The following is a 57,671-nucleotide window of genomic DNA, read 5'->3' on the forward strand; positions in this document are numbered from 1 at the left end:
AAGTCTTAGAACTCTACCTCTTCTCTGAATATACTCCTTGGGATTTGTCGTGCTTGCCAAAATAAATGCTGTTTTAATACTTGGAATATTAACGCCTTCATCCAGACACTTAATTGCTACTATTGCCTGATATGGATCTGCTGTTGCAAACTTTCTTTTTATCATTTCTCTTTCAGCTGCGGATTCATTTGATGTAAAATGCGTTACTTTCATTCCTAATTCATTCCCTAATATCTTTGATACAGCAACTATTTGTCTTTCACCATCTTCATCTCTAATATTCTCTTCATCATCTGATTCAAAATTTCTTACTCTTGTCGCACCACAATAAACTAAAATATGTGTGTCATCCTTAAAATCTTGCATGATTGTTCTTAATTCTGTCAGCTTACTTTTTGCTCCAGCTACAATTCTCGCCCTTTGCAGTAAAAGCATTTTTCCTCTTTCAGTTATTTTCACTTTACCTTTTTTATCTGTATGACATTCTTTTGATATTTTGTACGAAATATCTTTATAATCTTCTATTTCTTCTTCATCCAGATAAACTACTATCGGATGATAATAATATGGTGTAAGTTTTCCTTCATCAATTGCTCGTTTCAAATCATACTCAATGCACTTCTTTCCAAAATACATTTTAAGGCAATCCGTGCCTTCTTCATCTCCATGCCTATCCAATGTTGCAGAAAGTGCTAATCTATATTCTATAAAAGGGTACAATTTGTTTCTCAAAGTAGTAGACCCAAAATTGTGTGCTTCATCTACTAATAATAATGTATCCTTCCCCAGATTAGTCATTTGTTTCGAAACAAATTTCGATGAATATGTAGCATTTGTTGTCACAAAGCAAAGACAATCAATCACTCCAATTGAAAAATCGAAAATGTCATCTTCTAGCCTCTTTTTCCAATTCTTTTGCTTTGAAGCAGAATAACCTATGATTGGAGTTAGATTAAATAATTCTATATCTTCTACCCACTGCTCCACTAAATGTTGGTAAGGACATACTATGATAATTGCAAGTCTTCCTTTATCCTCGTATAACCTTGTCACCGCACCAAGGCCAGTATAGGTTTTACCAGTTCCAGTCGCCATATCAAATATTCCCTGATAATCTTGCGCAGCCCATTTTTCTATTGCATCCTTTTGGTATCCTCTTAATTCAAATCCCTCCGGGATATGTGGAATTCCTTTTTTAGTTGAAGTCGTTTCAATTATTTCTTCTTCATCTATATCATAATTAACAGTTTCTTTTCTGCTAACTTTTATTCGTTCTTTTATAACATCTGGGAATTCAATTATTTCTAAATTTTCATCATCATTGTTCCAAAGCATATCAAAGTCTTGTTGCATTTCTTCAGCATATTGCTTTGATTCTTCCCATGATGTAAACACTACTATAGATTCGTAATTATTATAAAATGCATTTATGGTCTCATTAAGAGAACCCGTAAACACAATTTTATTTCCTTCGCTATCCTCTACAATTCCTACCTTCTCATGATACATGCCTGTAGACTTATTTGGAGGTGTAAATGCTACTTTTATCTCAAGATGACCTTCTTCAATTAAATGTGCCAATAAATTCAAGCGTTCTTCCTGGAAATAATTTTCAGGTTCCTTATATTCTCTTAGCATTGCATCTTCGATTATTTTTTTCTTTTCATATCCTTTATTGATTGCTTCAACATCTTCTTTGCTCAAATACGGAGACACTATAAACTGTATCTTGCCGCCATTTTTAACAATCCCCGATAAACCCTTAGACAATTCAATCAAAGCTGTTGATGAGAAGAAGCCAACTGATCTTTGATATAAAACAGCCTCTTGTAATACCGGAGTATAGAACTCTTTCACAATATTGTTTTTATATGTTTTATAATGCTTTAACAAATTCAATTCTGTGAATGACATTCTATCACCTCCCAGTCATTTTTCACTCTACAATTTGATATTCCATTCCATTTAGAAATTCTAACGCCTTATCATCATGTGTTTCAACGCACACTCCGCAGTATGCTTTATCAGTAACAGGAGTTGGAACAATTTTACATTCCAATCCTGCATCGTTTATTTTTTCTTCTGCCTCAAAGACATTACTTGTGCTATAAAATACAATATGCATAATTTCACCTACAATCGTTCAGTACATTAATTACAGCGTCTATTTCTTGTTTTGTATTCAAATAGTTTAGGCTTAACCTAACAACTCCTGTCTCTACTGTTCCGAGTGCTTCATGCGCTAATATTGCACAATGAATGCCACCACGAGAACAGATATCATTCTTATCCAATATTTCAACTATCTCACTTGACTTATATCCAAACACATTAATTCCTATCGTGCTTACTCGATTTACATCTTCATCATAAATCGTGATATTATCCAGTGATTTCAATTGTTTCATTAAATACGTCATTAACGTATTCTCTTTTTCTTTTATTCTTTCAAAATTTCTTTCGCAATATCCAATTGCCGAATTTAGTGACCATATTGCTGGCATATTAAGTGTACCTGCTTCATATCCTTCCGGAAATACATCAGGATTGACAAATGAATCACCAAGTACTCCTGTTCCACCCTGAATCAATGGTTCCCATTTTGGAACTTCCTTACAGCACAATCCTCCTACACCTGGCATTGCCATCAAATCCTTATGACCTGTAAATGCAAGATAATCAACACCATCATTATCCATTGATATTCTTACTTTACCAGCACCTTGTGAAGAATCCACGAAAGTGGTGATTCCTTCTTTATGCATATAATTCAACCAGTCAGCTGAATAGATCACTCTGCCTGTCAAATTACTCGCTAATGTTAAGCAAAAAAGTTTCGTGTTATCTTTTACATACTTACTAAACATTTCCTCTGAAGTAAGCGCCAAATCTTCTCTACCAATAATAGAATAGGTTATCTTACCGTCTTCATATAACTTGTGTATTGGTCTTAATACTGCATTATGCTCATAACAAGAAATTATTACATGGTCTCCTTGCTCCAAAAATCCGTCAAAGAATAAATTAATTGCCTCTGTTGAATTTTTGGTAAAAACAACATTGGTATTTGATAATCCAAAATAATTCGCCACTTTTTTTCTTGTTTTATAAAGCATTCTGGACGCCTCAATTCCCAATTGGTAACTTCCTCGTCCTGGACTCACGCCAACTTCTTTAACAAAATACTCAAATGCCTTGTATACTTCCTCTGGCTTATATTTTGTTGTTGCGGCATTATCAAAGTAAATCATTAACTTTCCTTCTTTCCTGCGACCTTGTCACAAATGATGCAACCATTATAAAACTTTGCAATGCACTTCTTGCAATGCTGACACTTATTTTCATCAATCTTATATTGACCATGAATGGTATCAATTGCTCCATGCGGGCAAACAGAATCACACGCTGAACACCGAATGCAAAATTGATATTTTCTCAACTGGCATTTAAGCCTGTTCACAAGATTAGTAACATCAATTCTTTCTTCTGGTAATACCTTCACAACATTTGTTCCAAATGTGATGATTAATTCAAAACACTTTCTATATTCGCCAGACTTATCATTATCGAATACTGAAATATATGTGGCATCTTTTTTTTCGACAATCTTTAAATCACCAAATGGTTTAAACAGCTCAATTACATCTTTATTGAGTTTTTTATCAATAATAATGTTTCTTGCTGTGTCAGATAAGTTGCAAGGCGTATCCATAATTGTTACATTCTTAACTTTTAAGCCACTTGCCCCTCGCCTTACTTTCCATTTACCTTCTTCATAGTATTCTTCTGGATCCGGCTTGTTAGCACGCACTGCAAAATCAATCACCATATCTTTCCAGCGTTGCATATCTTCCGGATGATAAATCTCTGTCAACATCATTGACCAATCTGAGTTATTTGGACAACACCAACATCCTACTCTTTTATATCCGTATTCATAGCATTCATTTACCAAAATATTTTTATACAATATATAAAGCCATACATCATAATCTTTCCATTCAATAATTGGCATTGCATTTATCTGGGTGGATATCTTAGAATGTTCTTGCGTTCTTTCATACCCCTTTCGAGCAGCTGATTCGCTATGTCTAATCCCTAAAAAAGAAAGACTATTCCCTGGTAAATTTTCCAACTCTTTATTAAGATTACTTGTTTTGAATATAGTGCAGCACCATCTCTCATGCTGACTTGGCGGGCCAAATACTTTACATAGTTTAAAAAAATCATTTTCCGTTTCGCTTGGAATCATTGGCACTTGAGGATTTTCTTTACGAAACTTATGTTGAACATATTCATAAGTCTCTCTAAATTCCAAAGTTGTATCACCAAAAAAATGAACAATTGAGTTATCTTGTAACGCATCTCTCACCAATCGACTAACAACTGTAGAATCTTTTCCACCAGAAAAAGAAACTGTAGGGATATACTTATTATCAGCATATTCTCCTGTCGAATACTTTTCATATATATCTGCAATATACTTTTCTGCTTCGTATATCAACCCTTTGATATACGCCTCATTCGCCCTTACCACCCCCATGTAGGGAGTGTAATCTCGTTCTATTTCAATATTATTTCTTAACTCTTCTGCATAATTAAGATGTTCTTTATTCCTGTACCACTCTATGTATGGTATTCTCCGAATCTCTCCATCATAAAGATATCTACTGGAGCCAAAATACCATACTTTTTTATCTGACAAATCTTCTCCCACAATTTTGCTCAAAAGTTTTCTCTCCTGAACAAATACAGGATTACATATAGAACCTTCAGATAACTTTTTCAATTTTCCTTTGCATGTTAATTCGTGTAACTTCTTATCAAATACCGGTTCGTTACACTTCTCGCACCAGTAGATCATCAAATATCTCCAATCTTACATAATCTCAGAAAAGATTTTTGCTAATACCTGCATCTTCTCATCGTAACTTAATGATTCACCAAAGTTGTCGATGGTAGATTTAATCTTATTAAACATAAGCTGACTAGTTCCTGACAATTCACCTTTATTAAACTGTGTAATCTTTTCTTCTTCGTTTCCTGTACTTATAGTAACTTTTATTTCGTCATCACCAACATTATCTTGCACTTGATAATTATTTAGCTGTGTTACCATCTTAGAGAAGGCCTCATAAAAATCTTCTATCTTAGAATCATTCCAATATTCAATCTCAAATCCAGTAACTACCCGTCCTAACTCTTGCACTATTTCTTCATCACTTGTTGCCAAATTCATATTTGCCAAATAATCCAACATCATACTTGTCTGATAATCAAATGACTTAAATCGTTTTTCTTTCCATTCAGCTTCATACAATCTATTCAACTCTGCCGTGATTGAAACATCAGGTTCAATATCCAGTACTGTTCGTACTGCCTTTTCAATAGTTTGTATTTGCAATTTTGTAACACTTTCAAGTTCCAAAACAATCTTTTGTATGAGCATCTGAAGTTCTGATAAATCATCGTCTAACTGCAATAATGTTTCGAAGAAAAACTTATTATAATCTTTATGCGTAATACTCATTATTTCTCTATAAAGTTTTGCCTTCTCTGATACATACTTATTCGTGGTTCTGGCAGCCTTAGATATAGCAACAAAATGCTTATTCATAGCTTCATACAATTCTTTCAATCTATTCTTTGCCTTTGTGTCTACATAACGCGCAAATATCCTTTCCAACCCTTCAATATAATCAGTTTCTGTGTCAGTCCAGTTACAAATATACAAACTATAATCTTCTGGACTCTCTAGTGCTTTCAACAACTCTTCTTCACAATAATCATGCTCTGAACCATGAAAATAAATAGAAACATTTTCATAATCTCTCAGTTCAAACGCAAGTAGCACTGAAATATACCCATCTCTCAAACCATACGGCGTTCTTTTCAATACGTCGTATAATTCCTCTATGCTGGTTTGTCCTTTCATACATTTTCTAATGTATTTGCCAATCTCATTTGAAACATACCGTCCTGCTATTTCCCCAGTTGGTAATGTATTTAAAGCTCCGATGTTATCTTCTCCATCAAATAATCCATTCTTTGATAAGACAGAACGGATAATTGAATGTTCTGGAGATAAAGGACTACAATCTTCCAACATATTTTCTTTATTATTCATAATATATGAAAGTGCTTTTGACCTTGCCAGCCTTATTGCTCCCGACACCATATTCTTATTAATCAAATCATTATTGACAATAATGGTTTTCGGAAAACTATTCATCATAATTGTTGAAGCAATTTCAGCTATATCCTTATCACTTCGTGCTACATACTTTTGTCCTTTTGATACAACTGCAATACTATCCATTTCAATATTTTTCCATCTTGCAATAATATCGCGTAAAACACTTTTTTGTTCATCAAGATATAATTCTAACTCTTTCTCTACGGTTGGATCATCTTTCTTTAACTCTTCTCTTATAGAATAATAATATTTAATAGCCACATATCGCTTAACCTCATATAGAATTTCCTCTTCTTTTTGATTAATAACCAAAATGGCTCTATTGGGCAGATTATCTTCATTCAAATACTCTGAAATTTCAAATTTCTTATCAAGTACAAAAACAATCATTCCATCATAATACTTAGGAAGAAATCTCAACAGAGTCTTCTTCGTAAGATCTGCTTTTAATGCAAATATCGGTAAAAAAATACGATTCATATGATAATGCCAATTATAATCATATGGATATATCACAAAATCTGAAAACTCTTCATTCAGAATTGAAACCGCGGTCTCATCTGTAACAAAAGATATTCTTTCATCTATCATAGAATCAAAATCATAAATACTGCTATCCAAAAAATCATAATATCCATACTGTCGCATATATTTTATAATTTTTTTCTTTTCTAATTCCGTAATTGCGTCTCTTACCAAATCTTTTTTTGCATCAATTACATTTATTAACGTCTCTATATCTGGTGCCAGTGTTCCCAAATCATTTATGATATAAATGACTGCCATTGCTTTTAATACTCGAATTTCTAAACTCTTCTCTGTATTACTACCAAGTTTATTCATAGCCACTTGGTATTTCTTATATACTTCTCTTGCCTCACCACTTCGATATGAACATATATTTTCTTCAAAGTAATCATATATTGCATCAAGTCCAATAAAATGAAACTCTTTTAAATCCAATTTTTCAAGTTGTGAGAATAATGAATGATCCTCATCACTTGCCAAATATGTGAAAAAAGTTCTTTCGTTCTGTGCCACTTTCTTAGACAGTCTATCCAGTGCATATAGAGTAATTGGATGTAATGGAAATCCTCCTTCAAATGGATTTATACCATCATTTTCTGGTGGTAATAAGAAACCTTTGAAATCATATGCCTGAGTATATAGTTCATTCAGTTGCTCCTGATACCTGCGCTTAAATCCATTCCATTCCTTTGTCTTAGGTATAATATGTGGAATTAATGATAAGCATTGATCGTACTTAACATTGATTGAAGTTGACTTAAATCTTCCCTCAATCTTCTTCCATTCATCACTAATGGATTTTTTCATCTTATCTGTATAAAGCGATAATTGTTTATGAGATACCAATATAAGATAATCATCAAAATCTGAATGATCACAAAACTCGGCTAAATCCTGCACATCTTTTACCTTGATGTTTTCTCCTGTATCCTCTATATATCTACCAAACTCATCAAATACAAATATGATTCCTCTATAATTTTCAGATATTACTGTATTTGCAAGTGTAATATTATCGATCATATTACCTGCTTCGCTTACAAACTCTGCTCCATACGTCATAGCTCTAAATACAATATTGAACTCTTTCTCAGATTTTGAATCATAATTTTCTAAACCATTTATCAAATCTGTTTCCTTGATTTTATTAGACTTAAATATCTCTTTAAGTCTTTTATTTGATTCCTGTCCCTGATTCCACTTATTGATTAGTTTTAAAGCATCATCAAAATAGCTCTTAAAACAAATATCAATATTGTTTCTTTCCAATTCCTTCTTCAGCGAATATGTTATACATTTATCAAAGTCTCCAAAATTAGCATAAATCGGTACTACAAGATATGGTTTTTCTTCTTTTACATACCTCTTTATCTCTGATGCAAGTTCTTTATCATATTTTGATATTGCCTTCAAGAATTCTACTATGCCTTTTCCATCAGTGTTTACATGGCCTAGCAAATCACTAAATACAGTTAATAAATGTGATTTTCCAGTTCCATATGAGCCATACAGTATTCTTGAATGTACATCTGCATTTCTATTGATAATTCCTAACAAATATTCTCGCAATATCTCTGTTGTAGTAATATTGGGAATAAATCCAGCTAACTTCTCATCATCTTTCATATCAAAACAAATATTAGCCGAGTACTTATATTGTTTCTTTTTAGTAACCAAACTTGTATAATTCATTATTTATCGTTCCTTATCAACATAATATTTGTCTACCAATCCAGCATAATCATAACCATTAAATTCAATAAAACGATTTCCAAAGTTATTGTTCAGATTGATATACTTCTTATTTTCTGCCTCTACGAGCAATTCAAGCAGCTTAGAATACTTCATTCCAAAATACTTTCCAATCTGCCCTTTTTCCTCCATTAATTTATCAATGTTAATCTGCCTACCATTAGTGCTATCATCAACATTGTCCATTGCAATAGCATAAATAAGAATTTCTAATGGAACTTCTTTGCCTGTAAGACTTCTTTTTTCATATGAGTTTTTTCCTGTTTCTTTCAAAATCTGTAATGGTGCTAGAAACGGATATGTATCCTCATCCATAATACTGTTTTTATCAAATTTTCCATCACCAATATAAGTATTTTTTAAACAGTTAAACTCTTTTTCAACCGCAGCCTTCTTAATTTTCATTCCATTCACAGATAAATATGAATGAAAGCCTTCCACAAACTTATCTTTTGTGAATGTATTCTGTTTCCACTCATTAAACAGCCAATACCACGCAGTAGCATTTTCTTCATTTAATGCTAAATTACGATGCATCAAAAGTAATGATCCTTGTCTCTGAAAATATAAATCATGCTGTAGTATACTATTGTAAATTGGTTCTGGAACTAAACGTATGCCTCCCTGTTCTTTCTCTTCATGAGTAAGCATCATTGCATCTGACCAATACCTAAGAGCTTTTATCATTACACGACCCAGGCCAATATTATCTATAGCTTCTTGTTCGCAACTTGGAGTAAAAATCATGTCATCATCTTCTACCGCCTGAATAATTTTTGTTCCCCATCCGCTTCTCATATAAAAACTACCATGTTTATTTACTACCATCGTTGTTCTCCTCTATCTCAAAACTTGCAATATCTCCTAAATCGCAGTTCAAATACCGACAAATACGTTCCAAGACATCCATAGACACCTTTTCGCCCTTTCCCATCTTTGCGATGGTTGTAGAGCTAATATTTAACTGCTCTGTCAGGTCCTTCCTCTGTAATTTTTTATCAATCAATATTTTCCATAGACCATTATAAGATACTGCCATAATTAACACCTTTCATTTTCATTGCAGGATATTTATACTCGGTCTACAGTATATCATAATTGCTCGAATTTTTCCAGTATAATCTTTAGAAATGTAAAGATTCATTTTATTCTTATAAACTTTTGAAACATTGTGTATTTATCGTTATTACAATAATAGGTTGGTTAATTCACCAACCTATCACACAACAGATTAATCAGACTCACACGCTTTTTCCAACGCCAAGTCTCCTTCCATACCTTTATCAACAATTCTACACACAACCCCACCATCAACTACAAATACTACCTTTCCTTTAGCCTTATCTCCAATCTTATCATACAGCCTGCCAGCACTCATAGACTCGCCTTTAACAGTATATGGACTGTTAGCCACATATCCTATCTTTCCAAGTCCCTTTACCTTTACCTGTATTGCTTCCTTGTCGTACTCATTATCCGGCTCTTTTTCAAGTTTTACTTTCATCCCTTTTTCCATAAAATCACTGCCAAAATAATGGCTGCAACCTGCTATTGTAAAATAAAGTTCTTTCATAGTGGTCTCCTTTCCGCAAAACTTCGTCAGCATTACCAATCTTCTCCGTACTCATCCATTGCATCATCTACACCATCTGCATAATCGCTGTCTCTGTCATATCTGTCATAGTCATAATCGCCATCCATATAGATATCATCATAGCCATCATCATAAGAATCATATGTACTCTTCTTTGTCGTTGTACGTTTTTTTGTGCCACTGCTATATGATGACTTATTTGTAGAATTTGATTTATTATTGTAACTGCTACTTGAACCAGAACTTGTACTACTCTTTGAAGTACTGCCAGACGATTTATTGCTATATGATGAACTGCTATGGGATGTACTGCTTCCCGTATATGGTTTATGCAAATAACAATAGCTGCTTCCACTTGCCTGCTTATTATCACATCCTGCCTTAATGCACTTAGGCTCACTTGCTTCACCTATGGAGCCTATTACAAACAGAACACCTATTATTACAAGGAATATTGCCAGTCCCTGTCCAAATGAATTCTTTCTCATACAAATCAGCCTCCTTTGCAAAAAACTCAGTCAAAATCATAATCATCTGGGTCTAACCCTGCTTCTTCCAATGCCTCTGCCCTGTCATCAGGATCCATAAGTTCTAATTCATCAAGATCAAGTCCTGCTGCCATTGCATCAATCTCAAAATCATCCTTTGCGTCATCCTCGAAGTCTCCGGCATCTCCAAATAATGCTTCATGTTCTTCCCTGCTGGTGCAAAGCATTTCTTCTGCAAACATCATTTCTGTGCCATCAATTTTGCCATCGCTATTTAAATCCATCCAATTTTTCATTGTCATACCTCCTATTCTAATGTTCCATCATTTCTGCATACTTCGTAATATTCACACATAATGCAGCATCCTCTACATTCCTTAGCATGTAATACTGTTTTTCTAATCCAATACCATAACCTTGCCACTCTACCACCTCACCTGCTCCAAAAAAAATAAGAACCAGTAAGAGTTTATCTCTTATCTGATTCTTATTATAAAAACTATAGTGTCCCATAAACACACCTTGCATATCGAATTTATGTTCTGCTCCATATTATCTTTACATCTGCCGAAATACTACAGCCAATAATCTCATTTTTAAATAGATTTTTACCCATATAGAATTCCTCTTGCGTAATAAAATTTGTAAACACAGTATGTTTATCAATATACAATCGAGAGCTAGAACCCTTTTTCCCCTGTTCTGATTTTCCTATACACACCATATATTCATCTATAGAGGTATTTATGCAATGTGGAATTGCACATGCAATTAAAAATACATTTTCATCACTTGCATTGAAATAATGTTTACTCCTATTCCTAATCTCATATTCGGCTCCCCTTCCCCAAAGCGACTTACCGCTCATTCTTTTTTTATCATCTACGGAATCGTAATAATAACTGTCAAGATTTAATATTCTAACTTTAATATTATCTTCGAATTCAGCAACTCCGTATGTACACGCATCTACAAAGTATTCTGATCTAAAGCCGCATGTCAATTCTTTATATTTAATCATTTTATTCTTCGAAATCAAAGTCATTGGTATTCTACAATCTATACTTTTATTCTCATCATACCCCACTGGCATTATAATAAAATAATCATTATTAAATTCAAGTTTTATTTCATCTAATAATTCAGGAATCCTTGTAGAACAGCCTTGCAACATTACAATATCAATATTTTTAACACATTCATGTAAGTAAACCAATTGTCCCACTATGCTTTCGCATACATCAATACAATCCAAGTTTATTGTAGCAGCTGAAACATATTCATTAACTGGAATAATCAAATCATCTTTATTTAACATAATTCCACTTCCTCCAAACAAGAAATAATTAAATGCAACTGAGTATACAAGGATTGCTATCTCAAACTAAACAATTTCTTTAGTTGTCATATTTGTATTGTTTTATCAATCTGTCAATTTCAGCATTCATCATTTCAACAACATTTTCTGGTCCAGCAAGCGTTACTCCCTCACCAAGACCTATGATCCACGCCAGAAACTGCCTGCTGACTGCAACCTCTACATTGACTGCAAAGCGTTTATCATCCAATCTGATCATTGATACATCTTTACCAAAGCGGTCTATCATTACACCAGCAAAAGAATTGTCGCACTCAATGCGTACCCACTCCTCTTTGCCTCCATACATGCCAAACATTTTTCTGGCATATGCAGCCATATCAAATGATTTAAATGCCTGCCTTCCTTCTCTTCCCTTACCGTTTGACTTGATATAAAGCATTTTATCTACACGAAAATGTTTAATTATTCCCTCATTACTGTCATACGCAATTAAGTAATAATTTTCATCATCCCAGGATAATGACCATGGACTAACCTCGTAAAGTGCTCCATCATGACGCAGTTCCATCTTCTTGTCAACATTCCACTGAAAATACTGGAATGTTATCCTCGAATTTTCTGCAATTGCCGTATGTATCCTGTCAACATTGTAATAAATGCTCTCATTCATCGTCTTTACACGACCAGCCACAAATACTTGTCTGTGTAACTGCGATGCTTCATATTTACTTGCCAATCCTTCTATCTTTTTTATAAGCTCATTTGACTTCTTGGCTGTGATAAATTTTGCAGACTGCACAGAATCAACCAATAATTTTAATTCTGCAAGTTCAAACTGTCTGTTACCTATATGATACGAATATGTCCTGTCTTCCTGCGTTCCTATAACATCCAGACCATACACTCTTAAATTTTCAATGTCATTATATAAGCTTTTGCGCTCCGCACTTATATCATACGCAGCGAGTGCATCTATAATCTCCGGCATAGTAATACTGTGCGTTTCATCAGTCCGCTCCAGAAGAATTTTCATAAGATATATCAGCTTCAATTTCTGATTTGATGATTTAGGCATATAGCACCTCCAAACTCCCCAATAAAACTAAAAACTTCTCTTATATGATACCATAAATAACCATATAAGAGAAGTCCCTTCATTCCTGCAAGTCCTAATGTCGGTACACTATTATATTTTATCTGCATTTGCTACTTTGCAGAGCAACATATCACAATTAAAACCAGTACTATAATAGCAATTATTAATAAAACAGGCTGGGTAAATAACCATAATACTGCGAATAGCAATACAAAAAATCCTACAAATTTACCGATTGCAGCTATTCCTGAATAATCCCCATCACAAGCGGCAATGATTGAAGCAACAACAAATATTAAAATAAACACCAATATATGCATAACTGCCACCTCCGTAAATGTTCTATTTAACTCATTTATCATGCATCTGTTCCTTATGCTTTATTTATAGCACTTTATACTGTCCAATAATCATCCCTTGTATATCGAATTAATGTTCTGTATTGCAATAAATCGGTATAAAAAAAGGACGCAGAATTTCTTCCACGTCCTCACTACTATCTGGCTTTATCTTCCCTTACCTTCGATACTTCCTTATGTGCCGCTTCCAGCTTCACCTCATCCGCACTTCTAGCCTCAAATGCATCTGCATTATACTGATACTCCTACGGCTCTGTCTGTTAAAGAACAGATTGGCTGAATCGACATCCATCTTCTGATAACCAAGTTCATCTATTATCAGCAGCTTGTATCTGCAGAACCACTTGATTCTTGTCTCAAGTCTGTTTTCTAAAGCTGCTTTTTCTCTTACAGCTCGGTGTGGATTCCGGCGACTGTATAGCCGGATTTTTCGGTAACTGCTTTCAGCTTCTCATCGTCAAGCGAGTTCTCTGCAAGGATTTCTTACAATCCCATAAATTCCATCTGTACACAGTTTATTAGCAACGATGTACTTATCAATTCGGAAAGCCGCCTTAAACCAAACAATAAAACCGATAACTGCAATAAAATTTCCGATGACCATGAAAGGAATTTGTAATATCGAAATTTTTCCTATCGGCAGAACTCCTGCGCAGGATAGGATGATTCCTATCACGGTTACAGCTATAATACATACACCGTAGACCGGACCGACTCCGTATAGGAGAAGATGTTCTTTTGATTTTTTCATGCTGTTACCTCCTGTCTTCTATTCAAGTAACTTTAATGAATTGTCTACGATTTTATATATCTTGAATCCCCCTGGATTCACTGTTTTACCTGGAAGTAAAGACCCATATTTTTCTGATTCACTGTAAAAACATTGGCAAAACACTTTTAACAAATAATAATTATTATAAAAATTCTGCGGTATTGAATGCAATAGATAATCTTCATACTCATATCCGGCTAAGTCATATAATTCCTTTTCTTCCCAATATGCTCTCTCATAATCCATTGGTGCATAGGTTTCCATGTCTTGTAGATTTACATTAAATTGCAGAACATAGCATTGCTTGTTTCTTTGTTGCCACTCATTCCCTAATTTTTCATCAAACAGACTACTTTTCCTATATGCAGCTAATACATTACCAATTGTAAGCAGAATCTCTGGATATTTACTAATACTAGAATAATTTTTCATATCTTTTAGCGTACCATGAATGAAAAATTCCACCGTTGCATTGTAAAAATACAACTTTGTATGAAGAAATGATATTTGCTTATTCAATTCGCACTTAGAATATCCTGTACAAGACAAATCAGATCCGATATAACAGTCTGTACAATCCTCACTACTGGACTGAATTGGATATTGTTTTTCATTTATGCTAATAATCCGGTTGTCTACATCAACAATAATTCCATGTTTTGCCAAAAAACTAGACAATGGAGTATCTTCCTGCAACATACCTCTTAAATCCAAAACCCCACGTTTTCTAAATGACTTGATGTCCTCTTCATTTGAAGTTGTCATGTGGCGGCAGGTAATTTGCACATTCTTGCTATCTGGTTTGTTAAGGTCTAACTTAAACTGCTCTATTAGGGAATACGCTGTTGCTTCATCTTTCAATAAAAATGTCGCAAGTTGCTCATAATCTATATCAAAATATTCAGCTAATGAATTTATCAATTCTCTTGAACTTCCATCAAAAAAATCAAATACAAACATATCAGGTTTCTCCTTCCAGATCATCATTCCATTGGTTCATTTTTTTCATAAATTCTTCTTTGCTTTTTTGATGCTTACGTTCTAATGCATCAGTAAATTCTGCCTCAATATCTCTTTTTCGCTTTGTAATATACTCATTTGACCAAATGTCTAAATAAATTTTCACATTATCCAATATCTCATTTAAATGCATAAAGTAAGCACCTTTATGTGGCTCTGCCTCTTTCAAATAATTATCTGTCATCATAGTTCTCCAGATTTCTACAAATGATGTTGAATCATTTATGCTTTGAGATGCCTTATCAATATCTCCGATTTGTTTAATAGCTGTCTGATATTGTCCAAGTTCTGAACACATCTTCCGATATTCCAATGGTAGCTTATAAAAAATATTGCTCTCTATTACATTAGACCAAAATTCCGTCATTTCAATTTTTATATCCTCTGGAATTTCCTCAATCAGACGCTTTACTGCCTTTTCTGACAGATATGTTGATTCACAAAAATCGATAACACTTGGATTTCCACTTTTCAATGGAGTCCTGCCGAAAAGATAATCAGCAGAACAATGAAAGTAATCACAATATGCTGTAACATACCGTCCCTGAAGTTTATCCGCAGTATCCCAATTAAGGTGATCTTGTATTCTTCTTGCCATACTGTTGATTGCAATAGAACCGTCATCAAACTCTCCAACCTCAACCGTAATATTCCCATTATCGTACAGTGCCTTTGCTAAATCTCTGGCTGTTGCTAGGTTGTTCATCTCCATCAGTCTACGCAATCTGTTTTTAAATACTTTTTCATCCAAATATGCTGACTTATTCATAATTACCTCTTTAGACGTTTTTGTCTTTTTAATCTTGTATTTTTTCAAAAATAGACAGTTTTGCAGATAGATTTATCCGCTCGTTAATAGTATGATAATTCTATCAGCATTACATGTCAACCTACAACATTCTAAGGAGGATTACTCAAATGAAAAATACACTAACCGCTACCACATCAAATAATATTATCAACACAATAATGCAGAATGCATCTGAACAAATATCAGAAGTGGCCACTTCACTAAATGAAACATCAAAAGAGAAATATAACAAGAAAATATCATTAATTGAAAATGCTTCAGATATGACGACAAAAGAGAAATTAGATGCTATGGATCATTGCTATGAATGTATAACACATGAAGCATGGCAGAACGTCTTACTCTATGTAGGTGTATCTGTTACCATCATTGGTTTTGCTATTGGAAGTCCTGTTGCCATTAAATCATTCAAAAAACTCATTGCTTGAAACGCAAAAAAACCATAGCTAGAAGTCCAGGACGCGGAAAGACAACAGCTGTCAGAAAGGGAGTGTCCCAAAGTTTGTGTAAACCTTCAAACTGATGTAAGATAACATTACTCAGTTTGGAGGTTTTTATTATGGCAAGAAGAAAAAGTGATTCACCACAAAAAGCAGCAATGCGCGAAATGATGCAGGGATATCTCAAGGAGAATGATATCAGTATCAAAAGCGGAAACGATGTTAATTCCATCATGCGGGACATGATGTCTGTTTTATTGGAAGGGGCTCTTGACGAAGAGCTTAATGAGGAACTGGGGTATTCCAAATACGATTACCGCAATAAAGAGACCGATAACAGCCGGAATGGACATTCCCAAAAAACAATGCGCACCAGTTATGGGGATATGGACATTGCAATACCCAGGGACCGCAAAGGGGAGTATGAACCGCAGCTGATACCAAAATATCAGAATACGGTCACTCAGGACATGGAAGAAAAGATCATATCTATGTATGCAAAAGGAATGACCACGGGAGACATTGAAGCACACTTAAAAGAGCTTTATGATCTGGATATTTCAGACAGCACGATCAGCCGTATTACCGATAAAATAATGCCACTTGTAAAGGAATGGCAGGAGCGTCCACTGCAGGAGATATATGCTGTTGTTTACATGGATGCGATCCACTACCACGTCCGCAGTGAAGGACGTATTGTGAAACGTGCGGTATACATTGCCCTCGGCATCGATATGGATGGGAAAAAGGATGTGATCGGCATGTATGTTGGGGAAAATGAAGGTGCGAAATTCTGGCTGTCTATTATTAACGGATTGAAAAACCGTGGTGTGCAGGACATTCTGATCGCCTGTGTGGATGGACTGAACGGATTTCCACAGGCGATCGAAGCAGTTTATCCAAAGACCGAGATCCAGCAGTGTATCATCCACCAGATCCGGAATACCACGAATTATGTATCCTACAAAGATTTGAAAAAACTTATGGCAGATTTAAAAATGGTCTATGCAGCTCCCGACGAAGCTGCAGCCCTGGAAGAATTAGAATCTTTTGGTGAAAAATGGAACAGCAAATATCCGAAGATATATAAATCCTGGAGCGAACGCTGGGCTACACTTTCCACTTATTTTAAATATCCCAATGAAGTGCGGAAGCTCATTTATACAACTAATGCGATTGAAGGATTCAACCGGCAGCTGCGTAAAGTCACTAAAAGCAGGACTGTATTTCCAAGCGATGACAGCCTCTTAAAAATGCTCTATCTGGCTACCATGGACATCACTAAAAAATGGACCGGGCGCCGCAGGGACTGGTCCCAGATACGAGCCCAGCTGGAGATCTACTTTGAAGAACGGCTGGAAAAAGCAGAATTCTAGAGATTCTATTTGACATGTGCATTTATACCTGTATAATGCAGATAAGAGCAGAGAACCAAAATCTGGTCTCTGCTCTTAATAACTATCAATAAATTCTTATGTCAGTTTTTGAGTTTACACAAAACTTGAAACGGTCTCGTCAGAAACTACATAAAAAATCTTAACAGCTCGCTGTATAAAGTTACTTATACTTCTCTTTCCACACTGACTGTAAGTGAGTTTTACAAACATCTGACTAATGAGCTTGGTCTTACGCCTGTAATAATCATTGATGAAGCTAATTATATAAACAATGCTGTATTAAATGATTTAAAAATGCTGTTTAATTTTGAAATCTCTCCCACGCCCTCACTACTATCTGGCTTTATCTTCTCTTACCTTCGGTGCTTCCTTATGTGCCGCTTCCTGCTTCACCTCATCCACACCTCTTGCCTCAAATGCATCTGCATTATACTGATACTCCTGTGGCTCAGCGACCATTGGAGAGTATACAACCTCTGCTTCTACTCGCTCAGCTTCTGCCCTCTCCGGCTCTGTCTGTTCCTTTGTTTTCGCATTCTCCATATGCTGTTCCTTGTCAAGTTGCACATCCATAGCCAGATTATCCAGCTTATCAATCGAAGCATCCAGATGAAGCTCCATTGATACCAGTATCTTTTTCACCGCTTTCATCGGAGCAAGTACTGCCTTTGTAATGGGATGTTTCTGCTCTTTCTTTGAGTAATCCACCTCCGGCTTGTCAGCAAAAGTACGGATTGCATTGGCTGCTGTCTGCCCAGCTTCTCGAAATCCTTTTGCAAGAAGTGCTGTCTTTGCCATATCCTTATCCGTGGTCTTGATTGCACCTCTTACATTTTCCCGGATATCAAGAAGTCTTTTCTTAATTCCTAAGAACTCAGATACCCTGTATAACGCAGCTCTTCCCTTTTCCTTTGCTTCTTCGACTATGCTCCTAGCTGTAGATTTGACCTGTGCTTTCACTTCCGATACCTGTGACTTTATCTGCTCACATCTGCTATTAAGTCGCTCCTGTGCTTCTGACAATGTCTTTTTAGCATTATTGAAAAGCGTATCTTCCTGCATTTCTTTGATCTGGTTCTGCATATTGGTGAGTTCTTCCGTCATGGAATCAATCTTTTTCTCCAGTCCATCCACATAGCTGCATATCTCAAATACATCGTTTGCCTGCTCTTTCATGGCATTCTTCTTTAGTAATTCGAGAAGTTCCCTTACGACCTCCTCATTGGTAAGTGTTTTTCCTATTTCCATATCCATTCTGTTTCCTCCATTCGTATACGGGGCAGCCTTGGCCGCCCCTGTACTCTGATTACTGATTATCGAAAGGGTGTTGCCTCTTTGTCCTTCTCTTTATCGGGATTGCCATGATGTTTCTCGGCACTCTCCCTCGCCTTTTCGTTGCTCTTATCCTTTGCTTTCTCATATTCCGAGATAATCTCATTATAGAGTTTTTCCCTGAAATCCTTTGTGACCGGATAGCAGACATCCTGGTAGATTGGCTTGCCCTGCTCATCCACCTGCTTTGTCTTATAAGAAGGCATTGATACAAAGATTTTCTCTTTGCCCTGCACGATATTAATGTTATTTACAATGAAACTGTTTTCAAAGTAAATACGGGCAAGTCCCTTGATATTGCTGCCTTCTCTCTCATAAGGTGTTACAGTTACAGAGAACTCCGGCATTTCCTTTGTGTGTTCCTGCTTCTGTGTCTCCTCTTTCTCCGGTTCCCTGATTCTTGCATAGGCATCAAGGATATTGGTATAGAGTTCCTCTCGAAACTCTGCTGTGATAGGATTGCACACATCCTTATAGATCACGCCATTGCTTTCATCACGCTCATTGGAGCGGTATCTAGGCATTGATACGAAAAGCTCTCCCTTGTCCTTATTCTCAAGGATTGCAATATTGGTAATCTTAAATGAATCACCAAATACTACTGTTGCAAATCCCTTGATATTGCTGCCCTCTTTTGCTCTTACTTCGTTTACCTTAATTGAATACTTCATATGCTATTCCTCGCTTTCTTTTTGTTCTTTGTTTTGCTCCGGTATGATAAGCTCACACCAAAGCTGTTCTATCTGTTCACAAGACAATCTGCCATTTAACCAGTTGCCAAGTGTAACGACCATTCCATCCTGCTCATAGTATAATGAGTCAGCAGGAAAGGATGCTTGCATACTTTCACCTGACTCATTAACGACAGAAGCATCGCTTCTGGAGTAGCCCGTTTCAATGTTCCCCTCATATACGATGGTCACATCAAAATCAGGCATAAATAATCCTTCCTCTGCATCCCATACACAGGCTATCCCCTGTCTGAGTGTCAGATTCAGGCTTTCGACATACACAGACCAGCCGCTTACGACTATCTGAAAGTCATCATCAATCTCTGCAATATCATCCTCGATGTCGATTAGCTCTTCCATTTCTGATACTGCCTCTTCTATCTCACCTAACCGGTATCTCTTATTCATCCATCACCGCCTCCTTATAAATGCACCTGACCACAAAACGCATGGTTCCTTTCTGGGAACAGGTAAAAAGAGTTAGTTCTTTTTCATCTACCTGTGTCTTGATGCTGTTATCATACGGATTTACTACCTCTGTCTCTGTTACCTCATAGATATGCTTCAGCCCATTTTTGTCGGTTATCATCACTTCATCACCTATGGATATCTGACTTAGTGGTGTAAAAAACGTGCCATATCTGCTGCCATTGTGACCGCATAACACACAGTTGCCACTCTCACCGATTCCTGCTGTTTCTTCTATATGACCAATCCCGGCATTAAGCACTTTACTTGTGGTTCCTTCCATTACCGGATACCTGATATCTAAGCCCGGTATCTCAATGATGCCGATAACACCGCCTTCTTTAAGAATGGCTTCATCCTCTTCACTAATGGAGGTTTGCTCTTCCTCCACATCTGTTTCTTCATCGTAATCATCCTCCAATGTCTGCTCAAATTCACTTATGAGCTGTTCTGTCTGTTTTTCTCCGGTTGCCCGCCAGAAAAAAGGGACTGCCATAATGGCAATCCCTGCTGTAATCAGTAGTCCTGCGACCACTTTTCTTATGCTCATATTATTCACTCTCCTATCGTGTTCTGCCCTCTCTGTCGGCTGGATAAGCACCTTTATCCTCTGCTACAATTGCTGCAGATTCCATCCTTTCATCTGCTTCTCTTTCTTCCTCCGGTCCACTCAGGTCTGCATCCACAGTCTTTGCGTTCTCAAGGTCAAGCTGGGCATTCAGTTCACACTGCCTTGCCAGTTTTTCATTAAGTTCCTCACTATATGCAAATGGCTTATCATACTCAGCCTTTGATGCTTCAAGGTCATTCTGGTACTGCTCAATCTTCTTTTCTAAGAAATCAATGTTCTCATGGAGTCCATTGAACAGGTTTTCCAGCTTCACCATACTGCCGACAGGACTTGTGGAAAGCTCTGCTTTGTACTCTGTCTTTCTACGAAGCACCATATAATTGATGCCAAGGAAGTTCTTTTCCACAAGCAGTTCAAATCCATGGAATTTACCGATTGCAGTTGTCTCTCCGGTCTTGCACTTGCTGATTGCTTCAAGCATCATCGTTCCTCCATCCACACGCTCAGTATAGGTTGCCCTGCCTATGGTAATGGCAAATTCCGGATTATCAATCAATTCCTTATCCCTTGCCTTTACATCCTCTCTTACATTTGCAAGCTTTTCTGTTGCTGTCTTAATCAGCTTCGGGTACTTAATCATAAAGTTATCCTGCAAGCCATATCTCTGATTGTCATAGGATGCCTTCAAAAGCTTTAATCTCTGGACATCATTGTCAATCTCCATCTTTTCCTTGATCAGAGGATTGCCTGTGGCAACCGCCTTAATCTCTGCATAGGAAAGTGTTGCCTCGTCGATATCCTCACAGCTTCGGCTCACAGCCTTACTTGTCATGACCTGACTGATGAATCGCTGCTTATTTTCGACGAGCGACCAGTTGTATGCATCAAAGGTTCCTTTGGTGACATATCTGTAGATTGCCACCTCTTCATTTTCGTTGCCCTGCCTGATGCCTCGTCCCTCTCGCTGTTCTATTGAGCTTGGCTTCCAAGGGCAGTCCACATGATGCATTGCAACAAGGTGTGTCTGCACATTGACACCTGTTCCACACTTGTCCGTTGAACCGATAAGAACCTTCTTTTTACCTGTCCTCATCTCCTTGAAAAGTGCGTCCCTTTGAGCATCCGTCTTGGCATCATGGATAAATGCTATCTCATCTGCCGGAATACCATACTGGATAAGTGTTTCCTTCAGATAATCATAAATGGTAAAGTCTTTATCCGGTCCCGGTGTGCCGATATCTGAAAAAATAAGCTGGCAGCCTATATGACCATCAGCATTTCCTCTCTCATATTCTTTCCATACGTTCTCTGCTACCTTATTAAGCTTGCCATCCGGATTATTCGGTGCGTCCTTATCAATCAGTCTGGCATCCGTTCCAAGAAGTCTTGCCTCATGGGTAATCTTCAGGAAGTTATCCACGCTTGGATCAACTCCACCGCCTCTGATACGCTCTGCCCTCACAACAAAGTCTTCCATGACCTGCTTTACATACCAGTCAGGCTCCGACTCCACTATGATAGGCTTACCGCCACGGAGAGCTGGCACATCAAGGTCAAGCATGTCAGCAGTCTGCACATCGGCTACCTCACGGAAGATATTCATAAGCTCCGGCAGATTCGTAAACTTATTGAATCTGCTCTTAAAACGGAACCCGCTTCCCTCTACAGTAAGCTCCAGTGCTGTTGTCACTTCACCAAAGTTTGCTGCCCATGAATCAAAGTGATAAATCCCCATCTCTTCAAGTGCCGCTTTCTGCAAGTACAGCTGCATGACATACATCTCACACATGGTATTGGATATCGGTGTACCAGTTGCAAACACAATGCCCCTGCCATCATTTATCTCAGACAAATACTGGCATTTAAGCTGCATATCCGTTGACTTTTTCGCTCCACTGCTACTGATACCTGACACATTATTCATCTTGGAAAAAATCGCAAGGTTCTTAAAATTATGCGCCTCATCCACCATAATAGAGTCAACACCAAGCTCCTCAAAGGTTATAAGGTCATCCTTCCTGCTCTCATCCGATAAAGATTTCAGCTGTTCCTCCAGCTTTTTCTTCTGGCTTTCCATCTGTTTTACAGTCCAACGCTCTCCGTTACGCTCCTTCATCTCATCGATCGCATAGCTGATTTCATCAATCTGCTCATTGAGCATTCTTTCCTTTCTCTCTGCGGAGATTGGGATTTTCTCAAACTGCGAGTGCGACATGATGATACAGTCATAGTCGCCTGTCGCAATCCTTGAGACAAACTGCTTCCTGCGGCTCTTTTCAAAATCACGCTCTGTGGCAACTAAGATATTTGCTGACGGATAAAGCCTTAAAAACTCTGATGCAGTCTGACCGATAAGCGGCTTTGGAACAACCATGATGGTTTTATTGGCAAGTCCAAGTCTCTTCTGCTCCATGCAGGCAGCCATCATCTCAAAGGACTTTCCGGCACCTACACAGTGTGCCAGCAGTGTATTTCCTCCAAGAAGGATTCTTGCCACCGCATTCTTCTGGTGTGGCTTTAGCTCAATCGCCGGATTCATTCCCGGAAACTGTAAGTGGCTTCCGTCATACTCACGCAGACGAATGTTATTAAATGTCTCGTTGTAATATTCCACATACTTCTGTCTACGCTCCGGCTCTGCAAACAGCCATTCCTTGAACTTTTCCTTGATCGTGTTCTGCTTTTCCCTTGCAAGCATTGTCTCATTCTTATTGACTTCATAATGATATTTGCCATCTCCGTCATCAATCCTGTCCCTTACTGTTACAGTTTTAAGATTCAGCGTATCCTCAAAAATAGAATAAGCATCCATGCGGCTTGTACCATAGGTCTTAGTAGCTGCCACTGAATGCTTATCCATGCTTTTATTCTCAATGAACCATTCCATGCTCATCTTATTTAAGTGTACCTGAATGCCTGTATTGTAAAACTGGCTTCTGACCGCCCTTGCCCGCCTTGGCGTATTGAGAAGTTCATAGATAAACTGCTCATAATCAGGCGGCTCAATCCATGTCGTACCAATCTTTACATCAATGTCTGATGCTTCAATCCATTCCGGCTGCACCTTTTCAAGTTCTGCAACATTGCCTGCAAATCTTTCTGCCTGTGGATTGTCTGTATCCGCTGCCATAGCTTTTGCTACACGAAGCTTGTCTCTCACATTTCCGGATAGGTACTCGTCTGCTGTCTCCCAGCCGATATCAGGATTGTTCTCGTTGTATCGGTCAGGATTTAAGAAAATCAGTCCATCCAGCTCTTTCACAAGAACTGCTCTTCTAAGCTCTGCCAAAGCATCATCACTTATCGTTATCTCATCCGCTGTCTGTCCGGTCTTTTCTGCAAGTTCTTCCATTGCCATTGTAATATCCGGCTCATAGATAGAAAGCATATAGGCAAGATTTACATATCCAAATTCATTGACGGATACATTTAATGCTTCCACAGCAGTCTCAACCCTGTCTATGACAGTCTTTGCCTTAATCGTCTGCTTATAAAACATATCCGCTTTTTTCACCTCCCCGTCTTCATTTACTTCCTCAAGACTGCAAAGAAGCGGGTAATCGCTGTCATCCCTGAAAGCTATTCTGTTTGCTTTTGAAGTAATGGCTCCATACTGCTTTACAAAAGCATCATATTTTACATTAAGAAGTCTCTGTTTATCAGAAAGCTCCTCCTCGCTGCAGCCATCCATCTGGATATCAATCAGCTCTCTTGTTATCTGTCTGATTTCATCAAGGCTTCGGATTCGCTCCTCGGCAGTCTGTGATACTTCTTTTCTCACCATCTCGGAATTTTCCCTGTAATAGAGCTTTCCTTCAAAAAATGTGTAAGTGTAGTTTCTCACATCCGGATCAGCCGGGATAACTTCCTTAGTCTGCTCCGCCTCATCTGCCACTCTCTCAAAATCTGTCATCTGTGCTTTGATATTACCGATAGCTTTGTTTAATGCTTCATACATATTGAAGTTTTCATCATCATTCACACAGACTGTATATCTTGAGTCCTGTCCGTAAATCCTTGTGTCATACTCCATAGCCCCAAGCATCATTTCCGGATGCTCTGCAAAATAAGAGTTGACTGCAATGCCATTCTCAGTCACACCAAGGTGTACCCAGTCAGGCTCAATGTCAATCTTTCTCTCCCTCTTCTGCAAAAACAGGATATCCGCTGTCACTTCGGTTCCCGCATTATCTTTAAATGCAGTACTCGGAAGTCTTACTGCTCCCACAAGCTCTGCCCTTTCAGCAAGATACTTTCGGATAGTAGGATTTGCCTTATCAAGTGTTCCCTTTGTGGTGATTACTGCAACCATGCCGCCCGGTCTTACCTGGTCAAGTGCTTTTGCAAGGAAATAATCGTGGATACGGAAGTTATACTTGTTGTACTTCGGATCAAATACCTTATAATCTCCAAATGGCACATTCCCGACAACCACATCAAAAAAGTTATCCGGATATGTGGTATTCTCAAATCCTGTAATACTGATATTGGCATTCTGATAAAGCTGCTTTGCAATTCTTCCTGAAATGCTGTCAAGCTCCACCCCATACAGCTTGCTTCTCTGCATTGGTGCCGGCATACTTCCAAAGAAGTTACCGATACCCATAGATGGCTCTAATACATTGCCGCCTCTGAAACCAAACTGGACAAGTGCCGAATTTATGCACATGGCAATCTCCGGTGAAGTATAAAAGGCGTTATTTACTGTTGCCCTTGCAGCACTGTATTCCTCATCAGATAAAAGGTCTTTCAGCTCTGCATATTCTTTGCTCCAGCCTGCGTTATTCTCATCAAATGCCTGTGACAGTCCGCCCCATCCGACAAACTTCGACAGAACTTTCTGCTCCTCCGGTGTGGCAAGCCTGTTTCCTGATTCAATCTGCTTTAGAGTGCGGATTGCATCCATATTCCACTGGTATCTGGTCTTGGCTCCACCTTTTTCCATTTCCCAGAGGTTATAGTGGAAGTTGTGCTTTTTCGATGTTGCTTCTTTCTGTTCGGATACTTCTTCCACTGATTCCTTTGATTCTGTATCAGTCTGAATATCATCCACAGTTACTGATACTGCTTCATCAGAAACCACATGTCCATTCTCATCAATCTTTGTATCCCAGCCATTCGCTATCGCTCTTTCCCTGGTTTCAAGACGATTGGCTTTTACACTATCCTCGATATCAAAGAATCTCTTATAGACCGGATTCATCTTATCCCTGTCAGCCTTCTGCTTTGTCTCCTGATAATACTTCTTCTGGTCTTCTCCGCAGTAAAATGGCTGTTTTACCATATAAGATAAGATTTCATATAACTCACGCCAGTCAAGTGCACCTTCCTTACGCACACCATTCCTGTTCTTATAGCTGATCTTCACATATCCGCTTCTGATTGAGTACTCCACAAGACCATACTTATTGTTGGAATATGCTTTTCTTTCTGCATTATCTGTCCCTAATGCAATATCCCTGATAAGGTCAAGTTTATTTGGCATAAATGCAAAATCAGACTGCACAACATCCATAAGGAATGCCCTAAACGGAGTGTAGCAGCTGCAGTCTGTCACCAGAATCTCTGCCGCATCACGCAGGTCTTCATCAAGCTCTGCAATACGCTTTGCATAATCAATCGGTGTAATATACTGAAGCTCTGATGGATCTTTTTCAGTTGTTTCAGCTTCTATCTCGGCACCATATTCTGCCTGTGTTACCATCCGATCTTCATCGGCGGCTTCCTGTGGTGTCATGCCTTTTGCACTTACATAATCTCTGTTAGAAGCATAGCTCTCCGGCTCATCCGGTATTGCATAATCATCAATCTCTGATTCTGTCTCTTCCGGTTCCACTTCCCGGTATTCGGCATCAATGACCTCATCATCCTCACGGAGTCCGTCCATCGCAAGCTCATCAATACGAGGTGTCTCAGGCTGGTATTCCCCTGTAAGAATAAGGACACCAAGCTCTTTTTCGATATCTTTCCACGAAACATATCCTTCAACCTCTCCATCCTCATCTCGCCACTGAAAACGCAGTCCGTTCCCATGAAATGTGTCATATCCGTGCAGTCCCAGTCCGTCAACCGGCCAGCCTGCACCTCCCTGACCATACTCTGCTTTGATACGCTTTGCCCTGGTTCCTGCATCAATCTCTGTTTCAAAAATCTTACATACCCTGCCCTTGCCACCGATAAAGCCTGTACCTCTCATAAGCACCTGTCTGATATACTCACCTGGTACTGTTGCAGACTTTTTGGGATTCAGGTAATTGTATTTACCTGCTAATGCAGCTTTTCTGTCCTGCTCGAACTGACGCATAAACTGATTATTGTTTTCGTCCTCAGTATGAATGGTGCCAATGCTTGCCTGCCCGTCCTGGTCGAAAAAAAAGGAAGCCTGTGTATATTCGGCTTCCTTACTAACACCCAATGAATTGATTTCATCAAGTTCCCTATTCAGTTCTGTATCATCTGATTCTAGTGGAATCGCATCACTACCTGATTCAGTACCACTTCCTCTGCCTGCATCTTCGCCTGCTCTCTTATCTTCCACATCTCCATTATCGATGACGGATTCTGTGGCTTGTGCTTCGCCAGATACTGCATCTCCAGCTGGTCGTACAGCTGATTCGCTTCCTCTTCTACCGCTGACATCTTCTCGTACATCTTCCCGAATCTCATCAGCGTCTTGTATCTTGCCGGCTCGTTCTCCTTTAGATAGTTCATCGCCATCCTTCCGTATTTGCCCAGCTTCGTGAGATCCTCCGTCTCGTCCGGCATCTCTATCTGCGGATAAAGCAGTCCGTCCACTTCCTTGTAAGTCATTTCTTCTAACATATCCAATTCTCCTTTCGCTCTCGATTGCCTTTAAGTTACGACTAAATTCTCTAAGAACACTACAGGAGACATCGCATACAATGGAACCAAGACGGTAAATGATCTCTTCGTCTTTGATATTTACGATCTGACTAAAATCCTGTTCTTGCACAGATAAGTCAAATCCGCATCTCGTCCCTACAGCATACATGACACTTGCATATACAAGCTGCTCCATGTCCATTTCCTGCTGTAAGCCATTGCGTTTCTTACTTTCTTCCTTTATCACACTACCTGATAGCTGCATAAGCTCGGTCATTTGGTCTTTGAACTCTTCTTTTATTATAAGCCAAACATCTGTTCCTGTAAACTGTTTTAATATATTTTTTAGAGACTCCCTGTCGCTGTTATCGTACTGCTCAATCTGACCTTCCGACACAAGAAAATCTATATAATCCTTAAGATTCTCTCCCTCAAGGTCCCATGTCAGCTTAACATTCTTCCCTCCGGTGTCACTGATATCAAAGATATACCTCATGCGTGGATTCAGTGCCCTTGATGGGAAAATAGCGCAGCCTTTCGCACCACGCTTTACATATCTTCCCACCTTTTTCCAGGTATCATAATCTGCCATGAGTGTGCTTTTTTCCGGAGGTCTCTGAGCTGTTACCATAACGATATTGTCAAATTCATAGCGGTATAACTGACCTGCAACCTTTAACACATCCTTCCAGTTCTTTTCTGACCTAGTGATGTTACCAATCTCAGAATCGTATATCGCTTTGACCTTCATATCAACGCCCATACCTTTGTCCTCCTCTACTTAAACATCTCTGCAAACAATCCCTTAAATAGCTTTAACTCATCCTTATCCAGCTCGATTGCAAATTCATTGTCGATTGCCTGTTTTTCGCATTTATCCTTTTTCTTTGCAATCTTACGCACCACACGAAGAAGCACATAGCACTCCTTGGACTTTGCAATGCTCTGTTTAAAGGTCAGCTCGTCCTCATCGACTGACTTCTGTGTCTGATAGATAATCTCTTTTAACTTATCATTGATACCATCTACTTCCTCAAGAGAAATAATAACGGATGCCTTAGAAGCACCCGATCTGTCCCACTCCTTATGAAGTTCCTTTACCAAAAACTCCATGTTTTTAATTACTGTTGTTGAATCACTTTTCATCTTGTTCTTCCTCCGTTTTCTTTTAATGAAGAAGGGAGCTGACCTTCGCTGATAGGCGCAAAATCAACTCCCTTCATGTCCTCTGCTCCAAGGACTATCTGCTCTGCATAATACATATCCATTGCCTTATTGATGGCATCGTCAAGCGACTCTGCCTTTACTTTCTGTACTCGTGAAAGCACTTCTTTTATCTCAACATCAAATTCCTGTTCCATATGATATCGCCTCCCGTAAAAATCTCATCACCGGCTCTTTTCTTCCTTTACCCGTCTTTCCTTAAAGCCTTCATCGTACTTTCCATCTTCCAGCCTGTCGTAAAAACAGTCCTCTTCAATCGTTCCGAAATCCTCATACATATGGTGAAGGAAGTCATTCTGCAGCTTCTTTGGTACATCATCATCCTTTGACATATCCTGATAAAAATAGAACTTCTGCTTTAGCTTTGCCCTGTAATCATAGATATCCTCTATCTTTTCCGGTGTGCCATACTCCCTCTTGTATGCCTTGAAATTCGTGGTTGAGAGTGTGGAACCCAGATAAATGCCATGCTCCCACGATACTCCGATCGTAGTATTGTCCTTTGTAGGCTTCTCATCCTTCGGATAACGCTTATACTCTGTCGCACCAAGGGCGATTGTAAGAGAACCTGACTTCATATCCATCACCACAAGATTCCTTGGTGATAATGCTTCAAGCACCATATAATCATGGTCATTGAAGTTATGAAATGTCTGTCCCCTTTCAAATGATCTGTCCACACTTTCATAATGCAGGTTAAAATCATCCACCCAGCCCTTATCGGTCATTCCAATCTCCTTAAGCTTTGCAACACATTCAGAAGAACTGGCTTCTTTATCAAGCCTAAATTCTTTGGAATCGTTATAAAATCCCTGAAGAAAATGTCCCAGCTGAATATCATCCAGACAGAATCTCGCAGATACAGTTACATTTGCTGCCCTGTAATACTCTGTGAAGTTATCTGCTTCACCAAGTGTCCTTCCAAGCTGCAACAGATGGTCTGCAAGCTCTGACATGTCATCAATTGCTATAAAACTCTTATAATCATCCAGAGTCATCAGCATATTTATCTCTGTTCCCCTGTCGTTTTCTGTTACCAGTATCATATCTTTTAAATCCATTCTTACCTCCAGTCTCAGAGAGGGACTATGCCCTCTCCGCAAATTTTCTGTTATGGTCTTCCAATCACAACAATCTTTCCTGTGCTTGCCACATCCCTGTAGACCACACCAAGACTTTCATTAAGCGCCTCTACCACCTTGCCATTTCCGACATATACTGCCACATGGCTGATGTTCTTATATCTTCCGTTGCTTGTAAAACTGTAGAAGATAAGGTCTCCCGGCTGTAACTCATCAAATGAGACTGTCTTTCCGGCTTCATCCAGTCCCTGTGCCTCCGCTGCCGCTGTGGTTGCACCGCCGTAACTAATATCCACGCCTGCATCCTTCCATGAATAATAGGCTAAGGAGCTGCAGTCATAATAGTTACCGCTGTCTCTTAAATCCTGACTATAAGGAAAACCAACTCTGTGTAGTGCATAGGAGCAGACTGTTTTCTGCCTGCTGTCTGTAATTTCGTTTAGGATGGCATTGATTTCATCCTCAGTCATGGAGCTTTCTCCTGGACTTCCGCCTCCGCCGCCACTTCCGCTTCCGGCATATCCAAGCTGTCCCATAAACTCCGGACTCATGATCTGCTCAAGCATTTCCACCTGATAAGAGTTAAACCCATAGACTGAAATCATATCCCTGTACGATTTCAGCGTTACATTCACATACAGAACAGACTTCGTGATAGTAGTCACATTGCCGTCTGCATCTGTTTCTTCCACATCCTTTGTTCCGGTGCTTGTGGTGTATGAACACATATCATTTACTACTGCCTGCAGCCAGCCTTTTGAAATGTCATTCATGACTGTTGCAGTATCTCCGATACCATGCTTGACCATATAGACCGCCATGATGTCATAGTAATTGCTTGGGTTTTCTTCCATACCTTCATAATCCACATATACAAGCTCTCCAAGGTCATATCCGGTATGCTCATTCACTTTCGTATTCACATCCCGGTTAAACTCCTGCACATAAGCACTCGTTACTGTCTGCACGGTATCTCCTGATTCAAGTGGTGGCAGAAATAAAGCAAATGGAGAATTGTAAAGGATTGCTATCACCGCTATAACCAGAACCGCAATCATGGCAACTACAAGAACAAGTAATAAAAGCACCAATCCGATAATCGGTGCAGCTGCCTTTACCCAGGTAATCGCTTTTCGCACAATCAGATCCTTTACCAGTTTTGCCACGCTGTCTGTCTGATTCTCCTGTGCTTTCATCTTATCCAGAAAGAATTTTATCTTCCTGCTCCGGTTGGTCATCTTTTCATCCTTGACCTCTATGGACACACCTGCAGCATATCCGGCTGCCATGCCGATTGCAGTACCAACTCCCGGTGCAACCGCTGTTCCTGCCGCTGTAGCAGCTGCCTTTGTCGCAGTTTTTGTTGCAACCTTGGCAGTTGTCTTGGCTGTTTCTTTTGCCGTCTCTTTAGCTACCGTCTTGGCTGTATCTTTGGCAGCTTTCTTTGCTGTCTTTTTTGCCAGCTTCTTTCCTGCCTCTACCTTCTTGATACGCTTCTTTGCCTCGGCTGCCGCCTTTTTCCTGAAAAGTGCTGCCCCCTTGGAAGCAGTTCCGGTAACAGGTTGGCTTGCTTCATATGCAAGATATGCTGCCTGCGATACCTCATGCCCGCCTTCCACCTGCTCCGTTACTGCCCCGGCTGCAAGTACACCTGTTCTTCCTGCAATGTGAAGATTGGTGTTCTTAGTCTTGATGGAAGTGTTTGATTCTCTATAGTTTCGCTTAAATCTTGATAATCCCTTATTCTTCGGCTCTGACTGATGAATGGTACTCTTGCGATAGGACTTCTTTTTATCATCAGATACCTTTGCACCGATAGTCTTAGGACCTCTCTCTACTGTATAGATGTTGCTGCCTTTAATCTTGGCACCCTTTGGCTCGTTGGCATGAATCTTGGCTTTCTCCTTGGTGTGAATGACCATTGGCTTTTCATCCACCTTTTTTATCTTCAATGTTCTCACCTTCTTTTCCAAAAATTTCTGATTAAATCTTTATAAACTCGTTGCATAATTTGCTTTATCTGTGTATACTATAGTTAGTAGATGGGCTATATGCCTATCATGTGGACTGACACATAAAATCCGAAATTCTTTCCGGACTTCGGGTGCCGGACAGTTGGCTGGCAACGGAAAAACCAGTTTTCTTATCGGACTTCGGGTGCCGATCAGTTGGCGGACAACAGAAAAATCAGTCATTAAAGGAAGGTGTCATCTGCTACGGCAGAAGAACCTTCCTTTTAAATTTGCCAAAATACCATTTAGATATAAGGACCTTAATGCTCATGACTAAGAAACAGGCTATTGCCATCATCACCAAGTGTGCAAAACAATACCAACAGTATTTAGAAGGTAATCAGGTTGTTTTTGTCTATCGTGACGAAAACAATAAGTCAAACCATACTGCTGTAAGATTTCATTCGCATAACTTTCTCCACTTTACAGGAGTCACTCCAAGAACAGGAATGAATGCAAATGGCTTCTATCGTGCTGCCCTGAATAATAGATTAAGTGAAAATGATTTTTCCTTCAAAAACAACCATACAACAGAATTAAAACTCAAAGTACTTGGTATTATCATGAGTATGGATACATCTGCACGTATGATAGGTAACTATACCGGACCACACCTTGAGCTATACACTGAGAAAGTAACCGGAACTACTACTGCATGTCTTGGTCTGATTCAGAGCAAAGACTGCTATATACCTAACAGCGTATTAAGTGAAGATATCCGTTCCATAGTTCCAAAACCGCCAGGAAAGATATTTGCAATCTTTAAAAAACCAATTGGTGCACCACTATATACACAGCTTACATACAAATCAAAAAATATAAATATTACAAAGAAATGCCTTCCAAAAGAGCTGCTCACTGAAGTTGATACCTCTCTTTTAGAAGACAATAATAATTCAGATGACAACGAGCCGGCTTAATTTTCAGCCTGCTTTTTCATCATCTCGATTTTTTCGTGAATGTTGGTATTATATAACTTATACAAATCTGTATCCTTGCTAATCTGATTATCAAACGGAATCACCACAGAACCACACTTGATAAGTCCCATTCCCGATGCAGTATTGGTTACAAATCTAAGCTGTGCCTCTGATACGCCGATAACCTCAGCCATCTTGGAACTGTCTGTATTCGCCTGCTTTAAAAGTGCCACAAACTCTGAGTTTGCAAGCATTGTGGTTGCTGTGTAATTTTGCAACAGATCGACGACATTCTGCGTGATACCGGTACAAAGACCTCCCTGCTTTCTTACTTTCTTCCAGAGCTGCTGCAAATATTTTGCAGAATACTCAGAATTAAGTAAGACGTGGAATTCATCAATATAGAGCCATGTTGCCTTGCCTCTCTTACCATTCTCAACAATCCTGTTCTGAATGGACTCCATCATGACAAGCATTGTGATAGGACTAAGCTCTGTACCTAAGTCCCTGATGCCATATACTGTGAATCTGTTATCCACATCCACATTTGTCTGGTGGTTGAAGATGTTAAGTGAACCATTTACAAAAAGCTCCAATGACAATGCAATGTCCTTTGCCTCGTCCTCAGGCTGTGCCATAAGGATATCGTAAAAGTCACTCATTACAGGGATATACTTCTCTTTGCTCCTTGCAATGTCGATATACAGCTTTCTCACACAGCGGTCAATGATTGACTTCTGTCTTGAATTTAAGCTGTCTCCGATACACTGCTCACAAAGACCAAGCATGAACTCGCCCTTCTCTCTAACCATTCCCTTGGAATCATTCGGATCAAGGCTCCATACATCCATCTCCAGCGGATTCACATAGTTATCCGTGTAGGTAGACATATTTACAACAGTTCCGCCATAAGTCTCGGCAATATCAAAGTATTCGTTCATTGGATCTATGACGATTATCTCATCATCTCCCGACAAGAATACGCTGCCCATCTCCATCTTGCAGAAGAAGGATTTACCGGAACCCGGCACACCAAATACAAAGCCATTTCCGTTAATGAGCTTCTTTCTGTTGCCGATATTCACATTCTTGCTGATCTGGTTGATGCCATAATAGTTTCCTGTGCTGTCATTTAATTCCTGCACATTAAATGGCATAAGCACCGCAAGTGACTGGGTAAGAAGTGTACGCATTGTCTCCACCTGTCTTACACCAATCGGAAGTGCTGTGTTGAGTGCCTCCCTCTGCTTTAAGTAGTGTGTATCAATTGTGCAGCTGTTACGTTTTCCGATAGTCTCTACTGTCTCACATACACTCTCAAGCTCCTTCTTGCTTTCTGCCATAAGAATAATGGTTACTCCCACGAAGAAAAGGCACTGGTCATTCTCACGGACATCATCCATGATTTCCTCAATCTCCTTTTTCTCCGTTCTCTTGGCATATGAGATTTCCGTAGAAAAATCGTTATTCTTATTACGGACTCTCTGCTGCTTAATGATATCCGACTCAATACCAAGGTATTTCTTCTGAAGCACCTTTGTGGTCAGATCCTTTGGTACGGGCACCACATCAATGCTCGTGATGGAATGAACCGGAAGGGAAGTAATCTCATTGATGAATCTGTCTGACAAACTGCTCGGATACTTTTTGATGAAAAGTGCCTTGCAGAATTTACTCTCATCCTCAAAATGGTCCGGGAAATATTTCACCATCCCATTGCACAGGTCATTTCTAAAATCTGCCCCGACCTTCTTTGCCTTTTTGATATCAAAATCAAAACTGCCCTCATCTCCAAGATGATAATAGTCATAAAGCACTTTCAGCCTCTCATTTCCATTAAGAGGCACAATCTCCGCACCAAGCTCAATGAAAGCCTTGTGTATCGTTGCCTCAAGGGTTGCAAACTGTGCCTTCGCCTCCTCAAAGTTCTTTCTCTCAATCGTGATCGTCAGGTATCTCTCCTGCTCAATCCCCTGTCTGCCCTCAATAATCTTCTCTTCAATGATGTCATTGTAAATTCTTCTGTAATTATTGAAACCATCATTTTTCTCAGCAATCAGAACCTTGTCACGGAGTTCATCCATGTTTTTGTTCTTATTGTTGATCGTAATCTTATAATTACAGTCCAGCGAATTTAAGAACTTGCAGTATCTCTCGAAAATACCAATCTGCTCATCCTCCGTTGCTGTCGTGTAATTGATGTCCTGAAAGCGGTAGCATTTGGAATACTTATTTTTGCTTACTTCAAAAATGCCGTTTTCAGCCACCGCCATAATCTCTATGGTTTCCTGAATGGATTTAGGTGTCTTATACAAAGGCTCACTCGCCTTCTTTAATAACTTAAATCCGTCTGTAAATAAACCCATGTCTCTAACCTCGCTTTCTTATAATGAAAGCCCGCCGGGAACTTCACCCTGCGGGCTGTGTTCCCGACCTTGCGGTCAGATACTATTTATTTCTAATGCATTGCCTTATATGCTGCAATACCAGCTGCTGCCGCCACAATGACTGCGACAAGTCCAAGCAGCATGTTTCTCGTCTTTTTCTTCATCGCTTCAAACTCCTCCTGCTTCTTTACAGCCGAATCAGCTGTTACAGTCTCCGGTTCAGCCTTTCTGCCTTTCTTCTTTACCTGTTCATTCTGTTCTGCTTCTAACTGCTTTATTGCAGGCTCTCCTTCTGTTGATACATAGGTAAGCGCCCTGTTGCCAAACATAAAATGCAGTTTCTTTCCCATATACTCGTAGAAATTCATCCCATTAAAGGAATAGAAACCGCCAAGAGCAATCGGCGCCACACAGGGAATTGCCACATAAGCAGAACCCGTAAGACCAATATACTTGTAAAGAAGAAGGACGATACCGCCACCGACTACTACGCTTGCAATGGAAAATATAAGCTGCCTTGCGGTAAGTCCCATCGCAACCGATTCCTGATAGCGGTCAATATCCTTGTTTACTTCGATTACCATTGTCTTTCCTCCCTTCTACAGTCCAAATGCCTTGCTTGTAAGTGTCTGTGCACCCTTCACGCTTCCAACAGTCATTGCTATCGTAAATGTCATTTCACACAGATATATAAGCGTCTGTGCCCAGTCAGCATAACTTCCTGTAAATGCCGGAAGTCCTGCGTTGATAAATGCATTACATACCACAATCGCAAGTGCCATCGTTACTGCCTCAAATACACACGACAGGAAATATTTGCAGTAGGTAGCCATTGTATGACTGACCATTCTGTTTCCTGCCATCGTGGAACAGGCAATCGCACCGAGCGGCACAATAATCAGGATCTTTAAGAACCTGAAATACACTGTGTAGATGATGAAAAATCCACAGATAATAATGATGATTGCAAGCAAGGCTGTAAGTATCAGCATTACCAGACTTTCACCAAATCCGAGTCCCTTAATGATGTCTGCCTGTGTACTGTCAATAGCAAGCTGCGTCGTTGTCCCGGCAGATATAAGTCCCACCAGATTTCCTATGGAAGTAAAAAATGCTTTCATAATCGTGACATTATTTGCAACAAACCATTCTGCAAGTCCCAGTCGGATAAGCATACGCAGGATTGATTCAAACCTCATCTCATCTTTTACATCTATGCTTTCCGAGCAGAAACCGATAACAAAGAACAGCACAACGAGGGAAGATCCGACCGCTACAAAGACCGGCTCAATACCCTCAATAACTGCCCAGGGACCTCCGCCCTTGAAACTGACCGGTGACTGTCCAAGCATTGCAAAGACCAGGGATATCTGATTGTTCCAAAACCCAAACACCGCCTCAAGAAGTGCAAGGATCTTGTCTCCAAGCTTAAAAATATCCATACTTGTTATTCACCTCTTTCCTTTTACTAAAAGGGGAACTTTTTCCCCCATCTTAGAAGCCTAAGAATGTCAGTACTGTTGAAATACCAGCCATCATGACACCTGCCACAATTCCTTTCAGAGCGGAGTTCATGGTAGATGAATCCTGCTGCTGATATGCTTGTGCGAACTCCATGACATTCTTTGCAAGAATGATGACACCAACCGCACCAATGACTGCAATGATAAGTGTCTTTAAGTTCTCAAGCGGCTGTGTTACTGCGGAAGTACCTGTACCTGCTGCAAAACAAGTAGTGCTCATAAGCATTACCCCCATAAGTGCTCCGGATAATGCCGGAACGAATCTCTTCTTAAAGTGAATGAATCTACTCTTCATGCCTTTCTCCTCCATCTGATTGTTGTTAGTTGTAATAATCTGTTCTTTTCTCATGTTGTGTATCTCCTTTTTGATAAAAAAATAAGCCAGCAGGGATAATCCCTAACTGGCTGTTAAAAGTTACTCTATATGATCAGGCAATGCCTGTTGTAATGATTAAATCGGGCTTTTCCCGATATGTTTAGCTGTAACCACCTCCTTTCAAGGTGCAAAAAAAGCACCTTAACCATATTGGCTAAAGTGCTTGTATTAGTTTGATATTAAATTGTTGTGAGTCAGACAAACTTGAAGTTTCCACTTTCCTGTACTTATGATTTTTCATCAAAGCGGCTGCATCATTTCAAGAATAATGCCATCCGGGTCTCTAAAATAAAAAGCTCGACTTTCCCCAAATCCATCTGCCCTGAAATCAAAATACTGAGGTTCAGACAGACATTCTACATGATTTTCGACAAGTGTTTTGTAGACAGAATCAATGTCATCCGTGTAAAAGCACACTTCTGAGATAGATGTCGTAAACAAATCCGATTTTACTTTATGGATTTCGCTGTCTACAAACTGAATCAATTCGACTGGCGGTGCTTCAATAGCCTTAGAACCATTCAAATAAGCAACCCTTGCTTTACAATTTTCCTTACGGAACATTTTATCTGTTTCTTTGCCCTTCATAAAGATTTCGCCTTGAAACTCAAGTCCAAGAATATCTCTATAGAACGCAATAGAGCGATCCAAATCAGAAACCGTTAGTCCTACATGATAAATTCTTCCAATCACCTTTATATCCTCCTAAAAAAATCCGATTTTCTATTCTCTCACAAACAAACTTGAATTTTCAAATTAGTCTTTGCAAATAACCTTTGAACCTTCACCATCAATTACAATTCCCTGACGGTTGTTAATTGGGCATAGATTCAAATCCGAAAACTCAGTCATTATTTTCTCGGTAACTTTCTTAAATGGTGCTGTAAGATAATGCGGAAGAACATAGAAATCAATCAAATCAAGCCCTGCATCATCTTCTTGTGAGTAGTCCTCCGGCTTTTCATCCATTTGCTCGATATATTGGATGCTTGGAGCGCATATAATCGCACCTGCCGATTCACCAATCATCAGTTTTCCCTTTGCCAATTCTTTCTTCAACAGCTCATCCGTTCCCGTTTTACGGAGCTGGTCTATAAGGAAAAAAGAATTTCCGCCGGTAAAATATATCACATCCGCATCTTCAAAAACAGACTGTATCGTTGAATAAGCCTCCGTTGAAATATCAATTTCAGTTACGATTGCTCCCAACTTTTTGAATAATTTTCGAGCCGAGCCGACATAACCGGTGTAGCCTTCACGCAGCGAAGCTGTTGGAATAAATGCGACTTTTTTATTTTCAATTTCTTCCTTTATCAGACTTCCTACACTTGAAAAGTGCGAACATAAAAACAGTTTCATCAATATTCTCCTTTATATATAAATTGCGATTTGTAAAACACATTCTTTTTTACATAGGCACAGTATATCACATTTCCTGTGCCTATGCGATAACATTTACTGCTTCTTTCTGTAAGAACTCATCTTCTCCACAGTAACCTCCGGATAGAAGTAAGTAAGAATTGTTGCTTTCGGAACTCCTGCAGCCAATGCTTTCTTTACCTCTTCTTTCTGCTCCGGTGTATATGACCAGTGCAGCATTCTGTTTGTGATGGTATCTTCCCACTTAGGCTTTTCCCTCTCAGGATTCCTTACAGGCTTAGCTCCAGCACTTCCATTAGAAGCGTTATCACTTTCTGCAGCATCAGACTTCTGTGATTCATCGACATACTCAAGCTCATTTGCCTGCTCCCTGTCAATCTTTGCCTTCTGCTCTGCTTCATCCTGCATGGAGAATCTTCTGCTTAATTCAGCATCACCAAGCATCATAAACTGCTCATAGGTAAGAGAGTCTATATACACATTCTCGCCCTTATCCCTCAGCTTTTCATAATACTTAACTGCCTTGTCTGAAAGAATCTCAAATGGCGGACCGATAAGATTATCTGCTCCCCTTATCTGATGAACATAAGGCTCTCCCTTGCCATCTGCTGTCTGGTTAAACATCGGATGATTGAACGGTATGAACTTATTGTCCATGATAGGATCAAAACCACGGATAAAGATAATACATTTCTTATTATCCAGCTTTCTGACTTCATCGGGTGTAAACAATTCTCTGCCTAATACATCATAGTTTCTTGAAGAGCTTCCCTGTCTGCCCTTTGTCTCTCCACTTGACTTCTTATCAATCGTACCTTTTCCAAGCAGCTCTGACACATACTTATGCGTACTCTGCTCGTTTCCACCGAGATAGATGAACGTATCGCAGTTGCCGGGAATTGTCTCCCAGGTATCTTTAAAAAGTGCTTTTAACTGGGCAAAGTTCTGAATAATGATAATACTTGAAATCTCACGGCTTCGCATTGTCGATAACAGTGAACAGAAGTCATCTGGCAATGCGACATTCGCAAATTCATCTAACATAAATGTCACATGGATTGGCAGCCTTCCACCACAATTAAAGTCTGCCTGATAGTACAATTCCTGAAATACCTGCGTGTATAACATACCGATAATAAAGTTATAGGATTTGTCACTATCCGGGATTACACAAAAGAGTGCTGTCTTTGTCTCCCCATCTCCGTTTACACCAATACCGATATCGGACAGATTAAGCTCATCTTTGGAGAGTAATCGTAAAACCTGCTTATTTTCAAGAAATGCAAGTCTTGAGTTGGCACTGATGATAATGGAACGGACGGTATCTCCTGCACCTCTCATACATTTGTTGTACTGCTTTACTGCCGGATGATTGGCTCCGAGTGGGGAACTTTCCTCTAAAAACTTCATACGCACATCCAGCTTTGATGCCTTCCCCTGCTCTGTAACCTCTGCCTCTCCAAGAAGTTTAAGTACTGTCTCAAAGTTTCTCTTTGCCGGCTGTACCTCCAGCCACACATAATAAAAGATAGCCTGTAAGAACAATCCTTCCGCCTTTTCCCAGAACGGATCACTTGGTGTCGCTCCCTTTGGTGTCGTATTGCTGATAAGGTTTGTAATCAGCTTGACCACATCTGTTTCCTCTCTGATATAGGAAAATGGATTGTAACAGTCTGATTTATCCATCTCTAACAGATTAATGACTTTCAGGTTATATCCGTTATTTTTTAACATCTGCCCGCAGCTTCTAAGGATTTCTCCCTTTGGATCGGTACAGATAAAGGAACAGTTATGCGGCATCTGCATAAGATTCGGCTTTACTTCATAAAATGTTTTTCCTGCTCCAGAACCACCACAGATAAGGATATTTCCATTGAGCTTGAGCCTTCTGAAATCCAGCGACATCTTCACATTCTGGCTGAGTATCCGGTTGAAATTCTCATCCTTATCTGCAAGGATCTTGTTGACCTGCTTCGGATTTTCAAATCTTGCCGTACCAAATTCCTTACCCGGCATATAGTTTCTCTGACTGGTGTAATACATGACAATAGCCATCGCATAGATACCTAATGCAATGGCTACTGCTTTTACTGTATTGGAATTGTAATAGTTGGCAAAGGGAACAGCACATACTTCATTGAATCTGTCCATAAATTCATTAAAGGCAATCCCTTCCATCCACGCACCATTTATCAGATAACCAAGATACCCGGCTAACACTGCACCCACAAGAATGAATATCAGTGAAGGCTTTTTCTTTGTTGTCTGCATAAGCTGCTACCTCGCTTTCTTTGTGGTAACAGTTTTCTTCTGTGTGGACTTTTTCTGCTGCTTCTGCACTTTCTCGTAACGCTCCCTGACAGATGACTCCACCTTGTCATAGTGAGTATAAAGCTCGGTTCCTTTCTGGGTTGTCACCACACGATTCTGCTCATCGTAGAGCTTATAATCCTTGGTTGAATCAAGGAAGGTAAGCATTGTCTTTCCACCATGAATCTCCATGATGTTTTCCTTACGGAGCCATACATATCTTGCCTCTTCTCCCCATGTGCCGGGAACTCTGGTCTTAACAGCATGGTCATTTTCTTCGATAATCAGCTTCTTGCTGATAGTCACATCTGACAGGTTCGCATTCTTTGATGCTGCAACTGCCCTCATTCTCTCAGCAAGGTCCTGATAGCCTCTGACACGATTGATAAATGCATCCTTGTCCATCATGACTGTATGGGTGCCATCCTCATTCTTACTGCCAAGCACACCGATTGTCTCAAGCTGCCTGATAACACTTTCAGCCTGCTCACCATTGATACTGAAATTCTCCTTGACCTGATCCACACTGATAGCTTTCTTTTCCATTGCAAACATTCCGACCTTTTCGATCAATCCGTCAATGGCGGAATTAACCCTATCCCCTTCTATCGTGTGGCTTTTCTCGTTTCCCTGCTGTTTCTTCAAAAAATCCATCAGCTTGCCAAGTGATTTTTCATCCCCATTCTTCAGATAATCGTCAAATGTGGCAATCTTTCCAAACTTGAGCTTCTGTATCATCATATTCACACGTGGAACTGCCTCTGTATGAAAGATTACCTCACTCAGTCCGTCTTTCCTGTTACAGTCCGGAAGTACGGAATAAAGGATTCCATACTTCTTTGCCATCTTTTCGACCTTTTTCATATCTTCGGTATTAAACTGCAATACCTGTAAATCGCCACCCTTTAAGAGCAGCTTTCTCATAGATGTCTTACCAAGAGACTTCTCATAATCAAGCATCCTTTTTAAGAAATCTATTGCCTTCTGCATGGCAGCAATGCCGCCGCTTCCTACCTTCATGGCAATCTCAATGCCATCATAAGCTACACGGATGATCTGCACCGCTTCCTGAATCTCTTCTGCCATTATCGCACCTCCACTTTCTCTCTGACTGTTGTTTTAAGTGTTTCTGTCTCTGTAGTACGGATTTCCTCGGCAGATACATCAATACCATAAGCAGTCAAAATATCTGCTAGATGATTGATTGCTTTCTCCTCCTCGATACGGTACATTTCAAGTGCCACAAGCAGGTTTTCCACCTGTTCCACCCATGCAGGCTTCATATCATATTTAGACCTGTATGTGACCATAATCTCGTCCGACTCAGCCTTATCCGCTGAATGTGCCAAAGCTTCAATTAGAGAAATCGTATCTTCCTTGCTGCCGCTTCTGAATGCGAACTGGACTACAAAGTTTTTCTCTTCCTCCGTAAACTGATGCTCCACACCATTCATCTCTGTTACTGCTTCATTTACTACTGCTAAATTCATAGGTTCCTCCTAATCTGCCATGCTGTTTTCAAGCACAGCAATCTCAATGATCTCCTTCATCTTTTCCGCTGAAATGTTGTTGTTTATAAGCTCTACAAGCTGTGACTCAGTAAGTCCCTTTTCTATTGCACTCTTAATCTGCACAAGCTGCGCCGGAACAAGGTCTCCCGATGCAACCAGCTTTACAATGTCAGCTCTTGATTTTTTCTTAAATGACAGTCTTGCAAAAAGGCTCGCCACTCCGCTGTTGCTGCTCTTTCTCACACTTCGCTCAATCGGAAGTCTCTGCACCACATTTCCAGTACCATCAACTACCGGAATCTGATAATAGACCGGAATTCCATTTGCCACAGCCTGCATATTCTGAGGAACTGCAACTGTATCAACCATCTTTTTATCTGCCTGTGATACGGACTGGCTTTCCTGCGGCTCTGCCTTACTTTCTGCCTCTTTCTTATTCTCTGTGGCAACACTTATGATCTTATCTTCCAATGACTCTATTCTGTCTCCCATACGCTTCATCTCCTTATCCTTTTTCTCAATATCATCCCTGAGTCTTGCAATCGTACTGCTTGCCTTATTCAGTTCATTCTGCTGACTGTTGATAAGAGCATCCTTATCCTGGTTCTCCTTGACCAGACGCTCCCTGACTTCCTCATCATCTTTGGAAGTCTCTATTTCAGAAAGCTTCTTATTCAGGGCATCATACCTTTCATTCTGGTGATTGATCTTTTCAACCACTTCATCCATCTGAGAAATGAGTGCTTTCACATACTCAGACTCTTCTGGAATCTGTTCCTTGACGTTATTCAGCTGTTCCAGAACTTCCTCATATAATCGGCGCATGGTAATAGGTTTTTCCCCTTTGTCCATGACCTCCTTAATTGTCTGAACAGGTACACCCTTTTCATAAAATTCGAGAGACACCTGCATCTGATGAACCGAATACTTGGTATTCTTGATAATATCAATCACATCTTTTGGAACATCCTTATGCAGACACTCCGATAAAATCTTCATCTGTTCAATGTCGTATGACTTATTGAGATAAAGGCTGATCTCCTCCTCTGTCAGTCCATATTCATAATCACTTTTTACAAGAGCAATCGTATCTTCACTAAAATGCTTATTTCGGAGAAGCTGCAATTTTTTCTCGATTGCTATCGCACTAAGCGGTTCTCTGTTTTCTTCCATATATGCCTCCTAACTACTAAAAAAACAGCCTAACGTTCTGGCTGCTCTTTCCTGTCTCGTATTGTCTCTTTGTTGTACTGTGCATCTTTTCCATCTGATACGCTGTCTGGAATAAGACTCTTCCATATAGATTTACCAATATTCAACTCTTTGAATACTGCTCTTTCTTTTGCACATGCTTTGGAATACTCCTCTTTATAATGTTTACGCAGTGCTTCCACCTCTTCTAGGCTATATCCCTGTGATAAAAGCTTCTGTTTCAAAGTTTCCCATTGCAGATGTTCATCCGTAAAAAATACATCTCCCTGAAGGAAAGACTTTTCAGCAGGTTCTAACTCTTTCATATCATCTGCTGTATCAAAAAGTTCTCGACTTCTCTCCCTAGCCTTATAAATGCGGCTTTTCTCTGCTGAGACTTCTTTTCTTTTATCTGTCAATGAGCTGATTACACTGACAAGCTCCTCTGCCGAATGAATGTCATGATTGACAAGGAACAAATACTCCTCCTGCAGTTTATGCATCTTACGGATATCTTCCTTATACTTCCATACCTGACTGTATGGCTTCTTTTTCAGCTTTCCTATACGGTATAGCTTTGCATAGTATCTCTTTTGAAGCCCCGACATCTTTGCCCTTCTGTATCTTCTCACCTTACACTTACACAGAACCGGTTGTACCTCTTTCTGCTGTTCCCTGTAAAATGAAATATCCTCTTTTTCTATTCTTTCTCGGATTGCCTCATCAGAATACATGTCCCCTAATGTCTTACATCTGCGAAATCTCGTCATTCCTTGTGGCTTTACCGCCAGATACTTTCCCTGCTTGACCTCGTATCCTTTGTCAGATAACAGCTCCAGAAACTGCTCATAATTTCCTGCCTGCAGGATGCAGGAATCCAGGTCTCTCTTAATCATATCTGCCCACACAAAACTGCCTTCACGATATTCGCTCCAGTCCTTATAGCTTTCATGCTCTTTTTCCTTACTGCCATCATCGACATCAATGATTGAAAGACCATATTCCTGACACAGCTTATTCGTGATTGGCTGAATATACTTTGCCCAGTCTCCCTTTTCATAGCGGTACTTTTTCCCATCCACAAAACTCACACTGTTAAATACAATGTGTGAATGAACATGTGCTGTATTATCATGCACCACATATACTGCCTCATATGATTTTCCAAGATACTCTTCCACAAATCTGCGGGTTATCTCAAATGCCGTTTCAGGATTCACTTCATCTTCCTTAAACGAAAGAATGATATGATATCCCTGCCTTTTATCAACTTTTCCAAACTTCCGTTTGGTCGCTTTCATTTGTTCAAAAGCAGAATCGACCTGACAGTTGATTGCACCGACGAGCCTTCCATCCTGTGTTTTCTCCGGATTCATCACATAATCAAGAGATCTCTTCAGATGTTTTCCGTGAAAATGCCCACCACAATCCTTCATATTAAGGATCTTACTGATTGCCAATCTTTACCACCGCCTCATCTACCTTCTGATTCAGTTTTCGCATATAAGCAATCAGCTGTGTCTTATCTTCCTTGGAATACAGTCCGGCATTATTGTTAAATACTATCTGGTTGATATTTATTCCAATTCTGTTGACTTCATTAATGAGTTCCTTCAGAATCTTCCTTATTTCCGGATAATCATTTGGTTTCTGACTGATAAGAAGACGGATATACTCAGCCTCATTCATTCCATTATCACATGCCTTTTTTGCAAGCATCTTGGCTTCCTCTGGCATTAGTCTTAGTGTTTTCCTAATACAATGAACTTTATCTGCCATAGACTCACCTTCCTCTCTTACCCGTACTATAATCCTTAATTCCTTCTGCAACTGTCACCGCAGCTTTTTCCAAATCATCCCTGCTACTTAGATGACTAATGAATGATTCCACCAATGCAGCTGCCATTTCATCAATCTCCTTTGCATAACAGGTCTTTTCAAACAACCTGTCCAGCCTCCGTTCATCTGCCTTCAAACTGTCATACTTATCCTGAAACTCACTGTAATCTTTAAAATCCTTTGGATCATTCCTGTGTACATCAGCATCAAGTATCAGTTCATAGTTCCATTCACAAACAGTATCTATAACATCATCTATCGGGTATGGTTCAATTTCACCATTCTCCTCAGCTACATCCTGTCTGTACATCTTCCCATCAGAATCTATGCCAATAGCATAATCATGACCTTCCATATAGTTAAGCAATATTGCAGCATCTTCTATCGAAGGGTTAAGTAAGATATCAAATGTGTCTGCCCAGGCAATCAGTTCTTCTGGTTTTGAAAATAGCGTAACTTCTGCATCCATTGCTTCCTTGCACCTCCTTATCCGTGTTTAGTAAATATTCACCAAAGCTCCAGTCTCCGGTTAGTCCCCGGCGACTGCTAGATACGCATTAGAGACATCTCTGTCCTAATGCCATCTAGTTAGGGAGAAAATCTCCCTAAAACCCTCTGTTTATGGAAGTGGGGGCGCTTTTTGCCCCCACTTTGCTACTTTGGGGGCGCTTTCTGCCCCCACTTTGTTATTTTGGGGGCACTTTCTGCCCCCACTTTTATACTGACTTTCATCCGGATTTTGTCGTGTCCGAATTGCGGGGGCGCTTTTTGCCCCCACTTTGACATTTTGGGGGCGCTTTCTGCCCCCACTTTGCTGTTTTGGGGGCACTTTCTGCCCCCACACATTAAAATCCAAGTTCTCATGCCCTGACCGGTTCATCTGCTCTCTGATTCATTTGATTCAGATTAAGCTTTGCCGCCACAAGCCACTCGTTGTAATCCTTATATCCGGCTGGAGGCGGACAGTCTTCTACCTCATATCCAAGCTCATAATACTTTCTCATAAGTTCAGCTGCTGCTTTTCTCCCCGGCTCATCTCTATCAAGGCAGAACCGGATGGAAGTAATCTGCGGATGTTCCCGAAGAAAAGTCTCAAGTGGTGCATCTGCAAGCATCCCAAGTGCCAGCTTATTTGATTCATAATCCGTGAAGATATCCACATAACTCATAAGGTCGATTGCAGCCTCAAATACCACAAGCTCTGTACTGTTTTCATTTACCACATTAAATCCATAGTTCTTATCATTTCCTGTGACATCACACTTGAATGGCTTGCCCTGCTTATCAAACACTCCCCGCATACTTGCAAATCTTGTCACTCCATTTTTATCATTTCCTTTGAAAACAACATTGTGGTAATGCCTGCTCTCATAAATCAGTCCTTCTTTTAAAAACAGATCTATGACTGCTCTGCTGATTCCTCTCTCCTGGTTCAGATAGGAAATAAGATAGGAATTGTCTCCTGCCGGTTCCGGTAGGACAAATGGCTTTCTCTCCTCTGTCTGCTTCTGCGATACCTGATGAACAAGTGGCTGCTTTACAGGATTCTCGATTCTTCTGTATCCTGCAAAGTCCAGAAGCCAGAAAACAGCCTCTTTTACACTCATTCCGCAGAACACCCGTAAGAAATCTATCTGTGAGCCGCCATTATTACCTTTGTCAAACTGTCTTGACCACCTGTACCAATGACTCCTGTTATAGATACGGATGGAATCCATCTCCTTTAAAGTGTGATATTTTCCAATCCTCTTTACTGTATAACCAAGACTTTCTGCGACTGCACACAGGTCAACACTCTTTGCTATGGCAAGCTCTTCATCCGTAAATCTTCCATCCATGCTCTCACCTTGCCTTTCCCTGCTCTGCTACAAGTGGTGACTTGATATCAAGTGTCCGATAATCAGTGCTAAGTGTAATCTTAGGATTATCAATCATGCCTTTTTCCCTGAAACTGAAAAATTCACGATTGTCTCCACCGACTATGATATGGTCAATGAGAGGTATTCCCATCAGCTCACACAGCTTGTTCATGCGGTCCGTCATCATCGTGTCTGCCTTGCTTGGGAATACGTTTCCGGATGGATGACAATGGATTAACATCATGCTTGCAGCATTGCTTAAGATACTTGATTTAAACAGTTCTCTCGGATGTGCCATTGCCTCATTTAAAGAGCCAACACTTGCAAAATGCACATTGATAGGTTTTAAATCTGACCTTAGATTGACCACACACACTACTTCCCTGTCAAACTCGCACATACAGTCTCCCATGACAGCAGCTATATCCGCTGGATTATTAAATGTGTGCTCCGAATAAATCGGAGCATCCTTTACAAGTCTTACCGAAACCACATCAAGCTTGAAGTCATTCTTCTTTGGCATCAGACACCGCCTCCTCTCCAAACTCGACACGGATAACAAAGTCACCTTTCTGGCTGTTTATGAGAGCAATGAGTTCTTCCATTGTAAGTTCCTGCTCCATAACTGCCTCCTATCTGGACTTTTCCTTCGCATCATATACAAGGGGAGGTTCTGCAACGATACCATCAAGTCTCTTGTTTGGTGTATCAGTTGCAAGTGTGAGTTTTCTTAAATCCTTATCATAGTGATATACCTGATTGGAAAGTCTCTCGTCCAAAGACACCTCCTGCATATTTACCTCGACTACCATCTGTGCAAGCATCTCAGGGCTTCCCATATCTGAAGATACTGCAATAACCTCATGCACGCTCGAAGGGAGAATATAAAGGTCACTCTCTAAACTCTCTGCCAGCTCATGAAGCTCATTCTCATAAAGCATGGATGCTGCACCATTGATACCCTTTTCATTGGAAATCACCCACATCGTCTGCTCCGGTGGAATCTCAGCTATCATCATCTCTGCGATCTCCTGTGGCATCCCATCCCTTGCGAACATTTCTTTCATAATGTCATTCATGCTACGAACGACAGGTGGGAAGAGTCTTCTTGTGTTTTCCGCTGCACACTTAAAGAGCTGTTCCTCGCTCATTCCAAGTCTTTTTGCAAATTCATTTGTAATTTTTGAACTCTGCACCGCATCCTTATCTGCACTGATTATTACCTTATACACAATAGAAAGATCCTGGAACTCTCTGTGCGGCACCTGTTCCAAAAATGTTTTATTCTGCTCTGTATTGATGAGCTGGAATACAATCTTCTCGTTAGCCTCCTTCATAATGCTGTCCACATCAACAACCGGAGTCTGCTCATATGCCCTTTCCATGAAGTCACATGCAGCCATAAGTGTTTCCTCAAGATCACCACAGTCCTGATACTTCTTATACATGTCATTTATATAAATCGTAGGCGAAATATTCCTGCCTTCCTCTCTTAAGATGATACCATCAAGAGTCACATTCACCTTTTCCACGGGTTCTGCCACAAGCTCCATTCCTTTGAACTTCTCAGGCATATAATCCATAAACTTTTCTTTTACTACTTCCTTAAAAATCTCGTAATTCATCATATTACGGTTCCTCCTTAATCTAAAAAAGCGGGGAACATAAGTCACTGGCTTACATTCCCCGCAAGGTTAATTGTTACTGTTTATTCTTTTTCTTTCTTCCACGAAGTCCTACTCCAACACCTGTAATAAGTGCAAGTGCACCGATTCCAAGATAAAGAAGCGGATTTGCATTGTCGCCTGTCTGTGGAAGCTTAGGCTCTGTCGGTACATTGGCAAGCTTAAGAGTTGCTACAACAACATCCGGTGCATTGTCATCATATCGAAGAGTTACATCGTGAGCTGTTTCATCAAGGATATATCCGTCAGCTGCTTTTGTCTCAACTACTGTATAATGGATATCTTCCTTAAATGAACCATCCTCATTGTAAGTACAGATAGGAAGCTCCTTGCTCTCTGCATGACCATTCTTGTCAGTAGTGAGTGTATCAAGCACCTTTCCGTCCTTATCCCTTACTTCAAATACAACACCCTCGATCGGCTTTCCGGTTACTTTGTCAGTTTTCTCAATGACAATCTTACCGACTGCCTGCTCATCCTTCATGGATACCTTCTGGATTTCTGCTGTCTCCTTTACTTCAAAGGTTACATCACTTGCCACCTTATATCCATATGGTGCAGATTCCTCTCTGAGTGTGTACTTTCCGACAGGAAGTCTCTCAATCATATGAGTCTTTCCTGCCTCTGATGTCCAGCTCTCAACAAGCTTTCCATCAGCATCAATAACTGAAAGCTTTGCTCCAGGCAATTCTTTCTTGCCTGTGATATCAGTCTTTGAAATTTCTACCTTGATCGGTGCATTTTCAAATGCTGCCTCAAACTCGATAACCTTTACCTTATCTCCCTGATATGAAGCATCCACATCAAATGTCTTATCTGACTTCACATAGCCCTTTGGTGCCTCAATCTCCTTGACATAATACTGTCCAAGCGGAAGGTCAGAGGTAAATGTTACTTTGCCATCCTTTCCAGTAACACCTCTCTCAATCTGTGTATCTGCTTTGACAATGACTTTTCCATCTTTATTTACGATATCCTCTTTCGCAAATAAGCCGAATACTGCACCTTCAAGAGCATTCTTCGTCTCTGAATCAGTCTTTGTGACAGTAATCTGCACCTTCTGTCTCTCATTGGTTACATCCATTCCCGCAAATACAACCTTTGTATTCTGGTCGATATAAGAAAGGTCTGCATCAATCGGTGTATCATCCAGCACAAATCCATCTAATGTCTTTGTCTCTACAAGATAATACTTGCCAAGTGGAAGGTCATCAATTCTTGCAATGCCCTTATCGTTCGTAACAATGGTTGCTACCTTGTCACCAGCTTTGTGGTATACAGTTCCAAGTCCGTCTGCACTCACAATATCCTCTTTTGCATATACATCAAAGGTTACTCCTGCGAGACTATCCTTGAAGTAATTGAAAATGAAATCATACCAGTGTCCCTTCATAAGAGTGGTATCTGTTACAAACTCACCATCCTTGTTGATTACGATAGAACCTGTCGGAACCTCGTCCTTCATCTCGACATGCTGCACATCGCCTGTATCCTCTACTGTAAACTGAATATCGGTTGCTTTCAGGTATCCGTATGGAGCAAACTCCTCACGAAGTGTGTAAGTCTCGCCAACTACAAGCTTCTTGATTACATGAGCTTCCTTTGCATCAGATGTCCATGTGTCTACCACATTTCCATCCTTATCAAGTACAGTAAGTGTTGCACCTGTAAGCTCTGCACCGCTTGTGATATCTGTCTTTGTAAACTCAAAGGTTGTAGGAGTGTTTATATATTCGCTGTTATATACAGCAGTCTTGACATCCTGTCCCTGATATTTTGTATCAAAGTTTACAGCTTCCTCATTTGTCACATATCCGGCAGGCTTTACAAGCTCCCTTGCAACATATTTTGCAAATGGATAATCCTTAACAAAAGCAATCTTTCCATTCTCATCAGATGTTGCCTTCTCAAGAAGTGTGCCTTTCTCGATAATTACCCTGCCATCAACATTCTTGATATCCTCGTCTGCATAAAGACCAAATACTGCACCTGCAATCGGTGTGTTATCTTCTGCATCAAGCTTAGTCACTGACATATCAAGCTTCTGTCTGTCATCTGAGAAAGTAAGGCTTTCCTTGATAACAGGTGTCTTATCATCCACATATGTGAATGTCACTTTCTGCTCATTCGGATTTAATACATATCCGTATGGAGCTTCTACTTCTACAACTTTGTACTGTCCAAGAGGAAAATTCTTTGCTACTGCCTTTCCATCTTTTCCTGTTGTAAGAGTTGCCACAAGGTCTCCCTTGCTGTAATACTTAATGCGGTTGCCATCTGCGTCCTTCTGGTTGTCTGCTGTGTAAATATCCTCCGCAGCGTACACCTCAAATTTTGCTCCGGCAAGTGAGCCTTCCTTATAAACAAACTCTTTCTCATATGAGCTTGCAAGAAGTCCTCCCTTGAATCCGTCAAGTACCTCTCCCTTCTTTTCTACAGTCAGCTCTCCGACTGCAGGGGCATCAGAATATTCCACAGTAATGATTGCCTCATTTGTATCACCATCTGTTTCAAATGCTGTGTCAGTATCAACAGAGATGTTGACATACTTATCATTTACAACATATCCAAATGGTGCAGACACTTCCTCAATGCGGTAGTTACCGATTTTAAGTGCCTCCGGTAAGATTAAATCTCCATCATCGTCAGTAAAGAATGAAGTATGCTCTACCTTTGACGGATAAGTTGTGTACTGCTTCACATATTCGTTCTTATCAGTATTGAAGATCTTAAACTCTGCATTTGGCACGAGCACTGTCTGCTTTGTATCGGAATCCTTCTTGATTACACGAAGCTTTGCAGTAAACTCCCTGTCAAGGAATACTCTCCATGTCTGAGGCTTGTCAGGATGATTCTCGCTGATTTTTACCTCAAATGGCTTGATTGTCTTCATGTTATGCGGAGTCTTTGACTCTACTACCACATAGGTTCCATAAGGAATTGCAATAGAAACTGCATGTCCCTTGTCATCGGATGTGATTGTTGTTGCTCCGTTTTCCCCGATTACTACCGGAGTTGCCTTGTCAAAGTCATAACTTCCATCTGCCTTTACAGGTAAAGATGATTTCAAATAAGCTGTGAACTCTGCACCTGCCAATAAGCCTGCTTCAGTATCATCGCCATTGTCCGATACCTTGATAAGCTGGAATGGCTGCTTGATGACCTGCTCTGCTGAGGTTGTGCTTCTTGATACCTCTGCTACAAGGTCTCCCTCATAGTCGCAAACTACATCGTGCTCCTCTTCATCAAGAAGATAGCCTTCTGATGGTGCGATTTCTTTCACATAATAGTTGCCAAGATAAAAGTTATTTACCTCTGCCTCGCCATTCTTATCTGTTGTAAGAGTTGCAACTAAGTCCCCTGCTTTAAATACAACACCTGTTGCTCCGTCCGGATGCACGATATCGTTTCTCGCATAAAGACCATAAACTGCACCTTCAAGGCTTGCATCTCCCTGGGCTACTGCCTTGCCTGATTCCTTATCTACCTTGTAGATATGAATCTTTGCTGTGGTTCTGTCATTTACAAATGTGTGACTGAATGATGCCTTTGCCTGTGTTTCAGGTAATACATTGAAATTGAAGCTGTAAACATCTTTACTGTTTCTGATATACGCATATGGTGCCTGTGTCTCTGAGACATAATATCCGTTAGAGATTGGCAGATCCACGCTGTAGCTTGCCTTTCCGTCCTCACCTGTAGTTACTGTCTCAAGAGCTGTACCCTTTGTCACAATAACCTGTCCGGCATAGTTTTTGATGTCATTTCCGGCATAAAGTGTGTACTTGCCACCATCAAGAGGATTCTCTGTGTCAGAGTCCTTCTTTACGACAGATACATCGGCTTTCTGTCTTGTATTCTCAATCGTAGTTGATTCATACTGTACTGTCACAGTTTGGTCCTTATACTCAACTGCTACTGTCTGAGGTGTGGTATTGATTGTATAACCATCAATGCTCTTAATCTCAGTAACCACATAGGTTCCAAGATGAAGGTCAGATAATACCACCTGTCCGTCAGCTCCTGTTGTAAGGCTTTCTGCTACAACATCGCCAGCACTATACACCTTTGTACCATCTGCCTTGTAGATATCTGCTCCTGCTGTCACCTTAAATGTTGCTCCCGGAAGCTTCTTTTTCTCATAAATAAAGTTACTTCCATTCCATGAGCTGAGCACTTCACCTTCCTTGTAGATTGTGATTGCTCCAAGCTGCTCCTTATCTGTTGCAGAGATTCCGGTTGTCTGTCCCGCTCTTACAGTAAGAGTATGAACCTTACCGGAAAGAACATAGCCCTTTGGTGCTGTAATCTCTTTTACATAATAAGTGCCTGCGACAAGTGCAGCTGACTTTGCATATCCGTTTCCATCTGTTGTCATGGTCTGTACTCTGTTTGTGCATCCGCTGTCAGAATAAATTCCATAGACTGCACCGGAAAGCTTCACTCCGCTTGACTCATCTGTCTTTGTAAGCTCACCATATCCGATGTTCTCTGTCTTGACCTTGATATAGGCTTTGACAGGATCTGCTGTCGGTCTTTCAGAAATAAACTCCTGATATCCGCTCTTTCCTGTAAGCCAGAATACACAGCTTGATGTTGTCTCAACCTTGCCAGCATTGGATGTGAATGTTCCTGTTGTAGCTGTGGTATTCACACTCGTTGAAGAGATTGTAATACTGTTGCCATTCTTATCAACAGAATATCCGCTGATGCCAAAATCAAAGTCTGATAAGACACCATTGCTGTCAGATAATGTTGCTTCAAATCTCTGACTTCCCTCATTCCACTTCAGCTCATAAGTTGGTGCCTCACTGGTTCTGCGTGATGCAAAACTTGGAAGTGTTGCATTGTAGGAGCTGCTGATATTGTCCCTAAGTCTCTCATAATAGCTGTATGAAGAATCAGGACTTGGTGCTGTGTTACAGAGCTTTCTTGCTGCTGAATCACCGCTTCCGGTTCCAAAGATATCTGCTACAATAACCCATACCATTGCCTGAGTTGCGATATACTCATCGCACTGACTGTTGCTTGGTGCCGCCTTTTGTGTACTGTTAAACCCATAATAAAGGCAGTAACTTAAAAGCTTTCTCTGCTGTGCTGACATTGATGTGCTCGCATCATCGTAGCTGTTCATAAGCTGACCGCCATCTGCTCTTAATCCGAAATTCATACAATATGCAGAATTTCCGTCAAGAATTGAATACAGAATCTTGCCATGATTATATCCGGGCTTCAGCTCACTTACTTCTCCGGAATTTTTGACTGACGCATTCCAAAACGCAATATTTGCCTGCGGACTGGCTGCAAATGCTGTTGTTCCATTCGTAAAGAGTGTTCCAACCAGTGTGAGCATAGCCATAAATCCTGCCATAAAACGCTTTAGTTTCTGTTTCATGTGCTCTTTCCTCCTTAATTTACGCATAAAAAAAGAAAGACATAAGTTTATAGCTTACATCTTTCTTCCTTCTGCTTCTATTCGTTTTTATTTATCTGTGACATCGAAACTCGTAATAGTTTGTACCGCCTGTCGTGTAAACTCCATCATAACTGATGTAGAATACCGGATCTGTTTCCAAAAGTAACATACTTGCAATATATCCTGCGATTGCATCCTCAGATGATAACCGCTGTCCATCAATGGTACTTGCTTTGTTGAGGTCTGTCTCTACAAACACACTATAATAAGAGCCTTCCATACCATCGTAAGGATAATACTCATTGTACTCTTCCTGCGTGATACTGCCGTCATTCAAATGATTCTGTAAATTCTGCTGTGTGGTAATCATCCCTCCTGCCTGACACTTTGCTGTTGCAAGTGACACAACATTCTGTGGACTGTATGCCACGGATGCAGGCTGTGGATTGCTCACATTGTCTTTCGGACTGTCTGTAGTCTGACCACCATTACCTGCATTACTCTGATTTCCGCCAGCTTCCTCATTATCATTTACTGAAGCTTTCTGTTCCGGCTCGTCATTCTGCTTTGGCTTTTCTTCCTGCCTTGAAGCAGTTTCATTATCAGCGGACCGGTTATCTTCCTTATCATTCTTCTCTTCTGAATCTTTAACCTCGGCAATATCTTTCTCTGTCTCTTCGCTTCCAGCTTCGGTTGTGACCTCTGTGACAGCTTCCGTTGCCATTTCTGCTTCTTCAGTTGGCTTTACGCTTTCCGTCTGTTTCTCTGTCTGATTATCAGCCTTTTCCTTACCACCATTACAGGCAGCCATTGAAAAGACCAGTACTGCGGATAATAAGATAATACTTATCTTCTTCATAGTAATCGCCCATCCCTTCTCCGCAAGAGGGACGGGCTTTGTGTTCCGTGCCATCCACCCTTGCGGTGAACTATTTATCTGTAATGCACGGGACACATAGGACTGTCCCGTATTCTGTGCATCTTAAACTCCTTTCATTATACCAGCTCTCTTATTCTAAAGAAATACTGCATAAGTCTTCTGTTTTTCTTGTAATTTAAGAATAAACCCTTTACCTGCATACGCTCACCTCCTCTCAGAATGTGCCCATTCTTACGAATGAAAGAAATATCCTTGCCACCATAGCGAATAGAAGAAGAATTATTCTGGCAAGTCCTAAGACCAGCTTCAACGCTCCAAGAATTATCCTTAATATCCACCTGAGTATCTTTAAAATCACTGTTCCTACAACTCCCATAACTCTTCTCATAATAATCAGTCTCCTTTCGACATCCATCCCATTGCAAGTCCTGCAACATCTGCATCTTCCATAACATCTTCTGTAGGTTCTTGTGCTTCACTATTGGCTGCCTGCATTATTACCGGCTGACCAACATTCATCCCGGATATCACTCCGCCTAACAGCTTTATTACCTCTTTTCTAGCCTCATTGGTTGCTGCTTCAATGACCTCTTCCTTAATGTCATCAATATCTTCTGACCGGATATATTCAGCCCTCTCTTTTTCCTTCTTCTTGATAGCAAAGGTTTCTTTTCCATAATTATCAATGTAAAACTGAATCGCATCTATGATGAACTGATTCTTAGATTTGAAAATCTTCGGATCAAGGTTCTGAATCACATCATTGATTTTCACATGCTGAGGATTGTTCATGTTGAGGCGGACAGAAGTTTTTACTTCATATTCAAGTCTTCTTCCCATCATCTGCCTCCTTATGATAATCGCTTAGTGCTTTTAAGTCCCATTGTGGCAAGCTGCTCATATCCTCTTGCATTTGCCTTTACATCAAGGTTATAGGAAATGTTCTTGGCATCGTGGCTCCCAAAGTTTTTCATCACAACTGCCCCGCCACCGGCAAATACAATCGGTGTAGTCTTTAAGTTATACCCAAACTCACGGATTGAGTTATATACCTTATCAACAAAATCCTCTATCTCTGCCTTGATTATGGCAAAGTATTCATCATCAATATCTGACCTGCCATATCGCATGATGTTCTGTATCTCTGACTCGTCTACCTCTCCGTTAAGCTGTCTTACACACTGCTCATTGATAGAACGCATACAAGTAATAAGACCTTTTGGAATCGTCACACACTTTGATTCATCCGGTGACTTGTTGATTACCGGCATAATGTCGATTGTCCAGCTTCCAATATCTACTATCAGTGTTTTCTTTGCCATAGCAGGAATCTTGTCCACTACTGCTGCATAGCACTGAGGAAATACTGCCACATCATCAATTTCAATATGATATGACTCATTCTCATATTTGAAGCTTACACGCTTATTCTTTGTCAGGTACTTGATAAAATCATTCTTCTCTGCTCCAAACCTTGTAAGTGGAAGTCCTACTGCAAGGAATACATTTGCCTCTGCAAGACCTCTTCTTTTAAGTTCCTTAGCAACTGCTGCAAGAGTGAGAAGATAAAAGCTGTCATCTTCGACCTTTGTATCCTTTACTTCCTGCCTTACAGTTCCGACCTTGTAAAACTTTCCTTCATACTCAAGTACATCACCGAAAAGTGCCGGAGTAGTTGTAATCTCCTTAACGCCTGTGACAAATACCTGAGAGATTGTTTTCATCATTGACCATCCATGATCAATGCCGATTACTTCTAACTTATTATTCATGTGTTTTGCACATCCTTTCTTCTTAAATAGCCACTTGAACATCTAAACCACCTACTTTCCTATCAGCTTTCGCATACAAGGAAAACAATAACCATTCCCTTGATAATATGGACATCCGACACATTCCGTCGGAAGTTTCTGTTCTTTTTTCTTAGATGGTTTACAACATGTTCCATTGGCACATCTGTTGTTATGTCCCCAGAAGAATCTACAATGCATACAATCTTTTAATTCTCTTTCAAGCTTTTCTTCTGGAGATACAAACCTGCGTTTCTTATGCTTATCTCTTTTTTCACCTGTTCCCACCAGAGCTCTCCTCCCTTCCAAGGAGTGATTGCTCTCTTATCTGTTCCATTGTCCTGTCCGACTCTCCTGCCGTCCTAGCTAACGAATACAATACGATAAGAACAATAATTATTAATGCTATGCTAAATCCCATCACCACTTTATCCTCCTTCAAATTAGTTGCCATATAGACAGAATTTGAATTTGGAAGTGATATAGTCTACATGGCTATGCTTAACGCTAAGCATGTAGGTACACGCCAGTCTTCTAGACTCCTATATCGCCCCGTGTACAAAGAGG

Annotated in this window: 53 protein-coding genes (1 of these 53 running past the window's edge); 3 read left to right on the top strand and 50 right to left on the bottom strand. The window is 40.0% G+C overall.

Going from position 1 to position 57,671, the window contains the following annotated elements; all coding sequences use genetic code 11:
- The 18 genes from DWY07_RS10965 to DWY07_RS11045 form a co-directional block, all read right to left on the bottom strand.
- A protein-coding gene (locus tag DWY07_RS10965) for a DEAD/DEAH box helicase family protein (RefSeq protein ID WP_117823112.1) crosses the window boundary here: on the bottom strand, nt 1-1,914 show its 5' portion. The gene continues 252 nt to the left of window position 1, outside the view; only the first 1,914 of its 2,166 coding nucleotides appear in the window; the start codon lies at nt 1,912-1,914; its stop codon lies off the left edge, out of view.
- Between the two features lie 22 nt (nt 1,915-1,936).
- Nucleotides 1,937-2,125, bottom strand: coding sequence for a putative Se/S carrier-like protein (locus tag DWY07_RS10970; RefSeq protein ID WP_117823114.1), 189 nt, complete (start codon nt 2,123-2,125; stop codon nt 1,937-1,939).
- A gap of 4 nt (nt 2,126-2,129) precedes the next feature.
- The gene (locus DWY07_RS10975; protein ID WP_117823116.1) at nt 2,130-3,251 is read right to left on the bottom strand and encodes an aminotransferase class V-fold PLP-dependent enzyme; all 1,122 of its coding nucleotides are present in this window, start codon (nt 3,249-3,251) and stop codon (nt 2,130-2,132) included.
- Nucleotides 3,251-4,729 carry a phosphoadenosine phosphosulfate reductase family protein gene (locus DWY07_RS10980; protein WP_181983918.1) on the bottom strand — a complete coding sequence of 493 codons (1,479 nt, stop codon included), beginning with the start codon at nt 4,727-4,729 and terminating at the stop codon, nt 3,251-3,253. The genes DWY07_RS10975 and DWY07_RS10980 overlap by 1 nt, the downstream gene beginning before the upstream one ends.
- A 150-nt stretch (nt 4,730-4,879) precedes the next feature.
- Nucleotides 4,880-8,416 (bottom strand): hypothetical protein, encoded by a 3,537-nt coding sequence (locus DWY07_RS10985; protein WP_117823120.1) that lies wholly within the window; start codon nt 8,414-8,416, stop codon nt 4,880-4,882.
- Nucleotides 8,417-8,419: 3 nt separating this feature from the next.
- Nucleotides 8,420-9,304, bottom strand: a complete 885-nt coding sequence (locus DWY07_RS10990; protein WP_117823122.1) for a DUF4007 family protein — start codon at nt 9,302-9,304, stop codon at nt 8,420-8,422.
- Nucleotides 9,291-9,515 carry a helix-turn-helix transcriptional regulator gene (locus DWY07_RS10995; RefSeq protein ID WP_117823124.1) on the bottom strand — a complete coding sequence of 75 codons (225 nt, stop codon included), beginning with the start codon at nt 9,513-9,515 and terminating at the stop codon, nt 9,291-9,293. The genes DWY07_RS10990 and DWY07_RS10995 overlap by 14 nt, the downstream gene beginning before the upstream one ends.
- 192 nt (nt 9,516-9,707) lie before the next feature.
- The gene (locus DWY07_RS11000) at nt 9,708-10,049 is read right to left on the bottom strand and encodes an HIRAN domain-containing protein (protein ID WP_117823244.1); all 342 of its coding nucleotides are present in this window, start codon (nt 10,047-10,049) and stop codon (nt 9,708-9,710) included.
- A gap of 32 nt (nt 10,050-10,081) precedes the next feature.
- Entirely contained in the window at nt 10,082-10,558 is a 477-nt protein-coding gene (locus DWY07_RS11005; protein WP_242997345.1) for a hypothetical protein, read from the bottom strand.
- Nucleotides 10,559-10,584: 26 nt separating this feature from the next.
- Nucleotides 10,585-10,854: a hypothetical protein gene (locus tag DWY07_RS11010; RefSeq protein ID WP_117823126.1), complete on the bottom strand. Its 270-nt coding sequence runs from the start codon at nt 10,852-10,854 to the stop codon at nt 10,585-10,587.
- A 16-nt stretch (nt 10,855-10,870) separates the two neighbouring features.
- On the bottom strand, nt 10,871-11,071 hold the full coding sequence (locus DWY07_RS13235) for a hypothetical protein (protein WP_181983919.1): 201 nt from the start codon (nt 11,069-11,071) through the stop codon (nt 10,871-10,873).
- Nucleotides 11,072-11,093: 22 nt separating this feature from the next.
- The gene (locus DWY07_RS11015; protein WP_117823128.1) at nt 11,094-11,876 is read right to left on the bottom strand and encodes a hypothetical protein; all 783 of its coding nucleotides are present in this window, start codon (nt 11,874-11,876) and stop codon (nt 11,094-11,096) included.
- Nucleotides 11,877-11,955: 79 nt separating this feature from the next.
- Complete coding sequence (locus DWY07_RS11020) at nt 11,956-12,954, bottom strand: WYL domain-containing protein (protein ID WP_117823130.1); 999 nt, start codon at nt 12,952-12,954, stop codon at nt 11,956-11,958.
- Between the two features lie 131 nt (nt 12,955-13,085).
- Nucleotides 13,086-13,337 (bottom strand): hypothetical protein, encoded by a 252-nt coding sequence (locus tag DWY07_RS11025; protein ID WP_147340252.1) that lies wholly within the window; start codon nt 13,335-13,337, stop codon nt 13,086-13,088.
- A gap of 190 nt (nt 13,338-13,527) precedes the next feature.
- Nucleotides 13,528-13,761, bottom strand: coding sequence for an ATP-binding protein (locus tag DWY07_RS13610; RefSeq protein WP_347465504.1), 234 nt, complete (start codon nt 13,759-13,761; stop codon nt 13,528-13,530).
- A gap of 30 nt (nt 13,762-13,791) precedes the next feature.
- Entirely contained in the window at nt 13,792-14,085 is a 294-nt protein-coding gene (locus DWY07_RS11035) for a hypothetical protein (protein ID WP_117823134.1), read from the bottom strand.
- A gap of 18 nt (nt 14,086-14,103) precedes the next feature.
- The gene (locus DWY07_RS11040) at nt 14,104-15,066 is read right to left on the bottom strand and encodes a hypothetical protein (RefSeq protein ID WP_117823136.1); all 963 of its coding nucleotides are present in this window, start codon (nt 15,064-15,066) and stop codon (nt 14,104-14,106) included.
- A gap of 1 nt (nt 15,067) precedes the next feature.
- Nucleotides 15,068-15,895 (bottom strand): hypothetical protein, encoded by an 828-nt coding sequence (locus DWY07_RS11045; protein ID WP_117823139.1) that lies wholly within the window; start codon nt 15,893-15,895, stop codon nt 15,068-15,070.
- 149 nt (nt 15,896-16,044) lie between these two features.
- Between DWY07_RS11045 and DWY07_RS11050 the strand changes: the two genes are divergently transcribed.
- Both DWY07_RS11050 and DWY07_RS11055 read left to right on the top strand, forming a co-directional pair.
- A complete protein-coding gene (locus tag DWY07_RS11050; protein ID WP_117823141.1) occupies nt 16,045-16,365 on the top strand; it encodes a hypothetical protein in 321 nt (106 codons plus the stop codon).
- 170 nt (nt 16,366-16,535) lie between these two features.
- Complete coding sequence (locus DWY07_RS11055) at nt 16,536-17,753, top strand: IS256 family transposase (RefSeq protein ID WP_181983924.1); 1,218 nt, start codon at nt 16,536-16,538, stop codon at nt 17,751-17,753.
- A gap of 354 nt (nt 17,754-18,107) precedes the next feature.
- On the opposite strand, the gene DWY07_RS11065 is transcribed toward DWY07_RS11055, so the two are convergent.
- From DWY07_RS11065 to DWY07_RS11105, 9 genes are read right to left on the bottom strand one after another with little or no spacing between them, the layout of a single operon-like run.
- The gene (locus DWY07_RS11065) at nt 18,108-19,028 is read right to left on the bottom strand and encodes a DUF6674 family protein (RefSeq protein ID WP_117823145.1); all 921 of its coding nucleotides are present in this window, start codon (nt 19,026-19,028) and stop codon (nt 18,108-18,110) included.
- 59 nt (nt 19,029-19,087) lie between these two features.
- Nucleotides 19,088-19,777 carry a SpoVG family protein gene (locus DWY07_RS11070; protein ID WP_117823147.1) on the bottom strand — a complete coding sequence of 230 codons (690 nt, stop codon included), beginning with the start codon at nt 19,775-19,777 and terminating at the stop codon, nt 19,088-19,090.
- Between the two features lie 3 nt (nt 19,778-19,780).
- Nucleotides 19,781-20,245: a hypothetical protein gene (locus tag DWY07_RS11075; protein ID WP_117823149.1), complete on the bottom strand. Its 465-nt coding sequence runs from the start codon at nt 20,243-20,245 to the stop codon at nt 19,781-19,783.
- On the bottom strand, nt 20,238-20,855 hold the full coding sequence (locus DWY07_RS11080; protein ID WP_117823151.1) for a class D sortase: 618 nt from the start codon (nt 20,853-20,855) through the stop codon (nt 20,238-20,240). Before DWY07_RS11080 ends, DWY07_RS11075 begins: the two co-directional genes overlap by 8 nt.
- Nucleotides 20,856-20,868: 13 nt before the next feature.
- A complete protein-coding gene (locus DWY07_RS13615) occupies nt 20,869-28,482 on the bottom strand; it encodes a helicase-related protein (RefSeq protein WP_117823153.1) in 7,614 nt (2,537 codons plus the stop codon).
- 14 nt (nt 28,483-28,496) lie between these two features.
- On the bottom strand, nt 28,497-28,865 hold the full coding sequence (locus DWY07_RS11090; protein WP_055062784.1) for a hypothetical protein: 369 nt from the start codon (nt 28,863-28,865) through the stop codon (nt 28,497-28,499).
- Complete coding sequence (locus tag DWY07_RS11095; protein WP_055062783.1) at nt 28,862-29,080, bottom strand: DpnD/PcfM family protein; 219 nt, start codon at nt 29,078-29,080, stop codon at nt 28,862-28,864. The genes DWY07_RS11090 and DWY07_RS11095 overlap by 4 nt, the downstream gene beginning before the upstream one ends.
- Nucleotides 29,081-29,107: 27 nt before the next feature.
- Complete coding sequence (locus DWY07_RS11100) at nt 29,108-30,004, bottom strand: hypothetical protein (RefSeq protein WP_117823155.1); 897 nt, start codon at nt 30,002-30,004, stop codon at nt 29,108-29,110.
- A gap of 50 nt (nt 30,005-30,054) precedes the next feature.
- Nucleotides 30,055-31,986, bottom strand: coding sequence for an NlpC/P60 family protein (locus tag DWY07_RS11105; RefSeq protein ID WP_347465498.1), 1,932 nt, complete (start codon nt 31,984-31,986; stop codon nt 30,055-30,057).
- Nucleotides 31,987-32,306: 320 nt separating this feature from the next.
- Between DWY07_RS11105 and DWY07_RS11110 the strand changes: the two genes are divergently transcribed.
- Nucleotides 32,307-32,957, top strand: coding sequence for a PBECR4 domain-containing protein (locus DWY07_RS11110; protein ID WP_147340253.1), 651 nt, complete (start codon nt 32,307-32,309; stop codon nt 32,955-32,957).
- Here DWY07_RS11110 and DWY07_RS11115 read toward each other — a convergent pair.
- From DWY07_RS11115 to DWY07_RS11230, 23 genes are all read right to left on the bottom strand, one after another.
- Nucleotides 32,954-35,323, bottom strand: a complete 2,370-nt coding sequence (locus DWY07_RS11115) for a VirB4-like conjugal transfer ATPase, CD1110 family (protein WP_117823159.1) — start codon at nt 35,321-35,323, stop codon at nt 32,954-32,956. The genes DWY07_RS11110 and DWY07_RS11115 overlap by 4 nt on opposite strands.
- A 92-nt stretch (nt 35,324-35,415) precedes the next feature.
- On the bottom strand, nt 35,416-35,928 hold the full coding sequence (locus DWY07_RS11120; protein WP_006858872.1) for a PrgI family protein: 513 nt from the start codon (nt 35,926-35,928) through the stop codon (nt 35,416-35,418).
- Nucleotides 35,929-35,943: 15 nt separating this feature from the next.
- Nucleotides 35,944-36,786: a hypothetical protein gene (locus DWY07_RS11125; RefSeq protein WP_008120647.1), complete on the bottom strand. Its 843-nt coding sequence runs from the start codon at nt 36,784-36,786 to the stop codon at nt 35,944-35,946.
- 52 nt (nt 36,787-36,838) lie between these two features.
- A complete protein-coding gene (locus tag DWY07_RS11130; protein WP_005340540.1) occupies nt 36,839-37,216 on the bottom strand; it encodes a hypothetical protein in 378 nt (125 codons plus the stop codon).
- Between the two features lie 267 nt (nt 37,217-37,483).
- A complete protein-coding gene (locus DWY07_RS11135; protein WP_117823161.1) occupies nt 37,484-37,936 on the bottom strand; it encodes a VOC family protein in 453 nt (150 codons plus the stop codon).
- 63 nt (nt 37,937-37,999) lie between these two features.
- Nucleotides 38,000-38,602: a Type 1 glutamine amidotransferase-like domain-containing protein gene (locus tag DWY07_RS11140; RefSeq protein WP_015563755.1), complete on the bottom strand. Its 603-nt coding sequence runs from the start codon at nt 38,600-38,602 to the stop codon at nt 38,000-38,002.
- Nucleotides 38,603-38,698: 96 nt separating this feature from the next.
- The gene (locus DWY07_RS11145) at nt 38,699-40,894 is read right to left on the bottom strand and encodes a VirD4-like conjugal transfer protein, CD1115 family (protein ID WP_117823163.1); all 2,196 of its coding nucleotides are present in this window, start codon (nt 40,892-40,894) and stop codon (nt 38,699-38,701) included.
- A 6-nt stretch (nt 40,895-40,900) separates the two neighbouring features.
- Nucleotides 40,901-42,019, bottom strand: a complete 1,119-nt coding sequence (locus DWY07_RS11150) for a PcfB family protein (protein ID WP_117823165.1) — start codon at nt 42,017-42,019, stop codon at nt 40,901-40,903.
- Complete coding sequence (locus DWY07_RS11155; RefSeq protein WP_006858865.1) at nt 42,019-42,423, bottom strand: hypothetical protein; 405 nt, start codon at nt 42,421-42,423, stop codon at nt 42,019-42,021. Before DWY07_RS11155 ends, DWY07_RS11150 begins: the two co-directional genes overlap by 1 nt.
- A 9-nt stretch (nt 42,424-42,432) precedes the next feature.
- Entirely contained in the window at nt 42,433-43,617 is a 1,185-nt protein-coding gene (locus tag DWY07_RS11160; protein ID WP_117823167.1) for a hypothetical protein, read from the bottom strand.
- Between the two features lie 29 nt (nt 43,618-43,646).
- The gene (locus DWY07_RS11165; protein WP_242996304.1) at nt 43,647-45,095 is read right to left on the bottom strand and encodes a relaxase/mobilization nuclease domain-containing protein; all 1,449 of its coding nucleotides are present in this window, start codon (nt 45,093-45,095) and stop codon (nt 43,647-43,649) included.
- Nucleotides 45,082-45,414 carry a plasmid mobilization relaxosome protein MobC gene (mobC, locus tag DWY07_RS11170; protein WP_055273077.1) on the bottom strand — a complete coding sequence of 111 codons (333 nt, stop codon included), beginning with the start codon at nt 45,412-45,414 and terminating at the stop codon, nt 45,082-45,084. Before mobC ends, DWY07_RS11165 begins: the two co-directional genes overlap by 14 nt.
- Nucleotides 45,415-45,418: 4 nt before the next feature.
- Entirely contained in the window at nt 45,419-45,943 is a 525-nt protein-coding gene (locus tag DWY07_RS11175) for a hypothetical protein (protein WP_004611529.1), read from the bottom strand.
- Nucleotides 45,944-46,334: 391 nt separating this feature from the next.
- The gene (locus tag DWY07_RS11185; RefSeq protein ID WP_055273078.1) at nt 46,335-47,312 is read right to left on the bottom strand and encodes a DUF3991 and TOPRIM domain-containing protein; all 978 of its coding nucleotides are present in this window, start codon (nt 47,310-47,312) and stop codon (nt 46,335-46,337) included.
- Between the two features lie 4 nt (nt 47,313-47,316).
- Nucleotides 47,317-47,856, bottom strand: coding sequence for a JAB domain-containing protein (locus tag DWY07_RS11190; protein ID WP_117823169.1), 540 nt, complete (start codon nt 47,854-47,856; stop codon nt 47,317-47,319).
- 109 nt (nt 47,857-47,965) lie between these two features.
- Nucleotides 47,966-48,961 (bottom strand): DUF5688 family protein, encoded by a 996-nt coding sequence (locus DWY07_RS11195; RefSeq protein WP_117482431.1) that lies wholly within the window; start codon nt 48,959-48,961, stop codon nt 47,966-47,968.
- A 73-nt stretch (nt 48,962-49,034) separates the two neighbouring features.
- Nucleotides 49,035-54,413 (bottom strand): SpaA isopeptide-forming pilin-related protein, encoded by a 5,379-nt coding sequence (locus DWY07_RS11200; RefSeq protein WP_181983920.1) that lies wholly within the window; start codon nt 54,411-54,413, stop codon nt 49,035-49,037.
- A 91-nt stretch (nt 54,414-54,504) separates the two neighbouring features.
- Nucleotides 54,505-55,293: a hypothetical protein gene (locus DWY07_RS11205; protein WP_242991786.1), complete on the bottom strand. Its 789-nt coding sequence runs from the start codon at nt 55,291-55,293 to the stop codon at nt 54,505-54,507.
- 235 nt (nt 55,294-55,528) lie between these two features.
- Nucleotides 55,529-55,702: a hypothetical protein gene (locus tag DWY07_RS11210; RefSeq protein ID WP_181983921.1), complete on the bottom strand. Its 174-nt coding sequence runs from the start codon at nt 55,700-55,702 to the stop codon at nt 55,529-55,531.
- Nucleotides 55,703-55,707: 5 nt separating this feature from the next.
- Nucleotides 55,708-56,157 carry an ATP-binding protein gene (locus DWY07_RS11215; RefSeq protein ID WP_117823175.1) on the bottom strand — a complete coding sequence of 150 codons (450 nt, stop codon included), beginning with the start codon at nt 56,155-56,157 and terminating at the stop codon, nt 55,708-55,710.
- An 8-nt stretch (nt 56,158-56,165) separates the two neighbouring features.
- Nucleotides 56,166-57,086 carry a ParM/StbA family protein gene (locus tag DWY07_RS11220; protein ID WP_117823250.1) on the bottom strand — a complete coding sequence of 307 codons (921 nt, stop codon included), beginning with the start codon at nt 57,084-57,086 and terminating at the stop codon, nt 56,166-56,168.
- A 51-nt stretch (nt 57,087-57,137) separates the two neighbouring features.
- Nucleotides 57,138-57,392, bottom strand: coding sequence for a hypothetical protein (locus tag DWY07_RS11225; RefSeq protein WP_117823177.1), 255 nt, complete (start codon nt 57,390-57,392; stop codon nt 57,138-57,140).
- On the bottom strand, nt 57,379-57,525 hold the full coding sequence (locus DWY07_RS11230) for a hypothetical protein (protein ID WP_242997347.1): 147 nt from the start codon (nt 57,523-57,525) through the stop codon (nt 57,379-57,381). Before DWY07_RS11230 ends, DWY07_RS11225 begins: the two co-directional genes overlap by 14 nt.
- Nucleotides 57,526-57,671: the final 146 nt, after the last annotated feature.

The organism is Clostridium sp. AF23-6LB, from assembly GCF_003461085.1.
GTDB classification, from domain to species: domain Bacteria; phylum Bacillota; class Clostridia; order Lachnospirales; family Lachnospiraceae; genus Coprococcus; species Coprococcus ammoniilyticus.

Bases quoted from the DNA above. Each gene is read 5' to 3' on its own strand.
- DWY07_RS10970 (WP_117823114.1), bottom strand. From the start codon at position 2,125: ATGCATATTGTATTTTATAGCACAAGTAATGTCTTTGAGGCAGAAGAA.
- DWY07_RS10975 (WP_117823116.1), bottom strand. From the start codon at position 3,251: ATGATTTACTTTGATAATGCCGCAACAACAAAATATAAGCCAGAGGAA.
- DWY07_RS10985 (WP_117823120.1), bottom strand. From the start codon at position 8,416: ATGAATTATACAAGTTTGGTTACTAAAAAGAAACAATATAAGTACTCG.
- DWY07_RS10990 (WP_117823122.1), bottom strand. From the start codon at position 9,304: ATGGTAGTAAATAAACATGGTAGTTTTTATATGAGAAGCGGATGGGGA.
- DWY07_RS10995 (WP_117823124.1), bottom strand. From the start codon at position 9,515: ATGGCAGTATCTTATAATGGTCTATGGAAAATATTGATTGATAAAAAA.
- DWY07_RS11000 (WP_117823244.1), bottom strand. From the start codon at position 10,049: ATGAAAGAACTTTATTTTACAATAGCAGGTTGCAGCCATTATTTTGGC.
- DWY07_RS11005 (WP_242997345.1), bottom strand. From the start codon at position 10,558: ATGAGAAAGAATTCATTTGGACAGGGACTGGCAATATTCCTTGTAATA.
- DWY07_RS11010 (WP_117823126.1), bottom strand. From the start codon at position 10,854: ATGAAAAATTGGATGGATTTAAATAGCGATGGCAAAATTGATGGCACA.
- DWY07_RS13235 (WP_181983919.1), bottom strand. From the start codon at position 11,071: ATGGGACACTATAGTTTTTATAATAAGAATCAGATAAGAGATAAACTC.
- DWY07_RS11015 (WP_117823128.1), bottom strand. From the start codon at position 11,876: ATGTTAAATAAAGATGATTTGATTATTCCAGTTAATGAATATGTTTCA.
- DWY07_RS11020 (WP_117823130.1), bottom strand. From the start codon at position 12,954: ATGCCTAAATCATCAAATCAGAAATTGAAGCTGATATATCTTATGAAA.
- DWY07_RS11025 (WP_147340252.1), bottom strand. From the start codon at position 13,337: ATGATAAATGAGTTAAATAGAACATTTACGGAGGTGGCAGTTATGCAT.
- DWY07_RS11035 (WP_117823134.1), bottom strand. From the start codon at position 14,085: ATGAAAAAATCAAAAGAACATCTTCTCCTATACGGAGTCGGTCCGGTC.
- DWY07_RS11040 (WP_117823136.1), bottom strand. From the start codon at position 15,066: ATGTTTGTATTTGATTTTTTTGATGGAAGTTCAAGAGAATTGATAAAT.
- DWY07_RS11045 (WP_117823139.1), bottom strand. From the start codon at position 15,895: ATGAATAAGTCAGCATATTTGGATGAAAAAGTATTTAAAAACAGATTG.
- DWY07_RS11050 (WP_117823141.1), top strand. From the start codon at position 16,045: ATGAAAAATACACTAACCGCTACCACATCAAATAATATTATCAACACA.
- DWY07_RS11055 (WP_181983924.1), top strand. From the start codon at position 16,536: ATGCGCGAAATGATGCAGGGATATCTCAAGGAGAATGATATCAGTATC.
- DWY07_RS11065 (WP_117823145.1), bottom strand. From the start codon at position 19,028: ATGGATATGGAAATAGGAAAAACACTTACCAATGAGGAGGTCGTAAGG.
- DWY07_RS11070 (WP_117823147.1), bottom strand. From the start codon at position 19,777: ATGAAGTATTCAATTAAGGTAAACGAAGTAAGAGCAAAAGAGGGCAGC.
- DWY07_RS11075 (WP_117823149.1), bottom strand. From the start codon at position 20,245: ATGAATAAGAGATACCGGTTAGGTGAGATAGAAGAGGCAGTATCAGAA.
- DWY07_RS11080 (WP_117823151.1), bottom strand. From the start codon at position 20,855: ATGAGCATAAGAAAAGTGGTCGCAGGACTACTGATTACAGCAGGGATT.
- DWY07_RS13615 (WP_117823153.1), bottom strand. From the start codon at position 28,482: ATGGGCGTTGATATGAAGGTCAAAGCGATATACGATTCTGAGATTGGT.
- DWY07_RS11090 (WP_055062784.1), bottom strand. From the start codon at position 28,865: ATGAAAAGTGATTCAACAACAGTAATTAAAAACATGGAGTTTTTGGTA.
- DWY07_RS11095 (WP_055062783.1), bottom strand. From the start codon at position 29,080: ATGGAACAGGAATTTGATGTTGAGATAAAAGAAGTGCTTTCACGAGTA.
- DWY07_RS11100 (WP_117823155.1), bottom strand. From the start codon at position 30,004: ATGGATTTAAAAGATATGATACTGGTAACAGAAAACGACAGGGGAACA.
- DWY07_RS11110 (WP_147340253.1), top strand. From the start codon at position 32,307: ATGACTAAGAAACAGGCTATTGCCATCATCACCAAGTGTGCAAAACAA.
- DWY07_RS11115 (WP_117823159.1), bottom strand. From the start codon at position 35,323: ATGGGTTTATTTACAGACGGATTTAAGTTATTAAAGAAGGCGAGTGAG.
- DWY07_RS11120 (WP_006858872.1), bottom strand. From the start codon at position 35,928: ATGGTAATCGAAGTAAACAAGGATATTGACCGCTATCAGGAATCGGTT.
- DWY07_RS11125 (WP_008120647.1), bottom strand. From the start codon at position 36,786: ATGGATATTTTTAAGCTTGGAGACAAGATCCTTGCACTTCTTGAGGCG.
- DWY07_RS11130 (WP_005340540.1), bottom strand. From the start codon at position 37,216: ATGAGAAAAGAACAGATTATTACAACTAACAACAATCAGATGGAGGAG.
- DWY07_RS11140 (WP_015563755.1), bottom strand. From the start codon at position 38,602: ATGAAACTGTTTTTATGTTCGCACTTTTCAAGTGTAGGAAGTCTGATA.
- DWY07_RS11145 (WP_117823163.1), bottom strand. From the start codon at position 40,894: ATGCAGACAACAAAGAAAAAGCCTTCACTGATATTCATTCTTGTGGGT.
- DWY07_RS11150 (WP_117823165.1), bottom strand. From the start codon at position 42,019: ATGGCAGAAGAGATTCAGGAAGCGGTGCAGATCATCCGTGTAGCTTAT.
- DWY07_RS11155 (WP_006858865.1), bottom strand. From the start codon at position 42,423: ATGAATTTAGCAGTAGTAAATGAAGCAGTAACAGAGATGAATGGTGTG.
- DWY07_RS11160 (WP_117823167.1), bottom strand. From the start codon at position 43,617: ATGGAAGAAAACAGAGAACCGCTTAGTGCGATAGCAATCGAGAAAAAA.
- mobC (WP_055273077.1), bottom strand. From the start codon at position 45,414: ATGGCAGATAAAGTTCATTGTATTAGGAAAACACTAAGACTAATGCCA.
- DWY07_RS11175 (WP_004611529.1), bottom strand. From the start codon at position 45,943: ATGGATGCAGAAGTTACGCTATTTTCAAAACCAGAAGAACTGATTGCC.
- DWY07_RS11185 (WP_055273078.1), bottom strand. From the start codon at position 47,312: ATGGATGGAAGATTTACGGATGAAGAGCTTGCCATAGCAAAGAGTGTT.
- DWY07_RS11190 (WP_117823169.1), bottom strand. From the start codon at position 47,856: ATGCCAAAGAAGAATGACTTCAAGCTTGATGTGGTTTCGGTAAGACTT.
- DWY07_RS11195 (WP_117482431.1), bottom strand. From the start codon at position 48,961: ATGATGAATTACGAGATTTTTAAGGAAGTAGTAAAAGAAAAGTTTATG.
- DWY07_RS11200 (WP_181983920.1), bottom strand. From the start codon at position 54,413: ATGAAACAGAAACTAAAGCGTTTTATGGCAGGATTTATGGCTATGCTC.
- DWY07_RS11205 (WP_242991786.1), bottom strand. From the start codon at position 55,293: ATGAAGAAGATAAGTATTATCTTATTATCCGCAGTACTGGTCTTTTCA.
- DWY07_RS11210 (WP_181983921.1), bottom strand. From the start codon at position 55,702: ATGAGAAGAGTTATGGGAGTTGTAGGAACAGTGATTTTAAAGATACTC.
- DWY07_RS11215 (WP_117823175.1), bottom strand. From the start codon at position 56,157: ATGATGGGAAGAAGACTTGAATATGAAGTAAAAACTTCTGTCCGCCTC.
- DWY07_RS11220 (WP_117823250.1), bottom strand. From the start codon at position 57,086: ATGAATAATAAGTTAGAAGTAATCGGCATTGATCATGGATGGTCAATG.
- DWY07_RS11230 (WP_242997347.1), bottom strand. From the start codon at position 57,525: ATGGGATTTAGCATAGCATTAATAATTATTGTTCTTATCGTATTGTAT.